Origin of the sequence: Saccharothrix luteola (genome assembly GCF_020859565.1) — a bacterium.
Taxonomy (GTDB): Bacteria; Actinomycetota; Actinomycetes; order Mycobacteriales; family Pseudonocardiaceae; genus Actinosynnema; species Actinosynnema luteola.
In genome coordinates this window covers 39,621-96,692 of the sequence record NZ_JAJHUO010000005.1, presented here as the reverse complement: position 1 = coordinate 96,692, position 57,072 = coordinate 39,621, and the positions used below count along the sequence as shown (strand labels likewise).

Annotated in this window: 53 protein-coding genes (1 of these 53 cut by a window edge); 37 read left to right on the top strand and 16 right to left on the bottom strand. The window is 72.2% G+C overall.

Going from position 1 to position 57,072, the window contains the following annotated elements; all coding sequences use genetic code 11:
• From LNK82_RS07800 to LNK82_RS07780, 5 genes are all read left to right on the top strand, one after another.
• Positions 1-586, top strand: partial view of an ABC transporter substrate-binding protein gene (locus tag LNK82_RS07800; protein WP_230566266.1) — the 3' portion only. 440 nt of this gene lie to the left of the window's left edge; the window shows 586 of its 1,026 coding nt (coding positions 441-1,026); the start codon falls outside the window, past its left edge; the stop codon is at positions 584-586.
• Between the two features lie 410 nt (positions 587-996).
• Positions 997-3,996 carry a sensor histidine kinase gene (locus tag LNK82_RS07795; RefSeq protein WP_230566265.1) on the top strand — a complete coding sequence of 1,000 codons (3,000 nt, stop codon included), beginning with the start codon at positions 997-999 and terminating at the stop codon, positions 3,994-3,996.
• Positions 3,993-4,415, top strand: coding sequence for a roadblock/LC7 domain-containing protein (locus LNK82_RS07790; RefSeq protein ID WP_053721145.1), 423 nt, complete (start codon positions 3,993-3,995; stop codon positions 4,413-4,415). The genes LNK82_RS07795 and LNK82_RS07790 overlap by 4 nt, the downstream gene beginning before the upstream one ends.
• 47 nt (positions 4,416-4,462) lie before the next feature.
• Positions 4,463-5,059, top strand: a complete 597-nt coding sequence (locus LNK82_RS07785) for a GTP-binding protein (protein WP_230566264.1) — start codon at positions 4,463-4,465, stop codon at positions 5,057-5,059.
• A gap of 70 nt (positions 5,060-5,129) precedes the next feature.
• The gene (locus tag LNK82_RS07780; RefSeq protein WP_230566263.1) at positions 5,130-5,882 is read left to right on the top strand and encodes a class I SAM-dependent methyltransferase; all 753 of its coding nucleotides are present in this window, start codon (positions 5,130-5,132) and stop codon (positions 5,880-5,882) included.
• Here the strand turns inward: LNK82_RS07780 and LNK82_RS07775 are convergent.
• From LNK82_RS07775 to LNK82_RS07760, 4 genes are all read right to left on the bottom strand, one after another.
• A complete protein-coding gene (locus tag LNK82_RS07775) occupies positions 5,836-7,383 on the bottom strand; it encodes a GGDEF and EAL domain-containing protein (protein ID WP_230566262.1) in 1,548 nt (515 codons plus the stop codon). The two genes, LNK82_RS07780 and LNK82_RS07775, sit on opposite strands and share 47 nt — an antisense overlap.
• 85 nt (positions 7,384-7,468) lie before the next feature.
• Positions 7,469-7,933: a hypothetical protein gene (locus LNK82_RS07770; protein ID WP_230566261.1), complete on the bottom strand. Its 465-nt coding sequence runs from the start codon at positions 7,931-7,933 to the stop codon at positions 7,469-7,471.
• Positions 7,899-8,531: an RNA polymerase sigma factor gene (locus LNK82_RS07765; RefSeq protein WP_230566260.1), complete on the bottom strand. Its 633-nt coding sequence runs from the start codon at positions 8,529-8,531 to the stop codon at positions 7,899-7,901. Before LNK82_RS07765 ends, LNK82_RS07770 begins: the two co-directional genes overlap by 35 nt.
• A 182-nt stretch (positions 8,532-8,713) precedes the next feature.
• Entirely contained in the window at positions 8,714-9,913 is a 1,200-nt protein-coding gene (locus LNK82_RS07760) for a S8 family peptidase (RefSeq protein ID WP_230566259.1), read from the bottom strand.
• A gap of 76 nt (positions 9,914-9,989) precedes the next feature.
• Here LNK82_RS07760 and LNK82_RS07755 point away from each other — a divergent pair, with 76 nt between their 5' ends.
• From LNK82_RS07755 to LNK82_RS07740, 4 genes are read left to right on the top strand one after another with little or no spacing between them, the layout of a single operon-like run.
• A complete protein-coding gene (locus LNK82_RS07755) occupies positions 9,990-12,605 on the top strand; it encodes a CHAT domain-containing protein (protein WP_230566258.1) in 2,616 nt (871 codons plus the stop codon).
• Between the two features lie 24 nt (positions 12,606-12,629).
• Positions 12,630-12,959 (top strand): TfoX/Sxy family protein, encoded by a 330-nt coding sequence (locus tag LNK82_RS07750; RefSeq protein WP_230566257.1) that lies wholly within the window; start codon positions 12,630-12,632, stop codon positions 12,957-12,959.
• Positions 12,960-12,995: 36 nt separating this feature from the next.
• Positions 12,996-13,424, top strand: coding sequence for a nucleoside deaminase (locus LNK82_RS07745; protein WP_230566532.1), 429 nt, complete (start codon positions 12,996-12,998; stop codon positions 13,422-13,424).
• Positions 13,425-13,482: 58 nt separating this feature from the next.
• Entirely contained in the window at positions 13,483-13,833 is a 351-nt protein-coding gene (locus tag LNK82_RS07740; RefSeq protein ID WP_230566256.1) for a hypothetical protein, read from the top strand.
• Between the two features lie 36 nt (positions 13,834-13,869).
• On the opposite strand, the gene LNK82_RS07735 is transcribed toward LNK82_RS07740, so the two are convergent.
• Together LNK82_RS07735 and LNK82_RS07730 are read right to left on the bottom strand one after the other, a co-directional pair.
• Positions 13,870-14,166, bottom strand: a complete 297-nt coding sequence (locus LNK82_RS07735; RefSeq protein WP_230566255.1) for an STAS domain-containing protein — start codon at positions 14,164-14,166, stop codon at positions 13,870-13,872.
• A gap of 121 nt (positions 14,167-14,287) precedes the next feature.
• The gene (locus LNK82_RS07730) at positions 14,288-15,376 is read right to left on the bottom strand and encodes a carboxylate-amine ligase (protein WP_230566254.1); all 1,089 of its coding nucleotides are present in this window, start codon (positions 15,374-15,376) and stop codon (positions 14,288-14,290) included.
• A 99-nt stretch (positions 15,377-15,475) separates the two neighbouring features.
• Here LNK82_RS07730 and LNK82_RS07725 point away from each other — a divergent pair, with 99 nt between their 5' ends.
• Complete coding sequence (locus tag LNK82_RS07725) at positions 15,476-16,438, top strand: DNA topoisomerase IB (RefSeq protein ID WP_230566253.1); 963 nt, start codon at positions 15,476-15,478, stop codon at positions 16,436-16,438.
• Positions 16,439-16,807: 369 nt separating this feature from the next.
• Here the strand turns inward: LNK82_RS07725 and LNK82_RS07720 are convergent, their stop codons facing one another.
• The 4 genes from LNK82_RS07720 to LNK82_RS07705 all read right to left on the bottom strand — a co-directional run bounded on the left by LNK82_RS07720 (position 16,808) and on the right by LNK82_RS07705 (position 19,562).
• Positions 16,808-17,731, bottom strand: a complete 924-nt coding sequence (locus LNK82_RS07720; protein ID WP_230566252.1) for a hypothetical protein — start codon at positions 17,729-17,731, stop codon at positions 16,808-16,810.
• 305 nt (positions 17,732-18,036) lie between these two features.
• Positions 18,037-18,414, bottom strand: a complete 378-nt coding sequence (locus tag LNK82_RS07715) for a hypothetical protein (protein WP_230566251.1) — start codon at positions 18,412-18,414, stop codon at positions 18,037-18,039.
• 42 nt (positions 18,415-18,456) lie between these two features.
• Positions 18,457-19,203: a SigB/SigF/SigG family RNA polymerase sigma factor gene (locus LNK82_RS07710; RefSeq protein WP_230566250.1), complete on the bottom strand. Its 747-nt coding sequence runs from the start codon at positions 19,201-19,203 to the stop codon at positions 18,457-18,459.
• Positions 19,200-19,562 (bottom strand): ATP-binding protein, encoded by a 363-nt coding sequence (locus tag LNK82_RS07705; protein ID WP_230566249.1) that lies wholly within the window; start codon positions 19,560-19,562, stop codon positions 19,200-19,202. The genes LNK82_RS07710 and LNK82_RS07705 overlap by 4 nt, the downstream gene beginning before the upstream one ends.
• 211 nt (positions 19,563-19,773) lie before the next feature.
• Between LNK82_RS07705 and LNK82_RS07700 the strand changes: the two genes are divergently transcribed.
• From LNK82_RS07700 to LNK82_RS07675, 6 genes are read left to right on the top strand one after another with little or no spacing between them, the layout of a single operon-like run.
• Positions 19,774-20,559 (top strand): ABC transporter ATP-binding protein, encoded by a 786-nt coding sequence (locus tag LNK82_RS07700; RefSeq protein ID WP_230566248.1) that lies wholly within the window; start codon positions 19,774-19,776, stop codon positions 20,557-20,559.
• Positions 20,556-21,374 (top strand): ABC transporter ATP-binding protein, encoded by an 819-nt coding sequence (locus LNK82_RS07695; RefSeq protein ID WP_230566247.1) that lies wholly within the window; start codon positions 20,556-20,558, stop codon positions 21,372-21,374. Before LNK82_RS07700 ends, LNK82_RS07695 begins: the two co-directional genes overlap by 4 nt.
• Positions 21,371-23,224, top strand: coding sequence for an AMP-dependent synthetase/ligase (locus LNK82_RS07690; RefSeq protein WP_230566246.1), 1,854 nt, complete (start codon positions 21,371-21,373; stop codon positions 23,222-23,224). The genes LNK82_RS07695 and LNK82_RS07690 overlap by 4 nt, the downstream gene beginning before the upstream one ends.
• On the top strand, positions 23,221-24,108 hold the full coding sequence (locus LNK82_RS07685; protein ID WP_230566245.1) for a branched-chain amino acid ABC transporter permease: 888 nt from the start codon (positions 23,221-23,223) through the stop codon (positions 24,106-24,108). Before LNK82_RS07690 ends, LNK82_RS07685 begins: the two co-directional genes overlap by 4 nt.
• A complete protein-coding gene (locus tag LNK82_RS07680; RefSeq protein ID WP_230566244.1) occupies positions 24,105-25,205 on the top strand; it encodes a branched-chain amino acid ABC transporter permease in 1,101 nt (366 codons plus the stop codon). Before LNK82_RS07685 ends, LNK82_RS07680 begins: the two co-directional genes overlap by 4 nt.
• A gap of 13 nt (positions 25,206-25,218) precedes the next feature.
• Positions 25,219-26,511: an ABC transporter substrate-binding protein gene (locus tag LNK82_RS07675; RefSeq protein ID WP_230566243.1), complete on the top strand. Its 1,293-nt coding sequence runs from the start codon at positions 25,219-25,221 to the stop codon at positions 26,509-26,511.
• A gap of 198 nt (positions 26,512-26,709) precedes the next feature.
• Here the strand turns inward: LNK82_RS07675 and LNK82_RS07670 are convergent, their stop codons facing one another.
• A complete protein-coding gene (locus LNK82_RS07670) occupies positions 26,710-27,363 on the bottom strand; it encodes an NPCBM/NEW2 domain-containing protein (protein WP_230566242.1) in 654 nt (217 codons plus the stop codon).
• Positions 27,364-27,711: 348 nt separating this feature from the next.
• Between LNK82_RS07670 and LNK82_RS07665 the strand changes: the two genes are divergently transcribed.
• Positions 27,712-28,716 (top strand): radical SAM protein, encoded by a 1,005-nt coding sequence (locus tag LNK82_RS07665; RefSeq protein WP_230566241.1) that lies wholly within the window; start codon positions 27,712-27,714, stop codon positions 28,714-28,716.
• Positions 28,717-28,758: 42 nt separating this feature from the next.
• Here the strand turns inward: LNK82_RS07665 and LNK82_RS07660 are convergent, their stop codons facing one another.
• On the bottom strand, positions 28,759-29,742 hold the full coding sequence (locus LNK82_RS07660; protein ID WP_230566240.1) for a PHP domain-containing protein: 984 nt from the start codon (positions 29,740-29,742) through the stop codon (positions 28,759-28,761).
• 112 nt (positions 29,743-29,854) lie between these two features.
• Between LNK82_RS07660 and LNK82_RS07655 the strand changes: the two genes are divergently transcribed.
• Positions 29,855-30,487 (top strand): TetR/AcrR family transcriptional regulator, encoded by a 633-nt coding sequence (locus LNK82_RS07655; RefSeq protein WP_230566239.1) that lies wholly within the window; start codon positions 29,855-29,857, stop codon positions 30,485-30,487.
• 10 nt (positions 30,488-30,497) lie between these two features.
• The gene (locus tag LNK82_RS07650; protein WP_230566238.1) at positions 30,498-31,082 is read left to right on the top strand and encodes a hypothetical protein; all 585 of its coding nucleotides are present in this window, start codon (positions 30,498-30,500) and stop codon (positions 31,080-31,082) included.
• Between the two features lie 4 nt (positions 31,083-31,086).
• Here LNK82_RS07650 and LNK82_RS07645 read toward each other — a convergent pair whose 3' ends face one another.
• Positions 31,087-32,280, bottom strand: a complete 1,194-nt coding sequence (locus tag LNK82_RS07645; RefSeq protein WP_230566237.1) for a serine hydrolase domain-containing protein — start codon at positions 32,278-32,280, stop codon at positions 31,087-31,089.
• A gap of 114 nt (positions 32,281-32,394) precedes the next feature.
• Here LNK82_RS07645 and LNK82_RS07640 point away from each other — a divergent pair, with 114 nt between their 5' ends.
• The 6 genes from LNK82_RS07640 (at position 32,395) to LNK82_RS07615 (ending at position 41,805) form a co-directional block, all read left to right on the top strand.
• Positions 32,395-35,217: an ATP-binding protein gene (locus LNK82_RS07640; RefSeq protein ID WP_230566236.1), complete on the top strand. Its 2,823-nt coding sequence runs from the start codon at positions 32,395-32,397 to the stop codon at positions 35,215-35,217.
• A gap of 244 nt (positions 35,218-35,461) precedes the next feature.
• A complete protein-coding gene (locus tag LNK82_RS07635) occupies positions 35,462-37,582 on the top strand; it encodes a molybdopterin-dependent oxidoreductase (RefSeq protein WP_230566235.1) in 2,121 nt (706 codons plus the stop codon).
• An 11-nt stretch (positions 37,583-37,593) separates the two neighbouring features.
• Positions 37,594-39,339 carry an AMP-dependent synthetase/ligase gene (locus LNK82_RS07630; protein ID WP_230566234.1) on the top strand — a complete coding sequence of 582 codons (1,746 nt, stop codon included), beginning with the start codon at positions 37,594-37,596 and terminating at the stop codon, positions 39,337-39,339.
• A gap of 137 nt (positions 39,340-39,476) precedes the next feature.
• Positions 39,477-39,725 carry a hypothetical protein gene (locus LNK82_RS07625; protein WP_230566233.1) on the top strand — a complete coding sequence of 83 codons (249 nt, stop codon included), beginning with the start codon at positions 39,477-39,479 and terminating at the stop codon, positions 39,723-39,725.
• A gap of 9 nt (positions 39,726-39,734) precedes the next feature.
• Positions 39,735-40,304, top strand: coding sequence for an ArsR/SmtB family transcription factor (locus LNK82_RS07620; protein WP_230566232.1), 570 nt, complete (start codon positions 39,735-39,737; stop codon positions 40,302-40,304).
• Positions 40,305-40,422: 118 nt separating this feature from the next.
• Positions 40,423-41,805 (top strand): alpha/beta hydrolase family protein, encoded by a 1,383-nt coding sequence (locus LNK82_RS07615; RefSeq protein ID WP_230566231.1) that lies wholly within the window; start codon positions 40,423-40,425, stop codon positions 41,803-41,805.
• A gap of 3 nt (positions 41,806-41,808) precedes the next feature.
• Here the strand turns inward: LNK82_RS07615 and LNK82_RS07610 are convergent, their stop codons facing one another.
• Complete coding sequence (locus LNK82_RS07610) at positions 41,809-42,705, bottom strand: RNA polymerase sigma-70 factor (RefSeq protein ID WP_230566230.1); 897 nt, start codon at positions 42,703-42,705, stop codon at positions 41,809-41,811.
• A 135-nt stretch (positions 42,706-42,840) separates the two neighbouring features.
• On the opposite strand from LNK82_RS07610, the gene LNK82_RS07605 reads away from it, so the two are divergent.
• The 6 genes from LNK82_RS07605 (at position 42,841) to LNK82_RS07580 (ending at position 48,498) form a co-directional block, all read left to right on the top strand.
• Positions 42,841-43,227: a DoxX family protein gene (locus LNK82_RS07605; protein WP_230566229.1), complete on the top strand. Its 387-nt coding sequence runs from the start codon at positions 42,841-42,843 to the stop codon at positions 43,225-43,227.
• Between the two features lie 282 nt (positions 43,228-43,509).
• Positions 43,510-45,579: a PQQ-dependent sugar dehydrogenase gene (locus LNK82_RS07600; RefSeq protein ID WP_230566228.1), complete on the top strand. Its 2,070-nt coding sequence runs from the start codon at positions 43,510-43,512 to the stop codon at positions 45,577-45,579.
• A gap of 141 nt (positions 45,580-45,720) precedes the next feature.
• The gene (locus LNK82_RS07595; RefSeq protein ID WP_230566227.1) at positions 45,721-46,179 is read left to right on the top strand and encodes a hypothetical protein; all 459 of its coding nucleotides are present in this window, start codon (positions 45,721-45,723) and stop codon (positions 46,177-46,179) included.
• A 79-nt stretch (positions 46,180-46,258) separates the two neighbouring features.
• Positions 46,259-47,167 carry a DUF1996 domain-containing protein gene (locus LNK82_RS07590; RefSeq protein WP_230566226.1) on the top strand — a complete coding sequence of 303 codons (909 nt, stop codon included), beginning with the start codon at positions 46,259-46,261 and terminating at the stop codon, positions 47,165-47,167.
• An 81-nt stretch (positions 47,168-47,248) separates the two neighbouring features.
• Positions 47,249-47,800 (top strand): sigma-70 family RNA polymerase sigma factor, encoded by a 552-nt coding sequence (locus LNK82_RS07585; RefSeq protein ID WP_230566225.1) that lies wholly within the window; start codon positions 47,249-47,251, stop codon positions 47,798-47,800.
• Positions 47,797-48,498 (top strand): anti-sigma factor family protein, encoded by a 702-nt coding sequence (locus tag LNK82_RS07580; protein WP_230566224.1) that lies wholly within the window; start codon positions 47,797-47,799, stop codon positions 48,496-48,498. The genes LNK82_RS07585 and LNK82_RS07580 overlap by 4 nt, the downstream gene beginning before the upstream one ends.
• Before the next feature lie 59 nt (positions 48,499-48,557).
• On the opposite strand, the gene LNK82_RS07575 is transcribed toward LNK82_RS07580, so the two are convergent.
• Positions 48,558-49,514, bottom strand: coding sequence for a zinc-binding dehydrogenase (locus tag LNK82_RS07575; protein ID WP_230566223.1), 957 nt, complete (start codon positions 49,512-49,514; stop codon positions 48,558-48,560).
• A gap of 620 nt (positions 49,515-50,134) precedes the next feature.
• On the opposite strand from LNK82_RS07575, the gene LNK82_RS07570 reads away from it, so the two are divergent.
• Positions 50,135-50,917 (top strand): DUF4383 domain-containing protein, encoded by a 783-nt coding sequence (locus tag LNK82_RS07570; RefSeq protein WP_230566222.1) that lies wholly within the window; start codon positions 50,135-50,137, stop codon positions 50,915-50,917.
• A gap of 87 nt (positions 50,918-51,004) precedes the next feature.
• Here the strand turns inward: LNK82_RS07570 and LNK82_RS07565 are convergent, their stop codons facing one another.
• Positions 51,005-51,949: an aldo/keto reductase gene (locus LNK82_RS07565; protein ID WP_230566221.1), complete on the bottom strand. Its 945-nt coding sequence runs from the start codon at positions 51,947-51,949 to the stop codon at positions 51,005-51,007.
• 71 nt (positions 51,950-52,020) lie between these two features.
• Between LNK82_RS07565 and LNK82_RS07560 the strand changes: the two genes are divergently transcribed.
• The 5 genes from LNK82_RS07560 to LNK82_RS07540 all read left to right on the top strand — a co-directional run bounded on the left by LNK82_RS07560 (position 52,021) and on the right by LNK82_RS07540 (position 56,934).
• Complete coding sequence (locus LNK82_RS07560) at positions 52,021-52,677, top strand: M50 family metallopeptidase (RefSeq protein WP_230566220.1); 657 nt, start codon at positions 52,021-52,023, stop codon at positions 52,675-52,677.
• A gap of 889 nt (positions 52,678-53,566) precedes the next feature.
• Positions 53,567-55,351, top strand: coding sequence for a thiamine pyrophosphate-requiring protein (locus tag LNK82_RS07555; protein ID WP_230566219.1), 1,785 nt, complete (start codon positions 53,567-53,569; stop codon positions 55,349-55,351).
• 9 nt (positions 55,352-55,360) lie between these two features.
• Positions 55,361-56,344: a TIGR03557 family F420-dependent LLM class oxidoreductase gene (locus tag LNK82_RS07550; RefSeq protein ID WP_230566218.1), complete on the top strand. Its 984-nt coding sequence runs from the start codon at positions 55,361-55,363 to the stop codon at positions 56,342-56,344.
• Positions 56,341-56,535, top strand: coding sequence for a hypothetical protein (locus LNK82_RS07545; RefSeq protein WP_372470431.1), 195 nt, complete (start codon positions 56,341-56,343; stop codon positions 56,533-56,535). Before LNK82_RS07550 ends, LNK82_RS07545 begins: the two co-directional genes overlap by 4 nt.
• Before the next feature lie 108 nt (positions 56,536-56,643).
• Positions 56,644-56,934, top strand: a complete 291-nt coding sequence (locus tag LNK82_RS07540) for a WhiB family transcriptional regulator (RefSeq protein ID WP_230566217.1) — start codon at positions 56,644-56,646, stop codon at positions 56,932-56,934.
• Positions 56,935-57,072: the final 138 nt, after the last annotated feature.

Genomic DNA, 57,072 nt, shown 5'->3' with positions numbered 1-57,072 from the left:
CGACTCGCCGATCAAGTCGCCCAAGGACCTCGAGGGCAAGACCATCGCGATCAACACGTTCCGGAACATCGCCGAGCTGACCGCGAAGGCGACCCTGGAAGCCAACGACGTCGACCCCTCCAAGGTGACGTTCAAGGAGTTCCCGTTCCCGGACATGGAAGCGGCGGTGCAGAACGGCACGGTCGACGCGGCCTTCATGGTGGAGCCGTTCATCAGCCGCGCCCAGCGCGCGAGCGGCCAGATCACCGTGCTCGACGCGGCGTCCGGCCCCACCGCGGACATCCCGATCGCGGGCTACGCCACGACCGGCAAGTTCGTGAAGGAGAACCCGAACACCGTCGCCGCGTTCCAGCGCGCGATGGCGAAGGGCCAGCGCGACGCGGCGGACCGCCCCACGGTCGAGCCGCTGCTGGTCGAGTACGCGAAGGTCGACAAGGAAACCGCCAGCCTCGTGCACTTCGGCGAGTTCCCGACCACGCTGGACGCCACCCGCTTGCAGCGCGTGGCGGGTCTGATGCGAACCTACGGCTTGCTGGAGAAGGACTTCGACGTCAAGCCGATGCTGGTCGCCCCGTCAGGTAGCTGACCCGACGGGGGAGCCCGTCGTCGGGGCCGGGCTCCCCCTCGGGTGTTTCCCGTTCGGGTCGAGGGCGTGAAAAAACCATGAACGCCGGTTAGCGATCGTTTAGCGCGTCCACGTGTGGTCCGCGCGACAATGGTTGATTTGCAAACTACCGGCTACCTCGTCCGAACGGCGGTATGACTCGGCGGTTTTTTCCACCAAGATCCACCGGGTTTGTAGGGAAGTGTCGTTTCACCGGGCTGGGGAGTGTGCTGACGGTGCGCGGTCACGACGACCACGCCTCCGGGAGAGATCCGGAGCGGATTCAACTCGACACGGGTGCCGCTGGAAGCGGTCCACCCGACTCGGGGCCCAGCACAGGCGCCGTGCCCGGCGACCGGGGAGTGTCCCGGTGGCGGCTGCGGAACTGGCGCTTGCGCAGCAAGCTGGCCGTGGTGCTCCTGGTGCCCGCGCTGAGCACGCTGACCCTCGCCGGGCTGAGGCTGAACACCCAGCTGGACGACGTGGAGCTGTTCGGCCAGGTCCAGCGGGAACTCCAGCTGTCCGCCCAGGTGGCGGCGGTGTCCGACGCCCTGCAGCTGGAGCGCGACGCCGCGGTCTGGTTCGTCGCGGGCGGTCGCCAGGAGAACGGCCCCGAGTTCCAGACGCGCTCGAGCAAGGTCGACACCGAGGTCCGCAGGCTGCGCGACGTCGCGGCCTCCACGACCGGTGTCGACGACGCGGTGCGCGAGGCGTTCCAGAAGTCGTTGCAGTCGCTGGACGGCCTCAACGCGCTGCGCAACACCGTGACCACCACCAAGTACCCCGACATCTCGGTGCACAGCGCCTACGGCCAGGTGCTGGCCGCGCTGGCGCAGGTGCACCGCGCGACCGCGAGCAGCCTGAGCAACGAGACGATCACGCCGCTGGCCGGCGCCAACCTCGCGCTCTACTCCGCGAAGGAGCAGCTGACGCAGCAGAACTCGATCCTGCTGTCGACGGCCAAGCGCGGCGAGTTCGCCCCCGGCCAGGCCAACGCGCTGCGCGCCGCGCAGTCCCGGTTGGACGCGGCGCTCACCGACTTCGCGGTCACCGCGAGCCAGGAGAACCGCCAGCTGCTGTCGGACACCGTGACCGGCACGCCGGTCGACGCGCGCAACAGCCTGGTGCAGCTGGCGCTGGTGCAGCAGGCCGACGCCGGCGAGGTGTCCATTTCGGACGGCGACGTCATGGCGGTCGGCGAGGAGACCGCGGCGCTGCTGCGGCAGGTGTCGCAGGACCTGGAGCGGCAGGCCGACCAGGCCTCGATCGACCTGACCGAGGCGGCCCGCGCGTCCGCGTGGCGTGACGCGGCGCTGGTCGCCGTCGCGCTGGTGATCGCGTTCGCCCTCATGGCCTTCGTCGCCCGCTCGATGCTGACGCCGCTGCGCGTGCTGCGCCGCACCGCGCTGGACGTGGCCCGCAACCGCCTGCCGGACGCGATCAAGCGGATCCGGACGCACCGCGACCCGGCACGTGCCGCGGAAGAGGCGCTGGTGCCCGTGCCGATCAACACGACCGAAGAGGTCGGCCAGGTGGCCCGGGCGTTCGACGCCGTGCAGCGCGAAGCCGTCCGCCTCGCGGTCGAGCAGGTGGCGCTGCGCGCGAACGTCAACGACATGTTCATCAACCTGTCCCGGCGCTCGCAGGCGCTGGTCGAGCGGCAGATCACCGTCATCGACCGGCTGGAGCAGGACGAGCAGGACCCCGACCAGCTGGCCAGCCTGTTCGAGCTGGACCACCTGGCCACCCAGATGCGCCGCAACAGCGAGAACCTGCTGGTGCTCTCCGGCACCACGGTCAACCGCCGCGTCACCCGGCCGGTGCCGATCTCCGAGGTGCTCGGCGCCGCGGTGTCCGAGGTCGAGAAGTACGCCCGGATCCAGATCGCGCCCGCGCCGGAGCTGAAGGTGCAGGGCCGCGTGGTCAACGACCTCGCGCACCTCATCGCCGAGCTGCTGGACAACGCGACCGCGTTCTCCAAGCCCACCACCAAGGTCACCGTGCGGGCGATCGAGACCCGGCGCGGCGAGGTGTCCATCCGCATCCACGACCGCGGCGTCGGCATGCAGGAGCAGGACGTCGTCGAGGCCAACACCAAGCTCGCCGACCCGCCCGAGGTCGACGTGTCGGTGGCCCGCGAGATGGGCCTGTACGTGGTCGGCCAGCTCGCCAAGCGGCACAACATCCGGGTCACGTTGAGCAACAACGACGACATAGAGGGTGGCGTCACGGCGCAGGTCGTGCTCCCGATGGACCTGCTGCACCGCGGTCCCGAGCCGCTCGCGCCCAGGCCGGCGCCCGCCGCGCTGCCGCAGCGCCAGGCCGCGCCGCAGCTGGAGGAGAGCGGCGTCGGCGTGCTGGCCGGCGTGCCCAAGTGGACGCCGGAGATCGCGCCCGGCGGTTACGCGCCGCTGGAACTGCCCGCCTCGACCGGACCGCAGGTCGTGCACACGCACGAGGCCGAGCCCAACGAGTACTTCCAGGTCGAGCAGACCCCGGTGGACGACCTGTTCACCGCCACCGTGACGGAGACCGTGCCGCCGCCCGGCGAGGAGGTGCCGGACTACTCGTACCCGCCGTCGGCCCCCCGGCGCCTGGCGCCCGAGCCGGTCGCGGAGGTCGAGCGGGAGGAGGACGACGCCTCCACCCAGCGGCTGCCGATCTACGAGGACGTGCTGTCGCGCTGGTTCCAGGGCGGCGAGGCCGAGGGCGGCGTGGTGCGCGGCGAGGTCGCCGACCACCCGGCGGCCGGCGTGCCGCCGGAGACCGCGTCCGAGCGGACGATGTTCGCCGACCGCGCCGAGCTGATGGGCACGGACGGCGGCCACGTCGGCACGGCGTCGGAGCAGACCGCGTACACCGACCGCTCCGACCTGATCACCCCGCCGCCCGCGCCGACGAGCAGGCCGAAGCCGCCCGAGCCGCGCGGCTCGACCCCGGCGGGCCTGCCCAAGCGCGAGCCCGCGCCGTCGGCGATCCCGTCCTCCGGCGCGTCGTCGGGACCCGGCTGGGGCGCGGCGGCGGACGACAGCTGGACGCTGGCGACCAGCGCGCTCAAGGCGCCGGTCGACGACACGACCACCGCGGGCCTGCCCAAGCGCGTGCCCAAGGCGCGCCTGATGCCGGGTTCGCTCTCCGCGCCCTCGCGCGGTTCGGCGCCGGCACCGTCGGCGGCGCAGCCGTCGGCGAACGGCGCCTCGTCGGCCGGTGTGGCGACCGCCGTGCCGCCGCGCAGGTCCGCCGACCGGTTGCGCCAGCGCTTCGCCACCTACCAGCGAGGCGTGCAACTCGGCCGTCAGGCGGGCGATGACGCCGGCATGCCGTGGGACGGCGTGTCGTTCGACGACAACACCCCCGCCAACGGCGGGAATCAGACCAAGGAGCAGAAGTGACCACCGCAACCGAGGAACTCGAAAACTTCAGTTGGCTGGTCGATGACTTCGTCGCCCGGGTCGCGGGCGTCGCGCACGCGATCGTGGTCTCCGCGGACGGACTGCTGCTCGCGTCCTCGGAGCGGTTGCCGATCGACCGCGCCGAGCAGCTCGCGGCCGTCGCGTCGGGCCTGGTCAGCCTGAACCTCGGCGCGGCGCGCTGCTTCGAGGCGGGCGACGTCAAGCAGACCGTGGTGGAGATGGAACGGGGCTACCTGTTCCTGATGTCCATCAGCGACGGCTCGTGCCTGGCCGTGCTCGCGGCGCCGAACTGCGACATCGGCCTGATCGGCTACGCGATGACGCGGCTGGTCGAGCGGGTCGGCGTCCAGCTCACCCCGGAGATCCGCTCGCAGCTGCACGTCGCCATGCGCGGCTGAGGTCCCACCACCCGGCGAGGTCCTACTACTAGGGAAAGCAGAGCAACATGAGCGGTGGCGCTCCCGACCGGCCGGGGTCACCCGCGGCGAGCCTGACCGTCACGTCGACGAAGATCGTGGTGGCCGGCGGGTTCGGTGTCGGCAAGACGACCTTCGTCGGGTCGGTGTCGGAAATCGTGCCGCTGACCACCGAGGCGGTGATGACCGAGGCCAGCGTCGGCGTGGACGACCTCTCGGCCACGCCCAACAAGATGACCACCACGGTGGCCATGGACTTCGGCCGGGTGTCGCTGGACAGCGACCTCATCCTCTACCTGTTCGGCACACCGGGTCAGCACCGGTTCTGGTTCATGTGGGACGACCTGGTGAAGGGCGCGATCGGCGCGGTCGTGCTGGTCGACACCCGCCGCTTGGCGGACGCGTTCGCCTCCATCGACTTCTTCGAGGACCGCGAGCTGCCGTACGTGATCGGCGTGAACTGCTTCGACGGCCTGCTGCACCACCGCATCGAGGACATCCGGGAGGCGCTGACGATCGACGAGTCGGTGCCGATCGTGCCCTGCGACGCGCGCAACCGGCAGTCGACCAAGCAGACGTTGATCACGCTGGTGCAGCACGCGATGCGGCAGCCGACGTTCGCCTGACCCACCCGCGCGACGGGCCGTGGCCGAAAATCGGTCGCGGCCCGTCGCCGTGCGGGCCACAATCGCCTGGGTGGCAGATTCCTTCGAGGACCCGGACCTGGCCGCCTACTACGACCTGATCAACCAGTTCGGCGAGGACGACCGCTTCTACCTCGAGCTGGTGCTGGCCGCGGACGCGGTGCTCGACGTCGGCTGCGGCACGGGCACGCTGCTCAAGGCCGCCCGCGCCAGTGGGCACGCCGGTCGGCTCGTCGGGCTCGACCCGGCCGAGGGCATGCTCCTGCAGGCCCGGCGCGACCCCGGCGTGGAGTGGGTGCGCGGCGACCTCGGCACGGTCGCGTTCGACGGGGAGTTCGACCTGGTCGTGATGACCGGTCACGCGTTCCAGGTCTTCCTCACCGACGACGAGGCGCGCGCCCAGTTCACCGCGATCCGCCGGGCGCTCAAGCCGGGCGGGCGGTTCGCGTTCGAGACCCGCAACCCCGGCGCGCGGGCCTGGGAGCGGTGGACGCCCGAGAACGGCACCGACATCGTCGGCCCCGACGGCGAGCGGGTGCGGGTCGAGCACTTCGTGGAGAGCGTGGAGAACGGGCTGGTCACGATGACCGAGACGTTCAGCAGCCCGGACTGGCCGCAGCCCCGCGTCGACCGCGGCGCGCTGCGGTTCACCGACGCCGACCACCTCGACGCGCTGCTGCGGGAGACCGGGTTCGACGTGGCCGAGCGCTACGGCTTCTGGGACCGCACGCCGCTCACCGACACCAGCCGCGAGATCATCACGATCGCACGACCAGGTCCGCGTCCGGCAGGCCACCGTCGCTGACGACCAGCGCGCCGGCCGCCCGCACCAGCGGCAGCACGGCGGCCAAGGCCTTGTGCGCCAACGCTTCCCCCGGCGGCACGGCCGGTTCCACGGCGTGCAGGCCGTGACGCTCCACAGCGGACAGTTCCGGCAGGCCGAGCGTGGCGTCGTGCAGCAGCAGGCGGACTCCCATGCCGCCCAACGCGACCAGGTTGTCCTCCACCGCGTCGAGGTCCTCGGCGGGCGCGGACAGGCACCGCGCGGACAGGCTCAGCCACAGCAGCTCCGGCGGCAGGCCCGAGGAGCGCAACGCCTCGGCGACCGGCGCGGTCAGGTCCGGGTCGCGCGACTGGTCCGGTGACAGCCGCACGAGCACCGGCAGCCGTTCGGCCGCGGCGTAGGCGCACGCCTCCTCCAGCACCCACTCGGCGAGTTGGCCGCTGAGCCCGAGCTCGTCGGCGAACCGCAGGCACTCCGCGTGCGACACCGGGCCGTACTCCGCCTCGTGCCACCGCAGCCGGGCCGCCGCCGCGACCGGTGCGCCGTGCCGGTCGACCGGCAGGTAGTCCAGCGCGATCTCGCCGTTCTGCAACGCGCCGGGCATGGTCGCGATCAACGACAACCTGGCGCGGTCGCGGGCGTCGCGCCCGGCGTCGTAGATGCCCCACTGGCCCTTGCCGCCGCTCTCCGCGCGGCGCAGCGTGCTGTGCGCCTGGCGCAGCAACGCCATCGCGTCCGACCCGCGCGCCGACGTGCGGACGAAGCCCATGCCCGCGGACACGCCGACGCCGTGCCCGGCCAGCCGCACCGGCTCGACGAGCGCGGCCTCGATCGCCTCGGCCAGCGCGGGGATGCCCGGCGTGGTGGGCGAGTCCTCGATCAGCACGACGAACTCGTCGCCGCCGATGCGCGCGACCGTGGCGTTCTCGTCCGCCACCACCGCGGTCAGCCGCCGTGCCACGACCCGGAGCAGCTCGTCGCCCGCCTCGTAGCCGAGGCCGTCGTTGACGATGGCGACGCCGTCCACGTCCAGGTAGCACAACGTGATGGAGCCCGGCCGGCTCAGCGCCCGCTCCAGCCCGGGCAGGAAGCTCTGCCGGTTCGGCAGGCCGGTCAGCACGTCGTGCAGGGCTTGGTGGCGCAGGTAGTCGCGCAGCACCCGCTGTTCCGTGGTGTCCTCGACCACGGCGACGTGCCAGCGCGGCCGGCCGTCGGCGTCGCGCACCACCGACAGCGCCACCTCGGTCCACAGCGGCTCGCCGGCCGCGTCGGTGAACTGCCGCTGCGCCCTGGTCACGCCCCCGGCGGACGGCGTGGCGGTGAACAGGGTCGCCAGCTCCGCGGGCGGCAGCATCGCCTCCAGCGCCGGGTTGGCGCCCACCAGCGCACCGTGGGCGTCGAAGATCGCGATGCCCGCCGTGGAACCGACGAAGACCTGCCGGAACAGCTCCGGCAGCGCCGACGCCTCGACCGCCGTGGGAACGCTTCCCCCGGCGGTGGTGACGCGGACTGGCTCGGTCATGAGTGGGTGTGCGGCGATGGGTGAAGATCAGGTCACCGCATCTTCGGACCACCGGCCACCGGCGTCAAGGTTTCACCGGATCGGGTTAAACACACACCCAGTCGGTCATGACCGTCGTGCCGCCGACCTCGCAGCGGAACCGGACGGGGCCCGACGGCGGCGGGCCGAGCAGGAACAGGCCCAGCTCGTCCAGCTCCGCCTCCTCCACCGGCCCGGTCGCGGTGACGAGCGCGACCCGGCCCGGCCCCGCCGGCAGCACCTGGCCCGCGACACCCGCCTCGGTCACCTCGACCTGCACGGACACGCCCTCGGCGTCGAACACGAGCTGCCGCGCGGTCTGCGTCGCCCGCGCCCGTGCCGCCAGCTCGTCGTCCAGCGCGGAGTCGTAGCTGGTCAGGGCGATCAGCTCGGCGTCGACCGTGCGCCACGCGAACGCCGCCCGCGCGGCTTCGAGCAGGTGCTCCGGCACGTCGCGCTCCTCGGCGAGCGCCTCGCCGAGCTCCCGCAGCAGCACCTCATCGCTGTCCCACCCCGGATCGTCCCTCAACACCGACCACACCTCCTCCGCCCACCGGCCGCGGCTCGACCAGCTCCATCACCGCGGGAGTCTTGCGCAACTTCTCCAGGCACCTGATCCGGGTGGGCCCGATGCTGCCCACCGGCATCGCGAGCTGCTCGGCGACCGCCGCGTAGCTCGGCGGCGGGTCGGCCATGAGCCTGGCCAGCAGCACCCGGCACGGCTCCGGCAGCGAGCGGAAGCCCTCCCGCAGCGCCTGCCGCCGCTGGGCGGCCTCCAGCTCCTCGTCCAGGTCCGCGACCGCGTCGTCCGGGCTCGCCGGCTCGTCCTCGGACCGCGGGTCGTACGGCAGGGTGCGCTGCTGGACCCGCAGGACGCGCAGGCACTCGTTGCGGGTGGTCGTGGCGATCCACCCGGGCAGCGCGTCCGCCTCCCGCAGGCTGCGCAGCTGCTCCACCAGCCGCAACCACACGGTCTGGTGCACGTCCGCGACGTCCGCGTGCCGCAACCGGTGCCGGTGCACCACCGCCAGCACCAAGGGCGTGAAGCGCGCGACGATCTCGTTCCACGCGCGCTGGTCGCCCTCCGCCGCCGCGCTCACGAGCGCGGCGATCGGGGAAGCAGGGGTCACGTCCCCTCCTCTGGTCCGGCGGGTGCCGCGCCTCCGCCCCGGCCTGCGCCGGCGCGGACCCCAGCCGGGTCACGGACTTCGGATTCTTCGCTGCCACACACTACGGAGCCGCGACCGCGCTGCGAGATACAAGCTTCGGACAGGCGCCTGTCAGGTCGCCGCCGTCGGCCGAGCAGCGCCGATCACACGAACACGCCGTAGCCGGGGAAGAACTCCGGTTGCCCCACCAGCAGGTGGTCGCGGGCCGCGACGGCGGTCAGGCCGTTCTCGGTCATCGTCGCGGCGATCCGCCCGGCCACGTGCGGCGCGGCGAACGAGGTGCCCAGCCAGTAGGCGAACCGGTCGTAGACGTCCACCGGCAGGTCCGGCAGCTCCCACCGGCCCTTGAGGAACGTGCTCGTCCGGTTGCCGACCGCGCACGCGTCGACCCAGTGCCCGTGGTTGGCGTAGCAGGCGGGCGCACGGCTGCCGTCACGCTCCTCGGCGACCGCCGACACGGCGAGGACACCGGGCAGCGCCGCCGGCCAACTCGGCCGGGTGGTGCCCTGGTTGCCCGCGGAGGCCACCACGACGACGTCGCGCGGCAGGCCCGCGAGCGCCCGGCGGATCGGTTCGGAGGCGGTGTCGTCCTGGGTGAAGCAGCCCATCGAGATGTTGAGGACCTGGACCTTCTCGTCGAACGACGACAGCGCCCGGGCGAACTGCTCCTCGGTGCCGAGGCCGTTGGGGTCCAACGCCTTCTCCGGGTCGAACCGCACGCCCGGCGCGGCCTGCCGGACCACGCCCGCGACGAAGGTGCCGTGGCCGCCTTCGAGGGCGAACACGTCGGAGTACCGGTAGGCGGCGTCGACCTCGTCCGCCTTGGGGACGAACGCGTCGCCGAGCCACCGCGGGTGGTCGATCGCGGCGGTCGCCGAGATGCCCGTGTCCACGATGCCGACGACGACGCCGCGGCCGAGGTGGGTGCGCGCCGGGTCCGGGTCCGCCAGCGGCGTGCCGACGCGCGGCGGCTCGCCCGGGTTGCCGTGCATGTTGCCGCCGTGCCCGACGAGCACGTGGTGCGGCTGCACGTACGGCGTGCGCTCGCCGGGCCACTGCGCCGGGTCCCGCAGCAGGCGGACGATCTCCGGGATGTCGTCGGGATTCCGGGACAGCACCAACCGCGCCATGCCGGCGAAATCCCGGCCGCGGCTGTTGCCGATGTTGTTCTGCGCGAGCTTGCGGGCGACCCGGTCGACGTCCTCGGGAATGGTCAGCAGCTCACCGGCGACGAAGAGGAATTCCCGGCCCCGCTCGGGGTGGAGGCGGTAGCTCTTGTGGTCGCGGATGGCCTGTCGGAAGGCCTCCTGGTAGAGCCCGGAGCGATTCGATGGTTCGGACACCGAGGCCTCACAGCGACGTCGACGGGTGCCGGGTGTGAGCAAGCTACCACAGCCCACTTGGTAATAAGGTGGGTTCGTGGCAGGGGTTTCCGCCGCCGCAGCGCTGGAAGCCCGGCAGCGGGATCCGCGGGCGGCCATCGAGATCGGCCGGTCCGCGCTGCGGGCGGCGCGGACTTCCGGCGACGACGAAGAGGCCTCCGCCGCGGAACGCGCGATCGGTCTGGCGTTGCGCGAGTTGCACGACTTCGACGCGGCGCTGCGCCACTTGCGCCGTTCCGTGCGCATCGCCGAACGGGCGGGTTCGGCGCGTTCGGCGGCCCTGGCCCGGATGAGCCTCGCGTTCGTGCTGTCGAACACCGGGCGGCACGCGCAGGCGTTGCGCGCGATCAACGCGGCGCTGCCGAACCTGCGCGGCGTGGACGCGGGCAGCGGCCGGATGCAACGGGGCCTGGTGCTGCACTACCTGTGCCGCTACGACGAGGCGTTGCGCGAGTACAACGGCGCGATCGAGGTGGTGCGCCGGTTCGGCGAGCGGCTGGTGGAGGCGCGGGCGCTGAACAACCGCGGGCTGCTGCGCGCCTACACCGGCGGCCTGCGTGCGGCGGACGAGGACTTCGACCGCGCCGCCTCGCTCTACCGGGAGCTCGACCAGGCGCTCGCCGTGGCCGACGTGCGGTGGAACGCGGGCATCTCCGCGTCACGCGCGGGCGACGTGCCGCGGGCGTTGACGATGTTCGCCGAGGCCGAGCGGGAGTACCGGCGGCTGGCGGTGCCGCGGCCCGCGCTGCTGATCAACCGGCTGGAGCTGCTGGTGTCCGTGCCGCTGCTGGAGGAGGCGCGGGCGGCGGCCGACCGGGCGTTGGGGGAACTGGGCGGCGACCTGGTGCTGGCCCGGTCGGAGGCGCTGTTCTACCGGGCCAGGATCGCGTTGCTGGAGGGCGACCTGGACCGGGCCGTGGAGATGGCGGTGGCCGCGCGCAAGGGTTTCCGCCGCGAGAAGCGCGAGGTGTGGGCGGAAGGCGCGCGGCACGTGGAGCTGCGCGCCGCGTACCTGAGCGGGCAGCGGACCAGGGCCCTGGTGACGGCGTTGACGAGGGTGGCGACCCGGTTGGACGCGCTGGGCTGGCGGATGGCGGGCCTGGAGGCGCGGGTCGACGGCGCGCTGGTCGCCCGCGACCTCGGCGACCGCTCGCGCGCCGTGGCGGAGCTGACCGCGGCGGGCGCGGCCAGGCGCGGCGGACCGGCCGCGCACCGGGTGCAGGGCTGGTACGCCGAGGCGTTGCGGCGCGACCTGCTCGGCAACGCGCGCGGCGCGCAGATCGCGTTGCGGCGCGGGTTGGCGCTGCTGGACGAGTACCGGGTGTCGCTGGGCGCGACGGAGTTGCGGGCGTTGAGCGGCGCGCAGGGCGCGGCGCTGGCGTCGGAAGGCCTGCGCGCGGCGGTCGCGGGCGGCCGGGCCGGCCGGGTGCTGAGCTGGGCGGAGGCGTGGCGCGCGGGCGCGCTGCGGATGACGCCCGCCCGGCCGCCGGAGGACTCGGGGCTGGCCGACGCGCTGGCGGAGCTGCGGGCCGTGACGGCGGACCTGGAAGCGGCGTCCACGGCGGGGCGGCCGACGGCGGCGCTGCGGCAGCGGCAGGTGCGCGGCGAGCAGCGGGTGCGCGAGCTGACCCGGCGGACCGGCGGTGGTGGCGCGGTGTTCAAGCCTCCCGCGGTCGGCGAGCTGGAGCGGGCGTTGGGCACGTCGGCGTTGGTGGAGTACGTCGACCACGACGGCGAGCTGCTGGCCGTGGTGGTGGCGGGTGGCCGGGCGTCGCTGCACCGGCTCGGCCCGGCGGCCGGCGCGGTGCGCGAGCTGCGGCTGCTGCGGTTCGCCCTGCACCGGCTGGTGACGCTGCCCGACCACGTCGACCGCACGCCGGTGCGAGCGGGTGCGGAGCACGCGGCCCGGCTGCTGCAGAACCGGCTGCTGGAACCGTTGCGGCGACGGCTCGACGACCGGCCCCTGGTGCTCGCGCCGACCGGTCGGCTCGGCGGCCTGCCGTGGTCGGCGCTGCCCGCGTGCCGCGGCCGTGCGGTGACCGTGGTGCCGTCGGCGACGGTGTGGCTGCGTGCCGCCACATCCGTGCTGGTGTCGCACGATCGGGTGGTCTTGGCGGCGGGTCCGCGGTTGCCGGCCGCGCCGACGGAGATCACGGCCATCGCGGCGCTCGGCCCGGTCGGGGCTTCGGTGCTGGTGGGCGGCGAGGCGACGGTGGACGCGGTGGCGTCGGCGATGGACGGCGCGCCGTTGGCGCACGTGGCCGCGCACGGCTCGTTCCGCGCCGACAACCCGCTGTTCTCGGCGCTGGAACTGGCCGACGGCCCGCTGACCGTCTACGACCTCGAACGGCTGCGCACACCGCCCGCGCGGGTCGTGCTGTCGGCGTGCGACTCGGGCCTGTCGGCGGTGCGGCCCGGCGACGAGCTCATGGGGTTCACCGCGGCGCTGCTCGGGCTCGGCACGCGCACGCTGGTCGCGCCGGTCATCCCCGTGCCGGCCGAGGTGACCACACCGCTGATGGTCGACCTGCACCGCAGGCTCGGCGCGGGCCACCCGCCCGCGGTCGCGCTGGCGGGCGCGCAGCAGGCGCACCGCGACGACGGCGACGCCGCGTTCGCCGCGAGCGCCGGGTTCCTGTGCTTCGGTGCGTGAACGTCGAGTGGGGAGGACCGGGAGATGGCATACGACGAGCACCTGGCCGAACGGATCCGCGACGAGGTCGGCGACCTGCCCGGCCTGAGCGCCAAGCGGATGTTCGGCGGCATCGCGTTCCTGCTGCACGGCAACATGCTCGTCGGCGTGACCGGTGACGACATGATCGCCCGCGTCGGCCCCGACGCGGCGGAGGCGTGCCTCGCCCTGCCCGGGACGCGGGTCTTCGACATGACCGGCAAGGTGATGCGCGGCTGGGTCGTGGTGGACGGCTCGGCGCTCGACGAGGACTCCGGCCTCACCGACTGGATCGGCCGGGCGCGGGAGTTCGTCGAGACCCTGCCGCCCAAGTAGGTTGGCGCCGTGGACAACAGCGCGGACGCACAGGACATGCTCGCGGTGGCGGTGGCCGAAGCGCGCGCCGGGCTCGTCGAGGGCGGCATCCCGATCGGCGCGGCCCTGTTCGCCGCCGACGGCACCCTCCTGGGCCGCGGCCACAACCGGCGGGTCCAGGACGGCGACGCGTCCACCCACGCCGAGACCGCCGCGTTCCGCGCCGCGGGCCGCCGGGCGAGCTACCGCGACACCGTCATGGTCACCACGCTGTCACCGTGCTGGTACTGCAGCGGGCTCGTTCGCCAGTTCGGGATACCCCACGTGGTGATCGGCGAGGCCCGGACGTTCCACGGCGGTCACGACTGGCTCGCCGAGCACGGTGTCCGGATCACGCTGCTGGACGACCAGGCGTGCGTCCGGATGATGACCGACTTCATCGCCGCCAAGCCCGAACTGTGGTTCGAGGACATCGGCCAGGTGTAACGCGCCGCGCTGCACGGCGACACAATCCCGACACGAGCCGACGCCACCATCGGCGGGCATGGAACCGTGGCACGTGGACGAATCACTGGCATCCCTGGTGCTGGCCGAGGGCGCGGTGGCGGTGGAGGTGCCGGCCAGTTGGGGCGCCGAGGTCAGCACCCACCTCCGCTCCGCCGGACCGCTCGGGCCGATCCTCGCCGTGCCCGGCCGCCGGCTGCGCTGGCTGTTCCTCGCCAGACCCGACCCGGAACCCGTGGCGGGGCACGTGCCGCCGCCCGACGTCCGCTACTGGCACGGTCCGCGGCGCATCCCGGCGGCGCGATCCCGGTGGGTGGTCCCCCCGGCGGGCGCACTGCCCCCGGTGGGGGCGGTGCGCTGCGCCATCAGGACGGTCCGCCGGTTCTGGTAGGGCTGGTAGGGCGTCGATCCCCTGGAAGTCGAACCCCTAGAACCGGGTCAACGCCTCTTCCACGGAACCGACCACGGTGAACACCGAGCTGAGCCCGGTCGCCTCGATCGGCCGCTGCGTCGCCCGGCTGGTCGCCACCAGCACCAGCGGGACGCCGAGAGCGCTCGCCCGCTGACTGCCGACGACCAGCGACTCCAAACCGGCCGAACCGAGGAAGCGCACCCCACCGAGGTCCACCACCACACCCCGCACGTTCTCGACCAGGTGCTCCGTGAGCGGCCTGGTCAACTCCTCCGCGCTGCTCGTGTCCAACTCGCCCGACACGTGCAGCACAACTACGCCGTCCGCGGGTCTGTCGACCCGAACGGAAGCAAGCGTCGCCGCGGGTTCTGGCACGCCGGTACTCCTCTCACTCAGCGACGCCGGCGCGGCGTCGAATCCTTCACGGTAGACCTCAACGGCCGTCGTCGACCGTTTCGGCCAAGATCAGATCGACCAGCCCGCGCGCGTCGGGCGAGCCGCCCAACGCCCGGCGCTGGCGCGCGGCGCCGCTGCCGTGCGCGCCGAGCCAGGCCACGTGATCCTCCACAGTGGACAGCGCGGAGGCGTCCTCGAGCGCGTCGGCGCACCACGACACCAGTTCGGCCAGGCGATCCCGGGCCGGCACCAGGTTGCCCGTGCGCGGGTCGACCGCCAAGCCGTCCACGCCGTCGCGCGCGGCCCGCCAGTACGCGGCGCGCAACATCATGTCATCCACCCGTTCGGGTTCCCCCGACTCGGCGGCGGTGCGGGCGAACGCCCGGATGACCTCGGCGATGACGACCGCCTCGCGCGCCGTCATCGGGATGTCCGCTACCCGCACCTCGACCGTGGGGTGCTGCGCGGACGGCCGCACGTCCCAGTAGACCATCCCGCTGTCGAGCAGCACCTCCGTCGACTCCAGCGCGCCGACCAGCCGGTCGTACTCGGCGGCGGAACCCAGGTGCGGCGGCGGGCCGCTGATCGGCCACCGCGACCACACGATCGTGCGCCAACTCGCGTAACCCGTGTCCTCGGCCTGCTCGATCGGGGAGTTCGCGCTCAACGCCAGCAACGTCGGCAGCCACGGGCGCAGGGCGTTCGCCACGCGGACCGCGACGTCCCGGTCCGGCACGCCCACGTGGACGTGCATCCCGCACACGCCCTGACCACCGATGATCGCGCGGTGCGTGCGCTCCATCATGCGGTAGCGGCGGTCGTCCGTGCCCGGAGGCGGGCCCAGCGTGCCGATCGGCGGGATCGCCGAGGCCAGCAGCCGGCAGCCCGCCGCGTGCGCGGCCTTCGCCAGGTGGATGCGACCACCGATGACCTGCTCCGCCAGCTCCTCGGCGGTCCGGCACACCGGCGTGGCGACCTCGATCTGGAAGGGGGTCAGCTCCCGTTGCACGTCGTGGCCCGCGCCGGCGTGCTGCTCGACCGAATCGGCCAGCGGCACGGGTCGGCGCGACTCGGGGTCGACTAGGAGGAACTCCTGCTCGACGCCCACGGTCCACGGCTCCGTCATGCCGGTCCCATACCCACTCGGCCGCGGTTTCAACCACGGTCTTGCGAATCGTTCGGGGGACGGGCGTTTCACTCGGTCGCGGTCGGGAACCTGGCCGCTGTGAGATTGCGCCGCAGTGATCCGGCCCAGGCGGGCTGGCGTCGCCGTGCCCGGGGCCGGGGGTTCAGCTACGTCGACGCCGACGGCGAGCCGCTCGACGCCGCGTCGGTGGCGCGGATCAAGTCCCTGGTCATCCCGCCCGCGTGGCGCGACGTGTGGGTGTGCCCGCACCCGAACGGCCACATCCAGGCGGTGGGCACGGACGCGGCCGGGCGGCGGCAGTACCTGTACCACGAGCGGTGGCGGCAGGACCGGGACGAGGAGAAGCACGACCGGGTGCTCTCGCTGGCGCCCGTGCTGCCCGGGTTCCGGGCGGAGGTGGCGCGGGAGCTGAGCGGGCGGGGGCGGTCGCGGCGGCGGGTGCTGGCGGTGGCGCTGGCGGTGTTGGAGCGCGGTGTGTTCCGGGTCGGGGGTGAGACGTACGCGGCGGACAACGGGACGCACGGCGTGGCGACGTTGCTGTGCTCGCACGTGGCCGTTCGGCGGTCCACTGTGGAGTTCTGCTACCCGGCGAAGGGCGGGATCGAGTTCACCACGGTGGTGGAGGACGAGGCGTTGGCGCGGGCGGTGCGGGGGTTGCTGCGGGGGCGGGGCGGGGACGAGCGGCTGCTGGTGGACGCGCGGGGGTACGCGGTCGGGTCGGATGACGTGAACGAGAGGTTCAAGGAGATGGTCGGGGCGGAGTTCTCGGTGAAGGACTTGCGGACGTGGCACGCGACCGTGCTGGCGGCGGCGGCGTTCGCGAGGGAAGGCCGGCCGGAGTCCGCGCGGGGGCGGAAGCGGGTGGAGGCGGGGGTGATGCGGGAGGTGGCGGAGCACTTGGGGAACACGCCGGCGGTGGCGAGGAGGTCCTACGTCGACCCGCGGGTGGTGCGGCGGTACCACGACGGGGTGATGATCAGACCGAGGTCGGCTGATCGTGAGACAGTGGAACGGGCCGTGCTGCGGATGCTGCGGAGGTGAATCACGTCATGTCCACCGTTTCCGCAGGTCGGTCGGTCGTCCGGTCACACTTTCGAGTGATCAACGGCCAAAAGTGTACGGAAACACCGTTACCGCACCTCGGTTAAAACCATGAGGAGCCCTCGCCAACCACCCCCCCGTGCCACCCCATCCGCCTCACCCAGCCGACCATCCGCCGACCGTCCCGACCTCAGCCGCCGTCACCGCAATCACGTACCACCGCAATCACCAGCCGCCACCGCGATCGCCCACCACCGCAATTCCGTCACGACCGCAATCGTCGGCCGGGACCGGGCCCCGGCTGGGGTAGCAGTGGACGTCACCGGGCATCACCCGGCCTCAGTGGCCATCACCGGAGATCACCGGAGATCACTGGCGGAGCAGGGCGCCGACGTCCTCGTGCAGCCGAACCGCCCCGCCGACGAGCACGATCTCGGCCCCGCACTCGACCGCCCGCAACGGCAGCACCTCGTCGGCCCGGCCGTCGTCGACCTGCTGCGAGCCGACGAGCGTGTCGGTCAGCAGCAGCGTGTCGACCCGGCCCTCGGCCAACGCCTGCCGGACCGCGACCAGTCCGTGCACGGCGCGTCCGGTGAGCCGCGTGGACTCGTCCCGGAATCGCTCGACCACCGCGCGCCGGGCGTCCTGGTTCGCCCGTCCGGCCAGGTGGAGCACGGCCCGATCGGGTGGTCCCTCGACCTCGACCACCAAGTGGTGGTAGCGGGTCGGCAAGGCCACCCGCAGTGAGCGCCGCCCGGCCAACGGCCCGGCCAGCACCAGCAGCGGCGCGCCCAGCAGGTCGACCAGGGTGGCGGCTTCCTCGGCGACGTCGGCCAGTTCCTGGGCGTCGAGTCGCCGTCCGGGACGCCGCGCGCCCACGGTCGCCACCGCCACCGGGCGGCCGGTCGGGTCGACGCCGCGCAGGTCCGCGCCGTGCTCGCCGACCTGGACGACCACGTGCGGCAGGAGGGGTTCGGACAGGTCGACCAGCGGCAGGATGTAGGGGAGCGGGCCGGTTCGGGCGGTGTAGCCGGTCGGTGGGACCGGGACGTACTGGTCGACCAGCACCCGTCCGCCGCCCACGACCAGACCACGCCCGGCGAGGCCGCGCGGGGTCGTGCCGGACATGATCGCGTTGTGCGCCAATGCCACGAGGTACGGGTCGGCGGCCATGGCTTGGAGTTGATCGCGCATCGCCCGCCATCGCAGGTCCACGTGATCGCCGACGTCGAGGTACACGGAGACGAACGGTCCCTCGACGTCGACCAGGTTTTGCAGACTCGCCGTGTGCATCGGTTCGGTCCTCCCCGTTCGGGTTACACGGGTGGTACCCGAAAGGGGGTTGGTGCAACCGCGCTCACCGGCACGGGAAAACGCGCCGATGGCTGTGGGAACGGGCCTGAGATCGGTGTGGGAGCGGCCCTCGAAACGGCGCAGCAACGGCTGAGGGAAGAGAGCGGCGGGAACGGCGATGGGAATGGCGGCGGGAACGGCGGCGGGAAGGGCTGAGGGAACGGCGGCCGGACGGCTCGGCGAGTGGTGTGGCGAAGGCGGGTGGGGGCGAGGTGGGAGGAACAGGTGGAACAAGGAAGGGGAGGTCAGTGGGAGTCGGCGGCGCGGCGGGCTCGTTGTTCGCACCACGCGCAGCCCTCCGCGACGCCCACGGAGGCGAAGCCGATCAGCAGGTGCACCGCGTTGCCGATGAGGCCGGCGTCCATCGACCCACCCGACTCGCTCACCCCGAACGCGAACACGACCAGGTACACGACACCCGTCATCGAGCCGACCAGCCGCGCCACCCGGGTCCGCACCGCCGCCGCCCCGATCACCACACCGCTCACCAGGTGCAGCACCGCCCATCCCGGCTCGGACCGCACGAGGTCCGCCACGCCCCACGCGACCAGCAGCACGCCCAGGACCACGGCCGCCCGCTGCGGCCACGCCAGGCTCACCGGGCCCGCCACCACGGCGACCACCCCTTCCGTCCCGCGCGACCCAGGCTCGACGGCGCACGAGCGCTACTCATCATCGAGCAACGAGCGCAACCGGGCCAAGGACCGGCTCAACAGCCGCGAGACGTGCATCTGCGACACGCCGACCGAGTCCGCGATCTGGCTCTGCGTCATGCCGCGGAAGAAGCGCAGCACCACGATCCGCCTCTCCCTCTTGGGCAGCCCGCGCAGCATCGGGTCCAACGCGTGGTGCAGCTCGACGACCTCCAGAGCCGGGTCGTCGCTGATCAGCCGTTCGGCGTAGTTCAACTCCTCGCTGATCGACTGCTCGTCCAACGACAGCAGGTGGTACGCCGACGTCGCGTGCAGCCCCTCGTAGACCTGGTCCACCCCGATGCCGAGGTGCCTGGCGACCTCGCTGGGCGTCGGCGTGCGCCCGGACACGCGGGACAGCTCCACCCGCGCCGTGTCGATGGCGACGCACAGCTCCTTCAACCGCCGCGGCACGCGCAGCGCCCACCCCTGGTCACGCAGGTACCGCCGCACCTCACCGGTGATCGTCGGCACGGCGAACGCCAGGAAGTCGATACCGCGCGTGACGTCGAACCGGTCCACGGCGTTGATCAGCCCGACCGCCGCCACCTGCCGCAGGTCCTCCACGGACTCGCCGCGCTCGGCGAACCGGTCGGCGATGTGCCTGGCCATCGGCAGGTGCTCGGTGACCAACCGGTCACGCAGCCGCTGGTAGCGCTCGCCGTCCCGCTCGGCTTCCGCCAGCTCGTGGAACAGCGGCTGGTAGTCCACCGCGTTCATGCCCGACACCTCAGCTCGACCCGCAACCGACCCTCCCCGTCAACCCAGGTGGCCACCGCGTCGGTCACGGAGCTGACGACCCGCCAGTACAACGAGTCATGATCGGGCACGGTGACGGCCGATGACCGGACCTCCGCCCGGAAGCGGACGGAATCACCTTCCCGGGCGAACCGGCACCGCAGGACGGCCGACGGGTCCAGGGTCCGGGAGATCAGTGCGCTGCACGCCTCGTCGACGGCGATGATCAGGTCGACGGCCAGGTCGGGGGTGCGCCGCGCGACCGCGCCGGCGACCGCGCGGATGACCGAGAGGTGGGCCGGTCTGGCCGCCACCCTGAGCTCCACCTCCGAGCCGTCCATGTGTGGCGAACGCTCCTCACAACCCTCGTCGCAGTAGCCGGGGGCATACCCACGGACCCCTCCCGCTACACCAGTCCACACAGGACTGAGCAACAGAATCGTGAAAGCCGAACATGCCGTGGGCTGGTTCATCACGGTTTGCGAACAGCGGTAGGTAACCCTGTGATCGGAGTCATACTGATCGCCTCCCCGACATCCCCGGAGGCGCCTGGTGCTCGAGGCGAACAACCTTGAGGTGGTCTACGACGACGTGATGTTGGTGCTGCGCGGCGTGAGCCTGAGGGTCCCGGAGGGGCGGATCGTCGCCCTGCTCGGCGCGAACGGAGCGGGCAAGACGACGCTGCTGCGCGCGCTGTCCGGCCTGCTCGACGTGCACGACGGCAAGGTCACGCGCGGCGGGATCACCCTGGACGGCGATCCGATCCACCGCGCCTCGCCGACGCGCATCGCGTCGCTCGGCGTGAAGCAGGCGCTGGAGGGCAGGCGCATCCTGGCCGAGCTGTCGGTCGAGGAGAACCTGCGCATCGGCGGGCACAGCAGGCCGCGCGGCATCAAGCAGAACCTGGACCGGATGTACGAGTTGTTCCCCAGGCTGCGCGAACGGCGGCGGCAGAGCGCGGGCTACCTGTCCGGCGGCGAGCAGCAGATGCTGTCCATCGGCCGGGCGCTGATGTCCGAGCCTCGCTACCTGCTGCTGGACGAGCCGAGCCTGGGCCTGGCCCCGCTCATGGTCCAGCAGATCCGCGACCTCATCGTGAAGATCAACGCGGCCGGCACGACCGTGCTGCTGGTCGAGCAGAACGCGACCATGGCGCTGTCCATCGCCGACCACGGCTACGTGCTGGAGACGGGCAAGGTCGTGATGGACAAGCCGGCCGCCGCGCTGCTGGCCGACGAGGACGTGCGCGAGTTCTACCTGGGCCTGCGCGGTGAGGGCGCCGCGCAGTCGTTCCGCGACGTGAAGCACTACAAGCGGCGGAAGCGGTGGTTGTCGTGAGCCGAGCAGCGCAGAGCCGGGAAGCCGGGGCGAACGTGCTCGAAGTGCGGGACGTGCGGCTGGCGTTCGACGGCGTCACCGCCGTGGACGGCGTGTCGTTCCACGTCGCCGCGGGCGAGCTGTTCGCCATCATCGGGCCCAACGGCGCGGGCAAGACGTCGATCTTCAACGTGCTGTCCGGCGTCTACCGGCCACAGCAGGGGTCGGTGCGGTTCCAGGGCGAGGAGGTGCTGGGCAGGCGCCCGCACAAGGTCGCCGCCATGGGCATCGCCAGGACGTTCCAGAACATCGAGCTGTTCGCCCACCTCACCGTGGTGGAGAACCTGATGCTGGGCCGGCACAACCACATGCGGTACGGGGCGCTGGCCGCGTTCGCGTGGGTCGGCCGGGCCCGGCGCGAGGAGCTGGCCAACCGGGAGGCGGTCGAGGAGGTCATCGACTTCCTCGAGCTGGAGCAGTGGCGGCGCCTGCCGGTGGGCCTGCTGCCGTACGGCGTGCAGAAGCGCGTGGAACTCGGGCGCGCGCTGGCGATGGAGCCGAAGGTGCTGCTGCTGGACGAGCCGGTCGCGGGCATGAACGTCGAGGAGACCGAGGACATGGCGCGGTTCGTGCTCGACGTCCGCGACGAGCTCGGCATCGCGATGGTCATGGTCGAGCACGACATGGGCCTGGTGATGGACCTCGCCGACCGGGTGATGGTGCTGGACTTCGGCAAGCCGATCCGCACCGGCACGCCCGCCGAGGTGCAGCAGGACCCCGACGTCGTGCGCGCCTACCTCGGCGAGGCGCACCAGAGCGCGGGAGGCGCGGCATGACGACGGCCACCACCACCGGGCTCACCACCATCGTGACCCGCGTCCGCGACCGGGCCGCCCGCACGCCGGACGCGGTGGCGTTGCGGGCCAAGGACTTCGGCATCTGGCGCGAGGTGAGCTGGGCGCGGTACTGGGCGCAGGCCGAGCTGGTCGGCCACGCCCTGCTGGCGCTCGGCGTCGACGCGGGCGACCGGGTCGCGATCCACTCGGAGAACCGCCGCGAGTGGCTCTACACCGACATCGGCGCGGCGGCCGTGCGGGCGGTCACCGTGGGCCTGTACCCGACGAACCCGGCCGCCGAGGTCGCGTACCTGCTGTCGCACTCCGCGACCCGCGTGCTCATCGCCGAGGACCAGGAGCAGGTGGACAAGGCGCTGGCCGTGCTGGACGCCCTGCCCGACCTGGAGCGCATCGTGTACATCGAGCCGCGCGGCATCCGGCACCGCTACGACAACCCGAAGCTGCTGTCGTGGGACGACTTCCTGGCGATGGGCGCGGAGCACCGGGAGCGGAACCCGGACGCGGTCGCGCGCCGGATGCGCGAGGTCGAGGCGGACGACGTGATGACGTTGATCTACACCTCGGGCACGACCGGGCCGCCCAAGGGCGCGATGCTGACCGTGGCGAACGTCGAGTTCGCCGTCCAGTCGCTGGTCGAGGGCGGCGGGTTCACCGAACCGCCGCCGTCACCGAAGGACATCACGCTGTCCTACCTGCCGCTGTGCCACGTCGCCGAACGCATCTTCACCACGTGGTTCAGCGCGTCGGCCGGGGTGCAGGTGCACTTCGCCGAGTCCATCGAGACGGTGCAGGCGAACCTGCGCGAGGTGCAGCCGACGATCCTGTTCGGCGTGCCCCGCATCTGGGAGAAGGTGTTGGCGGCCATCACGATCAGCGCGTCCAGCGCCACCTGGCTCAAGCGGGCGACCACCCGGTTCTGGCTGCGCGTGGCCGACGGCCTCGGCGATCACCTGGTGCGCAACGGCGGCAGGCACACCGTCGGCACGCGGCTGAAGTACGGCATCGGCTGGCTGTTCTGCTTCCGCGCGTTGAAGGCGCGGATCGGGCTGCGGCACGTCCGGTACGCCGCGTCGGGCGCCGCGCCCATCTCGCCGCAGGTGCTGCGGTTCTTCATGGGCATCGGCGTGCCGATGCACGAGGTGTACGGGATGACCGAGAACAGCGCCGTCGCCACCGGCAACCGGCCCGGCCGGGTGAAGCTCGGCACGGTCGGCGAACCGCACCCCGGCGTGGAGCTGCGGATCGCCGACGACGGCGAGATCCAGACCAGGCACGCGGGCGTGTTCGCCGGCTACTGGCGCGACGAGGAGGCCACCCGGCGGGCGATGACCCCGGACGGCTGGCTGCGCACCGGCGACGTCGGCGAGTGGGTCGACGGCAAGCACGTGCGGATCACCGACCGGATGAAGGACATCATCATCACCGCGGGCGGCAAGAACGTGGCGCCGTCGGAGGTCGAGAACGCGCTGAAGTCCTCGCCGTACATCAAGGAGGCGATCGTGCTCGGCGACCGGCGCCCGTACCTGGTGGCGCTGATCGGCATCGAGTACGACACCGTCGGCCACTGGGCCAGGCAACGCCGGATCACCTACACCACCTACCGCGACCTCGCGGAGAAGGACGAGGTGCGCGAGTTGGTGCAGGGCATCGTGACCGAGGTCAACGGGCGGTTCGCCACCGTGGAGCAGGTCAAGAAGTTCCGCATGCTGCCGAAGGAGCTCGACCACGAGGACGGTGAGCTGACCGCGACGCAGAAGGTCAAGCGGTCGGCACTGGCCAAGGTGTTCGGCGAGCTCGTCGACGACATGTACGCCGGGGGGCGCGGATGACCGAGTTCCTGCAATCGCTGATCCGGGGCCTGGGCTCGGGGTCGATCTACGCGCTGCTGGCGCTGGGCTTCGTCATCATCTACAAGTCCACCAGGGTGATCAGCTTCGCCCAGCCGGCGTTCATGCTGGCGGGCGCGGTGCTGGTCAGCTACCTGGCCGCGGAGGTCGGGTTCTTCGCGGCCGTGCCGATCGCGGCGGTGCTGATCGCCGTGCTGGCGCTGGGCGTGGAGCGGACCGTGCTGCGGCCGATGATCGGCAAGCCGGTGTTCGTGGTCGCGATCATCACCATCGGCGTGGACGTGGTGGTGCGCGTGGTGACGAACGCGTTCATCGGGCTGGACGTGCGGCAGGTCGGCGACCCGTGGGGCCTGTCGACGGTGACGCTGCTCGGCGTCGAGGTGCAGCAGCGGTACCTGGTCATGTTCGGCACGACGGTGGTCGTGGTCGCGGTGCTGTTCGCGTTCTTCCGGTTCTCCCGGGTGGGGCTGGCGATGCGCGCGGTGGCCTACGACCAGGAGGTCGCGCTGGCGCAGGGCATCTCGGTCGGTTCGGTGTTCGCGCTGTCGTGGGCGATCGCGGGTGGTCTGGCGGCGTTGGCCGGGGTGTTCGTGGCCACCGGCGCGGGCGTGGACCAGCAGCTGTGGGTGATCGCGCTGAAGGCGTTGCCGGCGATCATCCTCGGCGGGCTGGACTCGCTGGGCGGCGCGGTCGTCGGCGGGCTGGCCGTCGGGGTCGTGGAGTCGCTGGTCGGCACCTACCAGGGTGACGTGGCGCCGTGGCTCGGGCCGAACTTCGCGCTGGTCGCGCCGTACGTGCTGATGTTGGTCGTGCTGCTCGTGCGGCCCTACGGGCTGTTCGGCAGCAAGGAGGTGGAGCGGCTGTGAAGGGTCGTCCGGAGCTTTACACCTCCTACGCGCAGGACATGGCGTTCCTCAACACGCGCCCCAAGCGGACGTGGACGGGGGCGTTGGTGGTGGTGGCGCTGCTGGTGCCGTTCGCCATCACCGACGACCTGCTGATGTTGCTGGCCACCGGGTTCGTGGCGGCGATCGGCGCGATCGGGTTGAACATCGTGACCGGGTACGCCGGGCAGGTGTCGTTGGGGCACGCGTTCTTCCTGGCCATCGGCGCGTACACCGGCGCGGCGCTCTCCGGGGACCCGGACGGGCGGGTGCTCGGGTTCGGGGTGACGTCGCTGCCCGTGTGGCTGCTGGCGTCCGGGCTGGTGGCGGGGCTCGCGGGGCTGGTCGTGGCGCCGATCGCGGTCCGGTTGCGCGGGCTGTACCTGGCGATCGTGACGCTGGGGCTGGTGTTCCTCGGCGAGCACGTGTTCCGCGAGTGGACGTCGTTGACCGGCGGTCCGGGCGTGGGCCGGCCGGCGGCGGTGCCGGAGCTGTTCGGCGTGCGGCTGGACCGGCCGTCGGAGTTCTTCAGCGGGCCGCAGCAGCTCTACCTGCTGATGTTCGTCCTGCTGGTGATCTTCGCGGTGCTGGCGCGCAACCTGGTGCGGTCGCGGATCGGGCGGGCGTTCGCGGCGGTGCGCGACCGCGACCTGGCGGCGGCCGTGATCGGCGTCGACCTGACCCGGTACAAGGCGCTGGCGTTCGCCGTGTCGTCGTTCTACGCCGGTGTCGCGGGCTCGTTGTTGTTCGTGGTCAACGGGTTCTTCGACCCCGGCTCGTTCGGCCTGCTGCTGTCGGTGCAGTACATCGCCATGGTGCTCATCGGCGGCGCGGGCACCATCTCCGGCGCGATCATGGGCGCGCTGTTCATCACGCTGCTGCCGCGCATCACCCGGGAACTCCCGACGGTGCTGCCGTTCATCAGCGCAGACGCGACCGGTGCGGTCACGGTGTTCCAGGTCGAGGCGGTCCTCTACGGGCTGCTGATCGTGGTGTTCCTGATCGTGGAGCCACGTGGCCTGTTCGGTATCTGGGTGCGCGTCCGCAACTACTGGCGCACTTGGCCTTTCTCGTACTGAAAGGGTGGATGGGATGGCAAGTCACAGAGCGGTGCTCGCGGTGCTCTCCGTGGTGGCGCTGGCCGCCGTCGCGTGTCGCGGTGGCGACGGCGCGGCGCCGCAGGAGGGCAAGGGCGGTATCAAGGTCGACTTCGGCGTGACCAGCGAGCCGTGCCCGGACACCGGCCACAGTGACCGGGGCTGCATCTACCTCGGGTCGATCTCCGACCTGACCGAAGGGCCGTTCAAGACGCTCGCGGTGCCGATCACGGAGTCGCAGAAGGCGTTCTGGAAGCGCGTCAACGACAAGGGCGGCATCGGCGGCTACGACGTCGACGTGACCACGTACGTCAAGGACAACAAGTACAACCCGCAGATCCACAACCAGGTCTACCAGGAGATGAAGGGCAAGGTCCTGGCCCTGGCGCAGACCCTGGGCTCGCCGACGACCGCGGCGATCCTGCCCGACCTGGAGAGCACGCAGATGGTCAGCGTGCCCGCGTCGTGGACGTCGCTGTGGGGCGTGGAGGAGGTCGTCCTGGAATCGGGCGCGAACTACTGCGTCGAGTCGATGAACTCGGTCGACTACGCGGTGGACGAGCTCGGCGCGAAGAGCGTGATGGCCGTGCACCTGCCCGGTGACTACGGCGACGACGCGGCGGCGGGCGCGAAGATCGCGGCGGAGAAGCGCGGCGTGGCGTACTCCAACGCGGTCACCCAGACCGGCCAGGACAACCAGGGCGGCGCGATCGACGCGGTGCTGGCGAACAAGCCGGACGTGGTCATCCTGACCACCGGTCCGACCGACGCGGCGGTGATCATCGGCCAGACGGCGGCGCGCGGGTTCAAGGGCAAGTTCATCGGCACGTCGCCGACGTGGAACCAGGGCCTGATGCAGAGCCCCGCGGCGCCCGCGATCAAGGCGCTGTACCTGCAGTCCGCGCCGTGGAAGTCGTGGGCGACGGACTCGCCGGGGCACAAGGCGCTGCGCGAGGCCCTGCCGAGCGTGACGCCGAACGACGGCTACACGGCCGGGTGGGTGTGGTCGTACCCGTTGAAGGCGGCGCTGGAGAAGGCGGCCTCGAACAAGGACCTGACCAGGGCCGGTGTGCTCGCGGCCGTGCGGCAGCTGAACTCGGTGGACTACGAGGGCATGCTGCCCCAGGGCGCGGGCAACTTCGCCGGCAACTCGAACGACGCCACGTTCCGGCAGACGTTGATCTACAAGCCGGACGAGCAGGCGGCGACCGGTGTCGGGCTGGTGGAGGACTTCTTCACGGGGCCGACGGCGAAGGACTTCAAGTTCGAGAAGCCCTGCTACGCCTGATGTCGCCCGGCTGCACCTGATGGATCGACGTGCCCCGGCCGCGGCTCCGCCCCGCCGGGGCCCCGCGTCCCGCAGCCCGGCGGGGGGCGGTTTCCGTCGTTTGGCCCCCGGGCTCCCGGTTGTGGAGCGCCGGCCCCGGCCCGCGGCGCCGCGGGGCGGGGCCACGTCGTCCCTCAGCCGGTCGTGGGGCGTTGTCCGTCAGCCGGCCGGGGTCAGGGTCGGGTCCGCCCAGACGCCCACGCGTTCCGGCCCCGGGCAGTCGCTCGGGTCCTCCGCCAACGGCTCGACGCCGATGGTCAGCAGGCGCGCGCCCGTGACGGGGAGGTCCACCGGTTGCGGGGTGGGGCCGGTGTTCGCGATCTCGGCCGCCCGGTGGTCGTCGACGAGGACGTAGAAGTCGAGTTCTTTCGTCGCCAATGAATCGTCCGCGATCGCGACCTGGGCGGTGAACCGGTCGTATTTGCCGTCCAGTGCGAATGTCAGCTGGGCGGACGAGCACCAGGCTCCGGTGGCGGAAACGGATTTGGGGTAGGTCACCTTCCGCACCTTCGCGGGGGCGGCCGTCCACGGGCTCTCGACGTACATGTCGTCGATCGAGCTGCTGTCGACCGGTGGCAGGTCGGAGAGCCAGATCGTGCCCGGTCTCGCGGCGGCGACGCTCTCCGTGGTCGAGGTCGTGGCCTGCGGTGATGTGGTCGGAAGGGCGGGGGCCGCGGTGGTGGCGGGCTCGGCGTCGAACGTGCTGCCGATGGCGATCCCCAGCGCCAGCACGGCCACGCCGGCCGCCGACAGCCAGAGCGCCGGTCCCGGTTTGCGGCGCACGTGAGCGGTGTTCAAGTCCTGGTCATCCATGTCGGCGACCCCTTCAGGTCCAAAGACGTGAGCCGAACTCGGGATAATGCCGGGTAATGCCTCGACCGGCGCAGCACGTTAACACCGGATCGGTCGGCACGCGCCGAAAACGTCAATTCGAGTGGTTTCGTGAGTTGTCCGCACAATTGCGGCGGTGGATCGGAATGCGCACCCTCGCGCGTCGCGGGACGGCGTCGGCGGGACGCTCGGCCGGGGGGCGGGCGGTGGTGATGAGCGGGCGTCGGGCGGGCCCCGGTCGCGTGCGGCCGCGAAGCGGGTTGACGGTTCGACGTATCACCGGGCCTCGTGCGTGCTCCATAGGGATGTCGAGCATCGCGGGAGGGTGGAATGGGCCAGACGAGTGGCCGGGCGGTTCTGCAGGTCCACCCGACCAGGCTGTGCAACCTGCGCTGCCTGCACTGCTACTCCAGCTCGGGCCCGGACGTCGCCGAGGCCATCCCGATCTCCGTGCTGTCGGCCGTGGTGCGTGACGCGGCCGCGCTCGGCTACGACGTGCTGAACGTTTCCGGTGGTGAGCCGTTCCTGTACCCGGAACTGCCCGCGCTGCTGCGCGCCGCCCGCGAGGCCGGGCTGCGGACGACCGTCACGACGAACGCGGTGGCGTTGACGCAGCGCCGCATCGGCCTCGTGCGCGGGCTGGTCGACCTGGTGGCCGTGTCGCTGGACGGTGATCGCGCCACGCACGACCGGATCCGTGATCGGGAAGGGTGCTTCGAGAAGGCGTTGGCGGGCATCCGCCGGCTCACCGAGGTCGGGCTCCCGGTCGGCGTGATCACCACGTTGACCCAGGGGAATGCCACCCAACTGGGTGAAGTCGCACTGGCCGCGGTCCAATCGGGCGCTCTGCTTCTCCAGGTTCACCCGTTGGAGCCGGAAGGCGCCGCGAACAGGTTGATGGCCGGTGAGCGCCCGGACGCCGTCGAGCTGGCGTACGCGGCGGTGGAGCTGGGCCGCATCGCCGAGGAACACGGCCTGGCCGTCCAGCTGGACGCCGTGCCGCGCACCATGCTGGCCCGCAAGCCGGAGGCGTTCATGGCCGCGCCGGTCGACGACGGGCAACCCCTCGGCCGCTGGCTCACCCCGCTGGTGATCGAGGCGAACGGCGCGGCGGTGCCGGTGTCGTACGGCTTCGACCGCCGGTACGGGTTGGGCAACGTCCAGACCCGCTCGCTGGCGGAGCTGGCGCGCTACTGGGACGCGGCGCCGTTCCTCGCCCTGTGCCGCGCCACGTGGCTGCGCCTGGTCGAAGGCCGGACCGGGCCCTTGATCCCGTGGTACGGCCACCTGGTCCGCGCGTCGAGGGCGCAGCGCCCGGCGACGGCTGGTCGTTGAGGGCCGGACGGTCGGCGCGGTTGGCGGTTGCGCGGTCGGTGGTCAGCGGGACAGGAGGTCCGCGGCCTCCAGGGTGTTGATCACCCGGTCGGGGGTGACGCCGCACTCCTCGGCACGCTCGCAGCCGAACGACAGCCAGTCCAGCTGCCCCGGTGCGTGCGCGTCGCTGTCGATCGCGAACGTGCACCCCAGCTCGACCGCCAGCCGCAGCAGCCTGCCCGGCGGGTCGCGGCGCTCCGGCCGCGAGTTGATCTCCACCGCCGTGCCGTGCTCGACGCACGCCGAGAACACCGCCTCCGCGTCGAACGTCGACTCCGGCCGCCCCTTGCCGACCACCAGCCGTCCCGTGCAGTGCCCGAGCACGTCGACGTGCGGGTTGGACACCGCGGCCACCATCCGCCGCGTCATCTCCGGCGCCGCCATCCGCAGCTTCGAGTGCGCGCTGGCGACCACGAGGTCGAGCCGCTGGAGCAGCTCGGGCCGCTGGTCGAGCGCGCCGTCGTCGAGGATGTCCACCTCGATGCCGGTCAGGATCCGGAACGGCGCCAGCTCGGCGTTCAGCTCCGCCACCACGTCCAGCTGCTCGAGCAGCCGGTCCGCGGACAGCCCGTTGGCCACCGTGAGCCGGGGCGAGTGGTCGGTCAGCACGATCCACGAGTGCCCGAGGTCGCGCGCGGTCTCGGCCATCTCCCGGATCGGGCTGCCGCCGTCCGACCAGTCGGAGTGCGTGTGGCAGTCGCCCTTCAGCAACGCCCGCAGCGCCTGCCCGCCCACCACCGGCTCGCGGAACCGGCTCAGGTAGGCCGGCTCGCGCCCGGCGACGGCGTCCGCGATCACGCCGGCGGTGGCCTTGCCGATGCCGGGCAGGTCGGTCAGGGTGCCCGCCGCGACCCGCCGCGCCACCTCCCCGTCCGGCAACGCCGCCAGCACCTCGGCGGCCTTGCGGAACGCCCGGACGCGGTAGGTGGGTTCACCGGCGCGCTCCAGCTGGAACGCCACCTGTCGCAGTGCCCAGAGCGGATCCACACCCCATTGTCTACCCGGACCGGCGCGGTGGTGCGCGTCGACGTTCTCGACTTGGCAGCGGTGCGCGCGAAAACCTTGCGGCCGAACGCGTGCGGAACCGAGGATGTCCGCCATGTCCCCACGTGCCGGCACGGTCGGGTCGCGACGCAGGCCCAGCAAGGGCGACCTCACCTCGCAGGCGATCCTCGACACGGCCGAGCGGCTGCTGCAGACCCGTTCCCTGGACGACATCGCGGTCGACGAACTGGCCTCGGGAGCGGGCATCTCGCGGTCGACGTTCTACTTCCACTTCGCGTCGCGGGAAGCGGTGCTGCACGCGTTGTCCGGTGGAGTCCTCGACGCCCTCTACGAGTCGGCGTCGTCGTGGCTGCGGCGCGGGAGCGAACCGCCCGAGGCCTCGATCCGGCGCGCGTTGGGCGCGAGCCTCGCGGTGTGGCGCGAGCACGGGCCGGTGCTGCGCGCCGCCGTACGGGCCCGTGACACCGACCCGTTGATGCGGGAGTTCTGGGCCGGCGTCGCCCACCGGTTCGTGGAGGCGACCGCGTCGCGGATCGAGCTCGAGCGGGAGGCGGGCGTCGCTCCGGCGGGCCCGGACGCCAAGTCGTTGGCGGCGGTGTTGGTGGCGATGAACGAGCAGGCCTTCCTGAGCCGTTCGCGGTCCCGCCGGTCGGCGGCGCGGGACCGCGAGCTGGTCGACACCCTGACGTGCGTCTGGTTGCGTTCGGTCTACGGCACCGGCTCGTAGGATCGCCGGTGTGCACGACGACCCCGAGCTGATCGCCATGGTCCACGACGCCCACGTCCGGGGGCTCGGGCACGAAGAGGTGTTCACCGCGCTCGGTGGACGTGGGGTGCCGAAGTCGGCGGCGATCGTCTACTACGCCAAGGGCGCCGGCGTGCCCGACGACGAAGCCCGCCGGTTGGTCGAGGGCAGCCCGTTGTGGGACCCGCGCGTGCAGGAGGATCGAGAGGCGTTCCAGGAGGACGTGGAACGCCTCTGGTTCCTGATGCTGCTGATCGCGTCGGTTGAGCCCTCGGCGTTGGACGATCCCGGTGACGACGAGGTGCTGCTCCGTCAGGCCCGTGCTCGCGCGCACCTCGTGGAGGTGGCCGCGTTGCTGCCCCGGGAGGCGTTGGCCCCGTACGACGGACACCTGGCCGACGGCCTGCACGCCGACGCGTTCGCGGACCTGGTGGCGGTGGCGCGCGAGCACGGCCTGCCCGACGACGGCTGGCGCGGGCTGGCGGAGGTCGCGGACCAGCTGTGCCTGCACGAGTGGGAGGACGGACCGGAGGAAGAGGAGTTCGTGGCCGCCGCCCGCTTCCTCCGCGCGCGCTGAACCGTCAGCGGAACCAGGTGCCGGTGAGGGCCTGGCGGTAGCCCAACGCGCGGTAGACGGCGTCCACAAGGGACTGGCCGCGGGCATTGACGCCCAGGCCCGGCCCCATCTTCGTCATCGCGTAGCCGAACGACATCCGCGCGCCGGGGTCTGCGAAGCCCAGCGAACCGCCCATCCCGGAGTGCCCGAACGCGTCCTCCGACATCGCCACCCCGCGTTCCACGGCGGGCAGGCGCCGGTTGGCCGCCGCCTTCATGAACCCGGCCGAGAACCGGGTCGGCGCGAGCAGCATCTCGTCGAACCCGGCCGACTCCACCCCCGACATGACCGGGAGCTGCGCCTCGTCCACCAGCCGCACGCCGTTGTACTCGCCGCCCGACGCGAGTGGCCGGTACATCTGCGCCAGGCCGCGCGCGTTGCTCATCCCGCCGACCGAGCCGTACTGCGCCGCGTGGGCCTCCCGGGTGTTCGACGCCGCGACGTAACCGCCGGTGTTGCCCAGCAGCAGCCCCTGCATCGACCCGGGCTCGGACAGCCCGGTCACGTACATGCCCGGCAGCGCCTCGCCGCGCTCGACGGGGACGGTGGGCGCGACCAGCGGTTCCAGGTCGTCGGGCAGCGTCAGCCAGAAGTCCAGCCCCAGCGGACCGGAGACCTCCTTCTCGAAGAACTCGGCCAGCGCCAGCCCGGACACCCGCCGGATCACCTCGCCGATCAGGTGCCCGAACGTCAACGCGTGGTAGCCGTGCCGCGTGCCGGGCGCCCAGAACGGCTCCTGCCGCGCCAGCAGGCCCGTCATCAGCTCCCAGTCGAGCATCCCGCCCGGCGGCACCGGCTCCCGCACCGCGGTCAACCCGGCCTGGTGCGACAGCAGGTGCCGCACCAGCGTGTCCGCCTTGCCGTTCTGCCCGAACTCCGGCCAGTACGCGGTGACCGGCGCGTCGAGGTCCAGCTCGCCCCGGGACGCCAGCACGTGCGCGCACAACGCGGTCGCGCCCTTGGTGCACGACCACACGTGCGTGATCGTGTCCTCGGTCCACGGCCGCCCGCCCGCGTCGCCGCCCCACAGGTCGACCACGGTCTCGCCGTCGAGCGTCACGTGCACGCCACCGCCGAGCTCGCCGCGTTCGGCGAAGTTGCGTTCGAACTCGGCGCGGACCTCGGCGAACTCGTCGGCGCAGGTGCCCTCGACCGTCATGGACCCTCCAGGTGCGGTTGTCTGCCGCCATGCCACCACCGTGAGCCACGCCACGTGAGTAGGGATTCCTCAGTGGGTAGGGTGGTGGCCGCTCCGACGGCGGGAGGTCGCCTGTTGTCGTCTTTCGTCGGCCGGTCCTTCTTCGGCCGGGAGGCCGAGTTGGCGGCCGTGTTCGACGCGGTCGAGCGCGTGCCCGCGGCCGGGTTGGTGGCTGTCGTCGTGTCGGGCGAGCCCGGGATCGGCAAGTCCAGCCTGGTGGCCGAGGCGTGCCGCCGGCTGCGCGACCGGGGGTGCGCGGTGGCCGCCGCCGAGTCGGACGACGTGAGCAGGCGCATCCCGTACGCGGCGGTGGCCACGGCGTTGCGGTCGGTGGCGGTCGCGCCGGGTGGGGCGGGGTCGCGTGAGGTGCGCGCCGCGGTGGAGGCGTTGGAGCTGACGGCGGCGCCCGACGCGACCTGGTTCGGCCGGTCGTGCGAGGTGGTGGCACGGGCGCTGGCCGCGCTCACCGCCGAACGGCCCGCCGCGCTCGTGCTGGACGACGTCGACCAGGTGGACGACGACTCGCTGGCCATGCTCGCCGTGGTGCTGCGCAGGGTCACGGCCGCGCCGTTGGTGCTGATCACGGCGGTGCGCGAGCACCACCGGAACCCCGGCGTGGAGGAGCTGCTCGACCGGCTCGAACGGCACGCCGACGTGGTGCGCGTGCGGCTGGCCCCGTTGAGCGGCGGTGACGTGGCGCGGATCGTGGAGACCGTGCTGGGCACGCCGGTGGACGACGGCCTGGCGCACGAGGTCCACCAGCGGGCGGACGGCAACCCGTTCTTCGCGGTCGAGATCGCCCGGTCGCTGCGCGAACTGGACCTGGTCGCGGTGGACGGCAACCGGGCCCGGCTCACCGTGTCGCCGTCGGCGATCCGGCTGACCAGGCGGGAAGCGGTGCTGCGGCGGGTCGCGCCGCTGGACCGGGACACCAGGGCGGTCGCCCGCGCGGTGTCGATCTTCCGGCGGGTGCGGCTCGACCAGATCGGGCTGCTCGCGCGGGTGTCGTCGCTGCCCGAGGAGACGGTGGTGGACGCGTTCGACGGGCTGCTGCGGGCGCACATCGTGGTGCGGGACGAAGATCGGGGCTACCGCTTCTCGCACGCGCTGGTCGGTGAGGCGTTGTACCAGGAGATCGGGCCCGCCCAGCGTCGGCACCTGCACAGCCTGATCAGCGCGCGGCTGCTGGACGACCGGGCGCGCGGGCTGGCGGTCGACGAGATGGAGCTGGCCTGGCACCTGGCCGAGTCCGCGCCGCCGGGCGACCTGCGCGCGGTGCGGGTGATGGCGCAGGCCGCCGCGGCGAACCGCGCGACGGCGCCCGAGACGGCGGCGGCGTTGTGCGCGCGGGCGTTGGAGCTGCTGCCGGTGGCCGCGCCGGAACGGGCCGGGCTGCTGGCCTCGCAGTGCCGGGCGCTGGCGCACGCGTCCCGGCCCGGTGCGGCGATCGAGCCCGGTCTGGCGGCGTTGGCGGCGCTGCCTGCCGGTGCGGAGCGGTCGCGGTGCGCGATGGTGGTGCTGACCAGCATGTTCCTGGTCGGGAGGTTCGCGGAGGCGTTGCGGCTGGTGGACGCGGAGCTGGCGGCTGCGGGGGTGGCGGGGGCGCCGGCGGCGTTGCACGCGCAGCGGGCGTTGTTGTTGGTGTTCACCGGGCGTCACGCCGAGGCGTTGGTCGCCGCGGAGCGGACCGAGGCGATGCCGCTGACGTCGGCCGCCGAGGGCGTGGTGGTGTTCGACCGGCTGGCGGTCGTCACGTCGATGCTGTTCCGGCACGACAAGACGGTCGACTACGCGAACCGGTCGCTGGCCGCGGCGGACGGACAGCCCGCGTTGGAGCTGCAGGCGTTGGCGGTGAGCGCGTCGACGGGCGCGTTGGCCGGTCTGGTGCACGACGCGTCGTGGCGGTTGCGGCGGGCGGAGGAGCTGCGGGAACGGGCGGGCGGGCACGCGTTCCGCGGTGAGCTGGAGATGGCGCGGGTGGCGCTGGACTGGTTCGGCGGTGAGTGGGACGCGTGCCTGGAGCGGGTGGGGCGGGCGGCGGCGGAGTTGGAGTCGCGGCAGGAGCTGATGATGCTGGACGGGCTGCGCGCGATCGAGCTGGAGGTGCGCACCTGGCGGGGTGAGCTGGACGTCGCCGCGCGGTTGGCCGCGTTCGGGGTGCCGAACAGCCCCAACATGTCCCGCCTGCACGCGTTGGCGATGTCCGGGTACCTGGCGGCGCGGGGTGACGTGGAGGGCGCGCGGCGGGTGCTGGTGGAGGCGGTCGACGACGACGGGACGTCGGCGTACGGCTGCGAGTTGCTGGGCCGGTTGGTCGAGCTGGACCTGGCCGGTGGTCGGGTGGACGACGCGCGGCGGGTGCTGGGGAGGCTGCGGGCCGTGGCGGCCGATCGGGTGTCGCCGTGGACCCGGACGACGGTCCGGCGGGTGGTCGGGCTGGTCGAGCGGGACGGTGCGGTGCTGCGTGAGGCGGTGCGCGAGGCGGAGGTCGGTGGGCTGGTGTTCGAGCGGGCACGGGGGCAGTTGGCGTTGGGGCTGGTGGACGGGGCGGCCGTGGACGAGCTGCTCGAGGCGTATGCGGTGTTCCAGCGGGTTGGTGCGCACGGGTTGCGTCGGCAGGCTGGGGCGAGGTTGAAGGAGTTGGGTGCGAAGGTGCCGCGGGCGCGCGGGCGGGGGCGGGCGTCCGGGGTGTTGACGGCGGCGGAGGAGAACGTCGCGCGGTTGGTGCAGCAGGGGATGCGCAACCGGGACATCGCGGCGGCGTTGCACTACAGCCCGCGGACGATCGAGGTGTACCTGTCGCGGATCTACGCGAAGTTGCGGGTGTCGTCGCGGTTGGAGTTGGCGCGGGTGTTGGACGGGGTGGGTGGGTTGGAGGGGGCGGACGGGCGGGGGTAGGGCTTAGTTGTTGTGGAAGCCGCACTGACTCGGTGGTAGGCCGGGCGTGTTGGGTCGGTGGTGTGGCGGGTGGGTCGGTGGTGCAGCCCTCAATGGTTCAACCCTCGGTGGTTCAGTCCCGGTGGTTCGGCCCCGGTGGGCAAGGCCGGCTCGATTTGACATGGGCCTCGGTGGGGTGTGGCGGGTCCGTTGTGGGCTCGTTGATAACACCAGCCTGCTGGTGGTTGTTGGGGTGAGGAGGGGTATGCGTACCGCGTTTACGACGTGTCCGTTGTGTGAGGCGACCTGTGGGTTGGAGTTGACGATCGAGGGGGATCGGATCACTGGTGTTCGTGGTGATCGGCAGGACACGTTCAGCGGTGGTTTCCTCTGTCCCAAGGGTGCGTCGTTGGGGGCGTTGGACGCTGATCCGGATCGGTTGCGCGGGCCGTTGGCGCGGCGTGGTGGGTCGTTCGAGGCGGTGTCGTGGGGTGAGGCGTTCGCGCTGGTCGATCGAGGTTTGAGTGAGATTATCGGTGAGCATGGTCGGGATTCGGTTGCCCTGTACTTGGGGAATCCGACGGTGCACTCGTTGGCCGGTGGGCTGTACGCGGGTGGGTTGAGGAAGGCGTTGGGGTCGCGCAATTTCTTCACCGCGGCGACGGTCGACCAGATGCCCAAGCACGTGTCGTCCGGGCTGCTCTACGGGGGGATGTATTCGATTCCGGTGCCGGATGTCGACCGGACGGACTTTTTGTTGTTGTTGGGGGCGGATCCGTTTTCGTCGAACGGCAGTCTGTGGACGGTTCCGGATGTGCCGGGGCGGTTGAAGGCGTTGCGTCGGCGTGGTGGGGCGTTCGTGGTGGTCGATCCGCGGCGCAGTCGGACGGCGGCGGCTGCCGATCAGCACTTGGCGATCGTGCCGGGCACGGACGTGTTCCTGCTGCTGGCGATGGTGAACGAGTTGTTCGCGGCGTCGTTGGTCGACCTGAAGGACCTCGCGCCGCACGTGAACGGGGTGGAAGGGGTGCGGGAGCTGTCCCGGCCGTTCACGCCGGAGGCGGTGGCGGCGCGGTGTGGCATCGGGGCGGAGGAGATCCGGGCGTTGACGCATCGGCTCGCGGCGGCGTCGCGGGCGGCGGTGTACGGGCGGATCGGCACGACGACGGTCGAGTTCGGCACAGTGGCCAGTTGGTTGGTGGACGTGCTGAACGTCCTGACCGGGAACCTGGATCGGGTTGGTGGGGCGATGTTCCCGATGCCCGCGCACATGCGGCGGGGGACGGGGTCGGGCAAGGGGTTCGCCACCGGGCGGTGGCGCAGTCGCGTGCGGGGGCTGCCCGAGGTGGCGGGGGAGTTCCCGGTCGTCACGTTGGCCGATGAGATCGAGACGCCCGGTGAGGGGCAGGTCCGGGCGTTGGTGACGGTGGCGGGGAACCCGGCGTTGTCGGTGCCCAACTCGGGTCGGTTGGACGCCGCTTTGTCCACTTTGGACTTCATGGTGTCGGTCGACCCGTACCTCAACGAGACGACGCGGCACGCGGACGTGATCCTGCCGCCTCCGCCGCCGAGCAGGCGTGCCCATTACGACTTGGCGTTCCTGTCGTTCACGGTGCGGAACGTGGCGAAGTACTCGCGGCCCCCCGTGCCGCTCGGAGCGGACGAGGTGGACGAGGGTGAGATCCTGTTGCGGTTGACCGGGATCCTGGCCGGGCTCGGGGCGGACGCGGATCTCGACGCGTTGGTCGGGCTGTCGGGGGAGTCCGGGTACAGCCGTGAGGAACGGCTGTTGGACGCCCGGTTGCGGGCCGGGGCGTACGGGTTGTCGGTGGACGACTTGCTGGAACGGCCGCACGGGGTCGACTTGGGGGCGTTGACGAGTCGGGTGCCGGAAGTCCTGCGCACGCCGTCCGGGCGGATCGAGCTGTGCCCGGAGCCGATCGCGGCCGACGTGCCGCGGGTGCTGGCGGCGTTGCGAAGGCCCGTTGACGGGTTGGTGCTGGTGGGGCGGCGACACCTGCGGTCGAACAACTCGTGGCTGCACAACGTGCCCGCGTTGGTGAAGGGCAAGCAGTTGTGCACGTTGCTGGTCAACCCGGCCGATGCCGCGCGGCTGGGTCTCGAGGACGGCGGGCCGGCGCGGGTGGCGTCGCGGGTCGGCGAGGTCGAGGTGACCGTGGAGGTCAGCGCCGACATGGCCGCCGGGGTGGTCAGCCTGCCGCACGGGTGGGGCCACGACCGGCCGGGCACGCGACTCGCCACCGCGCGCGCCCACCCCGGCGTCAACGTCAACCTGCTCACCGACGACCTGGCCGTGGACCCGCTGTCGGGCACCGCCGTGCTCAACGGCGTCCACGTGCGCGTCACCCCTTCCGCAGTCCAGTGAGGAGCACCGCCATGCCCGCGACCACGGCACGCGTCATCGCCGACCTGCCTTTCACCGCCGCCCAGGCGCACGACGACCGGGTGGCGTGGCGCCACTCGCGTGACGGGCAGTGGCACGACCTGACGTTCACCGAGGTCGCCGAGTGGGTCATGGAACTGGCGTCCGGGCTGGTGCACCTGGGTGTCGAGCCGGGGGACCGGGTGTGCGTGCTGGCGGACACCAGGGTCGAGTGGTCGGCGGCGGAGCTGGCGGTGCTCGCGGCGGGTGGTGTCGTGGTGCCGATCTACCCGTCGAGCGCGGCGGAGGAGTGCGCGTGGATCATCGGCGACTCGGGTGCGGTGCTCGTGATCGCGGAGGACGACGCGCAGCGGGACAAGGTCGAGTCGATCCGCGAGCAGGTGCCCTCGTTGCGGGACGTGATCGTGATCGAGGGTGGCGGGTTGGACGAGCTGCGGTCGCAGGGGCGCACGTCGCCGTTGCCGGACGAGCTGGACGACCGCCGTGCGGCGATCGACCCGGACGACCCGACCGTGATCATCTACACCTCGGGCACCACGGGTCCGCCCAAGGGCTGCGTGCTCACCAACCGGAACTGGCTGACGATGTGCCGGCTCAGCGAGGAGCTGTCGTACGTCCTGCCCGACGACGTGGCGTACCTGTTCCTGCCGCTGGCGCACGTGTTCGCGCAGATCGTGCACCTGGGCGCGCTCTACACGGGCCACGCGGTCGCGTTCTACGGCGGCGACACGTCGAAGGTCGTGGCGGAGCTGGCGCAGGTGCGGCCGACGTTCCTGCCGTCCGTGCCCCGGATCTTCGAGAAGATCTACACCGCCGCCACGGCCGGCGTGCCGGCGGAGCGGTTGCGGCAGGCGGTGGAGGTCGGGCTGGCGGTGCGCCGGGCGCAGGCCGCCGGCCGGCCGTTGCCGCCCGACCTGGCGGCCGCGTTCGAGCAGGTGGACCCGGTGTTCGCCAAGGTCCGGGCGATCTTCGGGGGCAGGCTGCGGCAGGCGTTGTCGGGCGCGGCGCCGATCTCGGTGGAGGTGCTGGAGTTCTTCACGGCCGCCGGCGTGCCCGTGCTGGAGGGGTACGGCATGAGCGAGTCCACGGGTGTCGGCACGGTGAACACGCTGGCGCGGCACAAGCTCGGCTCGGTCGGCACGTTCGGGATGGCGGGCCTGCAGCTCAAGGTGGCCGAGGACGGCGAGCTGCTGATGCAGGGACCGCACGTGTTCGCGGGCTACTGGAACAACCCCGCCGCCACCGCTGAAGTGCTGACCGACGGCTGGCTGCACACCGGCGACCTCGGCGAGGTCGACGACGACGGCTTCGTCACCATCACGGGCCGCAAGAAGGACATCATCATCACCGCCGGCGGCAAGAACATCGCGCCCGCGAACGTCGAGAACCAGCTCCGCCAGTCGCGCTGGATCTCGCACGCGGTGGTCTACGGGGACCTCAAGCCGTACCTGGTCGCGCTGATCACCTTGGACGTGGACGAGATCGTGCCGTGGGCGAAGGCCCGGGGTCTGCCGACCGACCTGCCCGCGCTGGCCCGCACGTCCGAGGTGCGGGACCTGATCCAGGGCGTGGTGGACGAGGCGAACTCCCACTTCGCGCACGTCTCGCAGATCAAGCGCTTCACCGTGCTGGACCGCGACCTGAGCCAGGACGAGGGCGAGCTGACCCCGACGTTGAAGGTGAAGCGGAAGGTCGTGCACTCCACGCACGCCGCGCTGTACGACGGGCTCTACAGCTGATCCACTGTCGGGCGTGGATCGGCGGCGGCCCGACGACGACGTCTGGTAAGTCGCGCGGCCGGGGTCCTGTGGCGGGTTCCAGGTCGACGCCCGGTCGTGCGGCGAGCCGCCGTTCCCGCTGCGGTGAGGGAGGTCGGGTGGTGGATCGGACGGCGTTGGACGTGCTCGTGACGAGCATGGCGGGTCGGGATGGCGAGCAGGTGTTCCGCGAGCTGCGGGAACGGGGGAAGTCGCCGGTCGAGACCACCTACGTCGCGTCACGCGTCCTGGGGCTCTCGACGGCGGAAGCGAAGGCCGCGCTCTTCGCGAGCGACGCGTGGCGTGACCGGCGGGAGGACTGGGTGCGGTTGCACGACGAGGTTGCAAAGCAGGCTTTGCAACGCTAGCTTTGCACCATGGTCGCACCGCGCGAGATCTCCGACGTCGACGAACTCCGCACGCTCGCGCACCCGTTGCGCCAACGGATCCTGCGCCACCTCGGGCAGCACGGTCCGGCGACGGCCAGCACGCTCGGCAAGGCGCTCGGCGAGAGCAGCGGCGCGACCAGCTACCACCTCCGGATGCTCGCGAAGCACGCGTTCGTGGAGGAAGTGCCCGAGCGCGCGCACGGCCGTGAACGGTGGTGGCGCGCGCCCGTGCAGGACTTGCGCGGGCCCCGGGCGCCGGCGGACCCGGAAGTGCGGACCCTCGTGGACCAGCTCAGGCAGCTCAAGCTGGCCGCCGACCAGGAGCTGTTCGACGAGTTCCTGGCCCGGCGGTCGGAGCTGGGCGAGTGGGCGGACGCGCTGCCCCACTCCCGCGGCTCGGTGCGGTTGACGCTGCCCGAGCTGCACGAGTTCTTCGACGAGTACATGGCGCTGCTCAAGCGCTACCAACGACCGGTGGACGAGACGCCCGCGGACGCGCGGCACGTCGCCGTGCGCTTCTTCGCGTTCCCCGTCCCCGGCCCCGCGGACCGCCCCTGACACGAAGCCCGGGCCGTCGAGCTGGCACTCGACGACCCGGGCGGGCGGAAGCCGCGGCACCACGCCGGAACCGGCGTGTTCCTCGTACGTGCGAACCTCCTCGGGAAGGAGAGCACCCGTGCTCCCCGAACGCAACTCGCGACTTCGTCGTGCCCTCGTCCGGTTGCTGGCGGCGCTGGTCGTCGGCACGGCGTCGGCCGCGCTGTCACCACCCGCCCAAGCCGCGCCATCCGGCCTGGTCGAGCAGGACATCACCTTTTCGAGTGGAGACCTGACGCTCCACGGCACCGTGATCGCGCCCGACACGGACTCCCCGCACCCGGCCATGGTCATGGTGCACGGCTCGGGTCGGGTCTCGCGGGACGGCTACCGCCAGGAGGCGGAGGCGTTCGCGCGGTCCGGCATCGTCACGCTGATCTACGACAAGCGGCCGAAGCGGTCCAAGTCCGACGTCGACTTCGAACTCCTGGCCGACGACGCGCTGGCCGCCCTGCGCGCGCTGAGGACCCAGCCGGGCGTCGACCCGGCCCGGACCGGCCTGTGGGGCGTCAGCGAAGGTGGTTGGGTGGCCCCGATCGCCGCGGCCGAGTCGGCTGACGTGGCCTTCGTGGTCACGGTCGGAGCACCCGGCACGGCGCCCGAACGGCAGCAGTCGTGGAACCTCGTCAACCGGCTCGCCGCCGCCGGTGTGTCCGGCTCCCTGGTGGACACCGTCTCGCGCACGACGCTCGGCCTGCTCGTCGGCGCCGGCCTGTTCCCCGAGTCGGGCTACGACCCGGCGCCGGTGCTGGCCCGGGTCACCCAACCGGTGTTGGCCCTGTGGGGTGATCTCGACCGGGTGATTCCCGGAGCCGAGAGCCTGCGCGTGTTCCAGGAGTCGCTCGACCGGGGCGGCAACGGCGACTACACGCTGCTCTCGGTGCCCGGTGCCGATCACACGATGCGGTTGTCCCCGGACGGCTTCCAGCGCGGTGACGAGATCGCGCCGGCCTATCTGGCGCGGGTCGCCTCCTGGGTGACCGGACCGCGCACCGCGGAGGTCGGGACACCGCCGGAGCAGGAGCGGCTGAGCACCCCGGTCGAGCCGGGATCACCGGCGGCGCAGGTCGTCGCGGTCCTAGTGCTGCTGGTCGCGTTCGCGGGGTACGGGCTGAGCGCGGCGGTCCGCCGGTTGCGCAGCACGCCACCCCTGCGTCGACCGGCGGGTCTGCTCGCCACGACCGGACTGCTGAGCGTCCTCGGCCTGGTCGGCTACCTCGGCCACCTGGCGTCGAGCGGCGCGAGGAGCCTCGGCCCGGTGGTGCTCGGCCGGCCGCTGCCGTGGCTCGGGCTGCAGGTCCTGGCGGTGGCGGTGGTGGTGGCCACCGCGGTCACCGGGGTGAGGGTGTGGCAGGCCAGGGCCGACCTCACGGCGGGGCACCGGGTGCGGCTGGGCCTGCTGGTGGCCGGTGGCGCGGTGTTCGTGCCCTGGGCCGTCCACTGGGGCCTGCTGGTGCCGTAGCCGTCACCGGCTCAGGGTCGTCTCCCGCGCCACGTGCGTCAGCTTCTCCGGGTTGCGCATGAAGTAGAGGCCGGTGACGAGACCGCCCTCGACCCGCGCCGCCACGACGCCGTCCAGTTCGCCGTCGAGCCGCAGGATCACCGCCGGGCCGCCGTTGACCTGCGCCGGTTCGGTCGTCGTCCGCGTGCCGACGACGTCCCAGCGGGCGGCCAGGAAGCGGGCCACCTTGTCGGCGCCGACGACGGGCTTGCGCGCGGCCTGCTTGAACCCGCCGGCGTCGCTGAGGATGACGACGTCCGGCGCGAGCACGTCGAGCAGGCCCTGCAGGTCGCCGGTCTCGACCGCCCGCTGGAACGCCGAGAGCGCGGCCCTGGTCTCGGCCGGGTCGGTGGCGCCGCGCGGCCGGCGCTCGGCGACGTGGGCCCTGGCCCGGTGCGCGATCTGGCGCACCGCGGCCGGGGTCTTGTCGACGGCTTCGGCGATCTCGTCGTAGCCGACGTCGAACACCTCGCGCAGCACGAACACCGCCCGCTCGGTCGGCGTGAGCGTCTCCAGCACCAGCAGCACCGCCATCGAGACGCTGTCGGCCAACTCGACGTCCTCGGCCACGTCGGGCGTGGTCAGCAGCGGCTCGGGCAGCCAGGGGCCGACGTAGGACTCCTTGCGCCTGCCGAGCGCGCGCAGCCGGGTGAGCGCCTGGCGGGTGACGATCCGGACCAGGTACGCCCGCTGGTCGCGCACGGTGTCGAGGTCGACACCCGCCCACCGCAGCCAGGTCTCCTGGACGGCGTCCTCGGCGTCGGCGGCCGACCCGAGCATCTGGTAGGCGACGGTGAAGAGCAGGTTGCGGTGGGCGACGAACGCCTCGGTCGCGGGACGCGTCTGCGCCGTGCCGCCCATCGGTCGCTCCTGCCTGTTCGCCGCCGGTCCGACGCCGTGTAACGCGCGTCACGCGCCCGGCCTGTCACAGGGCCCGGAACACCGGCGTCTCGTGGTCGACAAGCCGTTCGACAGCCGTTCGACCAGGAGGAACCCGTGAACCTCGCCCTGTGGATCATCACCGGCGTGCTGGCCGCCGCCTACTTCTTCGGCGGCGGCGGCAAGCTCGTCCTGTCCAAGCAGAAGATAGCCGCCACCGGCCACAGCGCCGCGTGGACCGAGGACTGGAGCGCGGGCGCCATCAAGGCCATCGGCGCGTTCGAGGTGCTGGGGGCGCTGGGCCTGGTCCTGCCCGCCGTGCTCGACGTCGCGCCGGTCCTGGTGCCTTCGGCCGCCGTCGGCCTGATGATCGTCATGGTCGGCGCCGCGGTCGTCCGCTTCCGGCGTCGGGAGTTCAAGCTGGTGGTGGTGGACTTCGTGTACCTGGCGCTGCTGGCCTTCGTGCTGTGGGGCCGGCTCGTCGCCGTGCCCTTCACCGGCTAGCGGCACGTCCACAGTGGACAGCAGCTCGGCCGTCGGCACCAGCGGCGGTTCGGGCACATCGCCCGGAACGCCACTGGACGCTGTGGGAGAAAGCCCTTACCGTTTCAGTCCACAGGACGAATGACTGCACGCGACCGGGTCGGGGGTCAACTGTTGCGCAAGTTCCGCAGACTCAGACCCTGAACCCGCGCTCGCCCGTCTCCGTCCTCCTCCGCCGCCGCTTCGCCGCCGCGCCAATCCCCCAGCGCCAAGGGGGAGTCGTCAAAGACTGTGGAGGCATCTGTGGCACCCCGTACTAGGAGCGCCTGGTCGACCTCGCTCGGCTCGCTCGCCACCGCGCTCGCCGTGGTGGCGTCCGCCCTGGTGTCCGCCGCGCCCGCGAGCGCGGCTCCCGTCCTGCTCTCCCAAGGAAAACCGGCCACCGCGTCGTCGTCGGGCAGCTCGGGTTTCGCGCCCTCGGCGGCGGTGGACGGCAACTCGTCCACCCGCTGGGCCAGCCAGGGCGGCATCGACCCGTCGTGGATCCGGGTCGACCTCGGCGCGGTGGCCGCGATCACGAGGGTCCGGCTCCAGTGGGACCTGTCGTGCGCCCGCGGCTACCGGATCGAGACGTCGTCCGACGCGAGCACGTGGACCAGCGTCCACACCACCGCGAACGGCGCGGGCGGCGTGGAAGACCTCGTGGTGAGCGGAAGTGGTCGCTACGTCCGGATGTACGGCACCACGCGCTGCCGCACGGCCACCTACCACGGCTACTCGTTGCAGGAGTTCCAGGTGTTCGGCGAGATCGGGCAGGCGGACACCACGCCGCCGTCACCGCCGGCGAACCTGCGCTCGGCCAACGTCACGCCCACCTCGGTCGACCTGGCCTGGGACCCGGCCACCGACAACGTCGGCGTCACGTCCTACGAGGTCTACCAGCGCGGCCAGTTCGTCAAGTCCGTCACCGGCACGTCCACCACGATCACCGGCCTGAACCCCAACGGCTCGTACGTCTACTACGTCAACGCCAAGGACGCCGCCGGCAACATCTCCCAGGCGGGCAACAACCTCGAGGTGACCACACCGCCCGCGCAGGCCGACACCGAGCGGCCGACCACGCCGACGGGACTGCGCGTCACGGGCGTCACGGCGAACTCCGTGTCGCTGGCGTGGAACCCGTCCACCGACAACGTCGGCGTGACCCGCTACGAGGTCCTCGCGGGCGGCTCACCGGTGGGCGAGACCACGGGCACCTCGGCCACCATCGGCGGACGCCGCCCGAACACCTCGTACCTGATGAACGTGCGGGCGTACGACGCGGTGGGCAACGTCTCCGACTGGAGCATGGCGATCACCGCCACCACGTCGTCGGGCGGCGACCAGGTCGGTGCGGTGACGCAGCTGGCCACGGACAACGACGTGCCGTGGGGCCTGGACTTCCTGCCCGACGGGTCGGGCGTCTACTCGCGGCGCGACGCGTTCGACATCGTCAAGCTGTCGCCGTCCGGGGTGAAGACCACCCTGGGCACGGTGCCGAACGTCGTCACGACGAGCGGTGAAGGCGGCCTGCTGGGCATCGAGGTGTCGCCGAACTTCGCCTCCGACAACTACCTGTACATCTACCACACGGCCGCGAACGACAACCGGATCGTGCGGATGAAGGTGCAGAACAACGCCCTGGTGCAGTCGTCGTTGCAGGTGCTGCTCACCGGCATCCCGCGCAACCGCTACCACAACGGCGGCCGGCTGCGGTTCGGCCCGGACGGCAAGCTGTACGCGGGCACCGGTGACGGCCAGAACCCGAACTGGGCGCAGGACCTGTCCAACCTGGGCGGCAAGGTGTTGCGGCTCAACGCCGACGGCTCCGCGCCGACCGACAACCCGTTCTACGGCAACGGCGGCAACGCCCGGTACGTGTGGACCTACGGGCACCGCAACGTGCAGGGCCTGGCGTTCGACGGCCAGGGCAGGCTGTGGCAGGCCGAGCTGGGCAACACGATCATGGACGAGCTGAACCTGTCCGAGCGCGGCGGCAACTACGGCTGGCCGTCGTGCGAGGGCACGTCGGGCAACTGCTCCGGCTACGTCGCGCCGAAGCGGACGTGGAGCACCGCCAACGCCTCGCCCAGCGGCATCGCCGTCGTCAACAACGCCCTGTACATGGCCACGCTGCGCGGCAGCAGGCTCTACCGGATGGTCATCAGCGGCACGACGGTCGGCTCGGAGACGACCCACTTCCAGGGCACGTACGGCCGGCTGCGCACCGTCGAGCCCGCGCCGGACGGCAGCCTGTGGCTGACCACCAGCGACGACCGGGACAGCACGCCGAACAACTCCAACAGCCGCATCCTCAGGGTGCAGCTGAACTGAGCGGGTCTTGAAGTGCTCGCGAGGCGGTCCCGGTGCTCGGTCCGGGGCCGCCTCGACGCGTGCGGTTGAACCGGACGTCCCACGGGTGCGTGTGGTGAGTGCCGCTCGGGACACGTCCGAGCACGAGCCGAACGAGAAGAGATGCACGACCCGATCCTCGAACGCACGCTGCGCCAGGTCCGCGCGGAGCGGGCGTGTGACCGCAGGCGTCGCGGCGGCGTCGTCACGGTGGTGGGCGTCGCGCTCGCCGCCGCGGTGCTGGCCGGCGGCGTCCACCTCGGCCGGCACCGCGCGCCCGGGGCACGGCTGCTGGTCGCCACCGCGGCCGACGGCGTGCGGCTGACCACGACGGTGGCGCCCGCCGACGGGTGGGTGCGGCTCAGCGCGGTGGTGGCCGGCGTCGACGCGGGGGAGCGGTGCCTGCTCGTGGTCACCGACGTTCACGGCCGGCGTCACGTGGCGGGCGGCTGGGTCGCCCCGCGGCTCGGCGACACCGCGCTGGCGGGCGCCGCCGTGGTCGGCCCGGACGAGCTCGCCGCCGTCAGCGTCGTCACGGAGGACGGCCGGGTCCTGGTCACCTCGACGACCCGGGCGCCGTGATCTGCCCACTCGGGCAGGGTCGTGCGGGCACCGTCCCGGCCGCGCGGCCGGCGGCCGGGGTCCGAATAAGCTGTCGGCCGTGAGGTGGTCGCCCCTGCTGCTGGTGCTCGTGCTGGCGACGGGCTGCGCGGACAGCCGCACCGTGGCCATCGACGAGGTGCCGGTGGCCGTCGAGTCGGTCACCACCACCCAGGACGCGTCGACCGGCACGTTCCGCGTCGACTGCGGGCGCAACGAACCACGTCACCTCAACGCCGACAACATGGTCATCGCGCCGGGGCAGCCGTCCGGCGCGCACCACACCCACGAGTACGTCGGCAACCTGAGCACGCACGCGGGCTCCACCGACGACTCGCTGGCCGCCGCCGGGACCACCTGCCCGGCGGAGGACCGGTCCACCTACTACTGGCCGGTGCTGCGGCTGACCGACCGGACCGGGCACGACGAGCACGCGCCCGGCGGCGGCGCGCACGGCAACACCGGCGAGGTGCTGCCGCCGTCGAGGGTGGAGATCACGTTCACCGGCAGCCCGGTCAGCCAGGTCGTGCCCATGCCGAGGTTCCTGCGCATGATCACCGGCGACCCGGCGGCGCTGACCAGCGGGCGCGGCCGGGCGCGGTGGAGCTGCACGGGGTTCGAGGACCGGCACACCGACCGCTACCCGGAGTGCGCGCCGGGCGGCGCGGTGCTGCGCACGTTCGACTTCCCGAGCTGCTGGGACGGCCGCAACACCGACAGCCCGAGCCACCGGGCGCACGCCGAGTTCCCCGGGTCGAACGGGGTGTGCCGGCCGGGCACGTTCCCGGTGCCGAAGCTGCGCGTGCGGGTCGCGTACGCCGTGCCCGCCGGGCGGCCCTACGCCCTGGACAGCTTCCCCGAGCAGCTGCGCGACCCGCGCACGGACCACGCGATGTTCGTCAACGTCATGCCGGTCGCGCTGATGGACCGCGTCACGACCTGCCTGAACGCCGGCGAGACCTGCTCCTGACCGGACTCCCCGCCGCCCGCGGTGAACCGAACGCCTGCGGCGTCCGTGTCCAGGGCGGGAGTTGACGAGAGGAGTGGGTGGATGGCGGCTCTGTGGTCCCGGAAACGGGAGGCCGCGGCCGACGAGGCACTGATCCGATCCCTCTACGAGGAGCACGGGCGGGCGCTGCTCGCGTACGCGACGCGGTTGACCGGTGATCGGGCGTCGGCCGAGGACGTCGTCCAGGAAACCCTCGTGCGCGCGTGGCGGCACCCGGACGCCCTGGTGAACGGCAAGGGCTCGGTCCGCGGGTGGCTGCTCACGGTGGCGCGCAACATCGTCACGGACCGGTTCAGGGCGAAGGCGGCCCGACCCCGGGAGGTGGCCGAGGCGCCGACGGCCACGCCGGTGCAGCGCGACCACGCGGACTCGGTGGTGGACTCGGTGGTGGTGCTCGAAGCGCTGGACCGGCTGTCGTCCGACCACCGCGACGTGCTGATGGAGATCTACTTCCGCGGCCGGAGCGTGACCGAGGCGGCCGAGGCGTTAGGGGTGCCGCCGGGCACGGTGAAGTCGAGATCCCACTACGCGCTGCGGGCGTTGAGAGAGACGTTCGTCGGGCAACAGGTCGCGCTGAAGGGGGTGGCCGGATGACCACGAACCACGATCCACAGCTGCTCGGCGCATACGTGCTGGGCGTGCTCGACGAGCGGGAGGCACGTGCGGTGGAGGACCACTTGGCGTCCTGCCCGCGGTGCGGCGGCGAGCTGGCCGAGCTGCGAGCGATGGAGGAGGCCATGGGCGACGTGCCGCCCGAGGCGTTGCTCGACGGCCCGCCCGAGGGCGGCGACCTGCTGCTGCGGCGCACGCTGCGGCAGGTGCGGGCCGAGCGCGGCGCCCGGCTGCGCCGTCGCCAGGTCGGCCTGGGGCTGGTCGCGGCGGCCGTGGCCGCGGTCGTGCTCGGCGGTGGTTTCGCGGTCGGCCGGGGCACCGCGCCCGACGTGGGCGCCGTCCAGGGGACGACGGCCGCGCCCGTGCCGCCCGCCGGGACGAAGCTCGGGTCGGCCACCGACCCGGTCACCGGCGCGCGGATGACCGTGCAGGTCAGGCCCGCCGCCGGGTGGGTGCGGGTGAACGCGTCCGTCGCGGGTGTCGAGCAGGGCGAGAAGTGCAGGCTGATCGTCGTGGCCAAGGACGGCCGGCGCGCGGAGGCGGGCAGCTGGCTCGTCTCGCCGGCCGGTGAGGAGGACGGCACCAACCTCGACGGCTCGGCGCTCATCGCGCCCGAGGACGTCGCGGCGATCGAGGTGCGCACCTTCGACGACGAGCGGATCGTCACGGTGCCGGTGTAGCGGGCGTAGACCGGTGAGGCCCCCGTGCGTGGTCGTCGCGCACGGGGGCCTCACCGGTGTCAGGGCTTGAGCACGACCTTGCCCACGGTGGCGCGGCCCTCCAGCGCGGCGTGCGCCTTGGCGGCCTCGCTGAGCGGGAACGTCGTGGTCAGCGGGGTCAGCCTGCCCTCGGCCAACGCGCGCATCGACAGCTCCTCCAGCCCGCGCAGGTTCGTGCCCTTCATCATCCGCGGCCCGACGACGACCGAGGCGGTGATGCCGAGCCGGTAGAGGTCGGCGGTGTCGATGGCGGTGGGCTCGCCCGCGGACCAGCCGAACAGCAGGATCCGGCCGCCGACGCCGAGCAGCTCCAGGGACTTGCGGCCGGCCTCGCCGCCCACGCCGTCGAGCACGACGGTGACCTGCCCGATGCCCTCGTCCCAGCCCGGCCGGGTGTAGTCGGCCACCACGTCCGCGCCCAACTGGCGGACCAGGTCCAGCTTGGCGGTGCTCGCCACGCCGACCACCTTGGCCCCGACCGCCTTCGCCTCCTGCACGAACAGCGCGCCGAGCCCGCCGGCCGCCGCGGTCACGAGGACCACGTCGTCGGAGGTGAGCTCGGCGATGCGCAGCACGCCGACGGCGGTGCGGCCGGTGCCGATCATGGCCACGGCCGCGTCGTCGGACACGTGGTCGGGCAGCTCGTGCAGCGAGGCGGCGTTCGCCACGGCCTGCTCCGCGTACCCGCCGCTGGCCTGGCCGAGGTGCGCGACGACGCGCTTGCCCAGCCAGTGCGGCTCGACCCCGTCGCCCAGCGCGGTGACGACCCCCGCGACCTCCCGACCCGGCGTCATGGGCAGTTCGGGCAGCGGGAACGGCCCACCGTGCTCACCGCGGCGGATCGACGTGTCGAGCAGGTGCACCCCGGCCGCGGACACCGCGATCCGCACCTGGCCTGCCCCCGGCTCCGGGTCCGGCGCCTGCTCGTAGCGCAGGTTCTCGGCCGGGCCGAACTCGTGCTGAACGATGGCGTGCATGTCCTGATCCCCTCTGAAGTCCTGCCGGCCACGCTAGGAGTTCGAGTTAAGTCGAGGTCAAGCGATCCTGCCCGATGGGACCGGAGGTTGGTCCGATGAATTCGCGAACGCCGTAATTACTTTGACGCGAGCGGCCGGTTCGGAGATAGTCGTGGTGACACCGCAGTGGTGTTCGACGAACCACAAAGGGGACCTTCGTGAACAGCAAGGAGACCGAGTGGAACGGCTCCGCGACGCGCACGTCCGGTGACCGGGTCCAGCGCTCCTGACCTGCCCATACTTCGCATGCGTCGAATCCGACGACACGGTGCGTGATTATTGGGAAATCTTATCGGCCTATTGGCTGTAATGATCGGCACGCATTCGGCGTGGCGCTGGCCGCCCGGCCTTCATGGGGTGGGTCGGGGCGGATAAACCCCGGCACGGCGGGGTGTGTGACTCCTGTCGGGAAAGGGGGGACGGGTTCGTGCGCCCGTCCCCCGCCGCCATTCGGCCCCGGTACCGGGTCGGGGCGGCGACGCGCCGTTCGCGGCTCCTGTTTGCGGCTCGGACCGGACGGGTAGTCGGTGGTCGTCCGGAGCCCGGTCAGACGGGCTCGTGGTCCTCAGTTGGAGGGCGAGATGACCCACCACTCGACGGTCGGTCGCGTCAAGGTCGCGGGCCTGCAACCCGCCCAGGTGCTCGCAGGCCTGGTCGGTTCGGTCTTCCTCGCGTTGGGTGTGCTGGGCTTCGTGCGCACCGGGTTCGGCGACTTCGCGGGCGACCAGCACGCGATGCTGCTCGGGTTCACGCTGAACCCGCTGCACAACGTGGTCCACCTGGCGTTCGGTGTGCTCGGCCTGCTGATGGCGAGCACGTCCGGCCTGGCGCGCCTGTACGGCTGGATCCTGTTCATCGGCTACGGCGCCGTGCTGCTGTGGGGCCTGGCCCTGGCCGGGGTGTTCTCCACCAACCCGGTGGCCGGCCTCGGCAACCCGCTGGCGCTCAACGTCAACGACAACTGGCTGCACCTCGGCCTCGCCGCCGTCGGCCTGCTGATCGCGGTGCTGCCGGCGCGGCGGAAGATCGTGACGGAACCGCCGGTCGACACGCGGACCGGGGAGCCGATCGCGCCCGTCGCGGGCCCCGGCGAGACGGTCGCGGGTCCTGGCGAGACGATCGCGGACCGGCGGGAGGCGGAGCGGCGTCGGGAGCAGGCCCGGTACGAGCGGGACGCGAGCATCCGCGACCCGAAGGCCGATCCGGTGACGCAGGAGATGCCCGCGCAGCGCACCGACGACGCGCCGCACGGTGCGTACCGCGACGAGCGGGTCGAGTCGATGGACCCGACCGTGAACCCGCGGCCGGTCCAGCCGATCGACCCGGCCATCGCGGAGCAGCACAAGTCGCGGTTCAGCCGGTGATGGGCCGGCTGGTCTGACGCGCTGACGGCAAGACGCGCGAACGGCGCACGGTCCCGAACGGACCGTGCGCTGTTCGCTGTTCGCTGTTCAGGTCGCCGAGTCCATGCGGTCCACCTGGTCGTCGTCCAGTTCGATCTCGAGCGCGCCCAGCGTTTCCTCCACCTGTGCGACGGAGGTGGCGCCCACGAGCGGGATGATGTCCTGGCGTATCAGCCACGCGAGCACGACCTGGTTGACCGTGGCGCCGAGTTCCGCCGCGACCTCGTGCAGCACCCTCAGCCGCCGCGTGGTGCCGGGGTGGTCGTACTCCTCGCCCAGCGGCTTGTCCCGGTACCTGCCCGCGAGCAGCGCCGAGTACGCCACGAGCGTGACGTCCCGCTCGGTCTGCGCGTAGTCGAGCAGCTCGTCGGTCATGTGCACGTGACCGCCCTCGGGCAGCTTCACCCCCGGCCGCGGTCGGAGGTAGCTGTACCGCTGCTGCACGGCGGTGTAGAGCGGCCAGCCGTTCGCCCGTGACACCGCCCGTGCCCGGTCGAAGCGCCACGTGGCGTGGTTGCTGGCGCCGATCTCCCGCACCGTGCCGGCTTCGACGAGGGACGCGAACCCGCCGAGGGTGTCCTCCAGCGTGACCCGGCGGTCCTCGATGTGGCTGTAGTAGAGGTCGATGTGGTCGATGCCCAGCCGCTCCAGGCTCGCGGCGGCGGCACTGCGGACCGTGTCGCCGGCCAGGCCCTCGGCGTTCTCCAGCCCGGTGCCCGGCGTCAACGGCCGCGCGCCCGTCTTGGTGGCCACGACCACGTCGTCGCGGTTGCCCCGGGCGGCCAGCCAGCGACCGACGGTCTGCTCGCTCTCGTCGCCCGTGCCACCGTCCCAGAACACGTAGTTGTTGGCCGTGTCCAGGAACGTGCCGCCCGCCTCGGCGAAGCGGTCCATGATCGCGAACGAGGTCCGTTGGTCGACTGACGTGCCGAACGGCAGCGTGCCCAGCGCCAGGGCGCTGACCTCCAGTGAACCGATGCGCTGTCGTCTCATGGCGGTCAGCCTGGGTGCTGGAGCGCGGTCCAGGTCAAGCCCCTGGTGCGGCCCTGGCATGCTGGGTGGCGATGTCGACTCTGACGAAATGGGCTCCCGCCGTGCTGGCGCTGGTCCTGGTGGCCAGTCCGGGCGTGTGGCGGTACAGCAGGCACGTCATCACCATCGCGCACGAGGCCGGGCACGCCCTCGTCGCGCTGCTCACCGGCCGGAGGCTGGAGGGCATCAAGCTGAACTCGGACACGTCCGGGGTCACGGTGTCGCGCGGCAGGCCGACCGGTTTCGCGGTCGTGCTGATGTACTTCGCGGGGTACGTGACGCCGTCGTTGCTCGGGCTGGGCGCGGCGGTCCTGGTGACGTCCGACCAGGTCCGGCCGTTGCTGTGGGCGACGGTCGGGTTGCTGGCCGGGATGCTGGTGATGATCCGCAACGCGTTCGGCGTGCTGTCGGTCGTGGTGACCGGGGCGGTGATGTTCGCCGTGTCGTGGTACGCGACGGTGGAGTGGCAGGCGGCGTTCGCGTTGTTCGTGACGTGGTTCTTGTTGTTGGGCGGGGTCAGGCCGGTGGGGGAGTTGCAGCGGCGGCGGATGCGGGGGTTGGCGCGGCAGTCCGATGCCGATCAGCTGGCGCGGATCACGCGGGTGCCGGGGTTGGTGTGGGTGCTGCTGTTCGCCGGGGTGGCGGTGGGGACTCTGGTGGTGGGCGGGCGGTTGTTGCTGCCGTTGTGAGGGTCCGGCTCGACCTGCCTGGGGTGCCCGAACCCATGTCAAATCGGGCCTCGGTGGGTTGGTTCCGGGTCCGTTGCGGGGGCCGTTGTGGGTGCCTGTGAGGTTGCTCGGGTTGGTTGATCACTCGACCGGGCGAAGAGTGCAACCTAGGACAACCCAAACCGCATGTCTCACGTTAGCCGGATAAAACGGCCGGCCCGGCGGCGGACAGGCATGGCGACTACGGCCCAGGGGGCGTGGATGGGCAAGTGCGGTTCCAACGCCCGCCCCGCCCAGCCCAGCCATGCCCCGCCGACGCACCCCCCGATCCCCGCCCCGCCGCGATCTCCACCCCGCCGCGATCCCGCCCCGCCAACGCAGCTTGCGATCCCGCCCCGCCCCCCGCCCCGCCAACGGAGCCCGCGATCCCCGCCCTGTCAACAGAGCAGCTTGCGATCTCCGCCCAGCCGCGGCCCTGCCCTTCGACCCTGCCCCGATTCCCGCGCCGGATCCCTGCCGCCGCGATCGGTGCCGCCGCGATCTCCACCCAGCCTCGATCCCCGCGCCATCCCCGCCCTGCCCCCATCCCCGCTCAGCCCCCATCCCCGCTCAGCCGCAAGCCCTGCCTGGCGGCGATCCCTTGGCCCGCCCGAACCTTGGCCCGCTCGATCCCCGCTCAGCCGCGATCGTTGCCCAGCCGCGGTCACCGCCCGGCCGCCATCCCCGGTCAGCCGCCGGTCTGCCAGCGCCGTGCCCACCTTGCTGGCCCCAACCGGCCCTGCTGCGTCTGGCCCTGCTGCGTCCCGGCCCTGCCTGCGTCACCGGCCGGCCCGGGGTAGGGCGCCGGCGGTGGGTGGGCTGAGTAAGGGCTGGTGGGGCGGGTAACCCTTTCTTTTCCAGGGAGGCCGCCATGACCGACACCGTTGCCGACTTCGTGCTGCGCCGCCTGCGCGACTGGGGGGTCGAGCACGTGTTCGCCTATCCGGGTGACGGCATCAACGGGCTGGTTTCGGCTTTTGGGCGTAGTGGGGACAGGCCCCGGTTTGTGCAGTCGCGGCACGAGGAAATGTCCGCGATGCAGGCCGTCGGGTACGCGAAGTTCAGCGGCCGGGTCGGGGTGTGCATGGCCACCTCCGGGCCTGGGGCGATCCACCTGCTGAACGGGTTGTACGACGCCAAGTTGGATCACGTGCCGGTGGTGGCGATCGTCGGGCAGACGGCGCGCACGGCGATGGGTGGCAGTTACCAGCAGGAGGTGGACCTGCACTCGTTGTTCAAGGACGTCGCGTCCGAGTACCTGGTCGACGTGACCGTGCCGGAGCAGTTGCCCAACGCCCTGGACCGGGCCATTCGCACCGCGGAGGCGCAGCGGGCGCCCACGGCGCTGATCATCCCGGCCGACGTGCAGGAACTGGACTACACGCCGCCCGAGCACGCGTTCAAGCACGTGCCGTCCAGCGCACCCAGCCGGGGTCGGGCGACCGCCGTCCCGGCGACGGATGACGTCGAGCGCGCAGTGGAGGTGTTGAACGCCGGGGAGCGCGTGGCGATGCTCGTGGGCCAGGGGGCGCGCGGGGCCGGTGGTGAGGTTCGCCAGGTGGCGGAGGTGTTGGGCGCCGGTGTGGCGAAGGCGTTGTTGGGCAAGGACGTGCTGCCGGACGACGAACCGTGGGTGACCGGGTCGATCGGGTTGCTGGGCACGAGGCCGAGCTACGAGCTGATGCGGGACTGCGACACGTTGTTGATCGTCGGGTCGAGCTTTCCCTATTCGCAGTTCCTGCCCGAGTTCGGCGCCGCGCGGGCGGTGCAGGTGGACGTCGACGGGCGGTTCATCGGGATGCGCTACCCGACCGAGGTGAACCTGGTCGGTGACGCGGGGGCGACGTTGCGGGCGATGCTCCCGCTGTTGCGGCGCAAGGAGAACCGGCGTTGGCGGGAGACCGTCGAGCGCAACGTGGCCGAGTGGTGGGACACCCTGCGTCGGCAGTCCTTTGTGGACGCGGACCCGGTGAACCCCATGCGGATCATGTGGGAGTTGTCGTCGCGGTTGCCCGACGACGCGATCGTGACCGCCGACTCGGGGTCCGCGGCGAACTGGTACGCCCGGCTGGTGAAGTTGCGCGGGCGGATGCGCGGGTCGTTGTCGGGCACGTTGGCGACGATGGGCGCCGGGGTGCCGTACGCGATCGGGGCGAAGTTCGCGCACCCGGAACGCCCGGTGGTGGCGCTGGTCGGCGACGGCGCGATGCAGATGAACGGGCTGGCCGAGTTGATCACCATCGCCCGCTACCACGAGGAGTGGGCGGATCCGAGGTGCGTGGTGTGCGTGCTGCACAACAACGACCTCAACCAGGTGACGTGGGAGCTGAGGGCGATGGGCGGCGCGCCGAAGTTCGAGGAGTCGCAGGTGCTGCCCGACATCGGCTACGCGGCGTTCGCGCGGTCCGTCGGGCTGGGCGGGATCGACGTGGCCGATCCGGCCGACCTGGGCGGCGCGTGGGACGAGGCGTTGTCCGCCTCACGGCCGGTGGTCCTGGACGTGCGGTGCGATCCGAACGTGCCGCCGATCCCGCCCCACACGACGTTCGACCAGGCCAAGGCCACCGCCGAGGCGATGCTCAGGGGCGACCCGGACGCGTGGGACGTGGTCAAGCGCGGGGTGGCGACCAAGGTTCAGGAATTCCTGCGCGGGTAACCGGTGGCCATGGTCGGCATCGGTTACTTCCTCTCCAGCGAGGAGCACGGACCGCGCGAGCTGGTGCAGCAGGCGCGGTGGGCGGAGCAGGCGGGGTTCGAGCGCCTGTGGATCTCCGATCACTACCACCCGTGGAACGGCGAGCAGGGGAACAGCCCGTTCGTGTGGTCCGTCATCGGCGCGCTGTCCGAGGTCACGTCACTGCCCGTCACGACCGCCGTCACCTGTCCGACGCTGCGGATTCACCCGGCCGTCGTGGCGCAGGCCGCGGCGACGGCGGCCGTCCAGTGCCGGGGCGGGTTCACTCTCGGCGTCGGCACCGGCGAGGCGCTGAACGAGCACATCTTCGGCGACCCGTGGCCGTCCGCCCCGGAACGGCTGGAGATGCTCGAAGAGGCCGTCGAGGTGATGCGGGCGCTGTGGACCGGCGAGCAGGTCAGCCACCGCGGCGAGCACTACACGGTCGAGAACGCGCGCCTCTACACGGTGCCGCCGTCACCCGTTCCGGTGTACGTGTCGGCGTTCGGGCCGAAGGCGGCGAAGGTGGCCGGGCGGATCGGCGACGGCCTGTGCTCGACCATGCCGGACCCGTCGCTGGTGGCGAAGTTCCGCGCCGCCGGGGGCGAGGGCAAGCCGACCCAGGCCGGGTTCAAGGTGTGCCACGCGCCCTCCGCCGAGGAGGGCGTGAGAACGGCGCACCGGCTCTGGGCGAACGAGCAGCTGCCCGGCGAACTGGCCCAGGTGCTGCCGACGCCGCGGCACTTCGAGCAGGCGTCGACGCTGGTCACCGAGGACATGGTGGCCGAGGCGCTGCCCGTCGGCCCCGACCCGCAGCCGTACGTGGACCGCGTCCGCGAGTTCGCCGACGCGGGCTACGACGAGGTGTACGTGAACCAGATCGGCCCGGACCAGGAGCGGTTCTTCGCGTTCTGGGCCGAGTCCGTCGCGCCCGAGCTGGAGGGCGCCTTCGCCACGCCGGGAGGAGTGCGATGACCGATCCGAACGAACGCCCGCTGGACGAGACCGAGCAGTTGGACGAGGACGAGCTCGACGTCGACCCGCTGGAGCGCGGCGTCGAGCCGCCCGAGCACTGGAGCGCCGCCGACCGCCACGGCACCACGCCGCGCGAGCTGCGCGAGGGCGAGACCCTCGACCAGCGGCTGGCGCAGGAGGAACCGGAGTAATCCACCTCCCCCGGTAATCCATCCGATGAGGCGCACCACGTTTGCCCACGGGGGACCAGCGGGTAAGCCGTGATCAAGCACCTGTGACACCGCAAGGGGGTTCGTCCGATGACCAGCACCGCGCGCCTGCCCAAGCCCGTGACCGACGTCTGGGACTGGCAGAAGGAAGGGTTGTGCCGAGGCCGTGACAGCGCGGTCTTCTTCCACCCGGACAACGAGCGCGGCTCCGCCCGGGCCGCCCGCGAGGACAAGGCCAAGCAGCTCTGCGCCCGCTGCCCCGTCGTGGACCCGTGCCGCGAGCACGCGCTCGCGGTCCAGGAGCCGTACGGCGTGTGGGGCGGCATGGGCGAGGACGAACGCCGCCGGATCATCGCCGGCCGCCGCCGCTCCGCCGCCTGAGGACCGACCTGGCCGCCGCCGGTCGGGCCCCTCACCGGAAATCCCCCTCCCCCCGGACCCCGGAAAATCCCCTGGACCCGGAAACGCGCGGAGGGGGGCCCGAAGAGCTGGGGGGGGGGGGGGGCGCCGGGGGCGGCA

Coding starts and splice junctions, on each gene's coding strand:
- LNK82_RS07785 (WP_230566264.1), top strand. CDS start 4,463: ATGAGCGGTGGCGCTCCCGACCGGCCGGGGTCACCCGCGGCGAGCCTG.
- LNK82_RS07775 (WP_230566262.1), bottom strand. CDS start 7,383: ATGACCGAGCCAGTCCGCGTCACCACCGCCGGGGGAAGCGTTCCCACG.
- LNK82_RS07750 (WP_230566257.1), top strand. CDS start 12,630: ATGGCATACGACGAGCACCTGGCCGAACGGATCCGCGACGAGGTCGGC.
- LNK82_RS07745 (WP_230566532.1), top strand. CDS start 12,996: ATGCTCGCGGTGGCGGTGGCCGAAGCGCGCGCCGGGCTCGTCGAGGGC.
- LNK82_RS07740 (WP_230566256.1), top strand. CDS start 13,483: ATGGAACCGTGGCACGTGGACGAATCACTGGCATCCCTGGTGCTGGCC.
- LNK82_RS07730 (WP_230566254.1), bottom strand. CDS start 15,376: ATGACGGAGCCGTGGACCGTGGGCGTCGAGCAGGAGTTCCTCCTAGTC.
- LNK82_RS07720 (WP_230566252.1), bottom strand. CDS start 17,731: ATGCACACGGCGAGTCTGCAAAACCTGGTCGACGTCGAGGGACCGTTC.
- LNK82_RS07710 (WP_230566250.1), bottom strand. CDS start 19,203: ATGAACGCGGTGGACTACCAGCCGCTGTTCCACGAGCTGGCGGAAGCC.
- LNK82_RS07705 (WP_230566249.1), bottom strand. CDS start 19,562: ATGGACGGCTCGGAGGTGGAGCTCAGGGTGGCGGCCAGACCGGCCCAC.
- LNK82_RS07690 (WP_230566246.1), top strand. CDS start 21,371: ATGACGACGGCCACCACCACCGGGCTCACCACCATCGTGACCCGCGTC.
- LNK82_RS07685 (WP_230566245.1), top strand. CDS start 23,221: ATGACCGAGTTCCTGCAATCGCTGATCCGGGGCCTGGGCTCGGGGTCG.
- LNK82_RS07675 (WP_230566243.1), top strand. CDS start 25,219: ATGGCAAGTCACAGAGCGGTGCTCGCGGTGCTCTCCGTGGTGGCGCTG.
- LNK82_RS07670 (WP_230566242.1), bottom strand. CDS start 27,363: ATGGATGACCAGGACTTGAACACCGCTCACGTGCGCCGCAAACCGGGA.
- LNK82_RS07665 (WP_230566241.1), top strand. CDS start 27,712: ATGGGCCAGACGAGTGGCCGGGCGGTTCTGCAGGTCCACCCGACCAGG.
- LNK82_RS07655 (WP_230566239.1), top strand. CDS start 29,855: ATGTCCCCACGTGCCGGCACGGTCGGGTCGCGACGCAGGCCCAGCAAG.
- LNK82_RS07645 (WP_230566237.1), bottom strand. CDS start 32,280: ATGACGGTCGAGGGCACCTGCGCCGACGAGTTCGCCGAGGTCCGCGCC.
- LNK82_RS07635 (WP_230566235.1), top strand. CDS start 35,462: ATGCGTACCGCGTTTACGACGTGTCCGTTGTGTGAGGCGACCTGTGGG.
- LNK82_RS07630 (WP_230566234.1), top strand. CDS start 37,594: ATGCCCGCGACCACGGCACGCGTCATCGCCGACCTGCCTTTCACCGCC.
- LNK82_RS07620 (WP_230566232.1), top strand. CDS start 39,735: ATGGTCGCACCGCGCGAGATCTCCGACGTCGACGAACTCCGCACGCTC.
- LNK82_RS07610 (WP_230566230.1), bottom strand. CDS start 42,705: ATGGGCGGCACGGCGCAGACGCGTCCCGCGACCGAGGCGTTCGTCGCC.
- LNK82_RS07595 (WP_230566227.1), top strand. CDS start 45,721: ATGCACGACCCGATCCTCGAACGCACGCTGCGCCAGGTCCGCGCGGAG.
- LNK82_RS07585 (WP_230566225.1), top strand. CDS start 47,249: ATGGCGGCTCTGTGGTCCCGGAAACGGGAGGCCGCGGCCGACGAGGCA.
- LNK82_RS07580 (WP_230566224.1), top strand. CDS start 47,797: ATGACCACGAACCACGATCCACAGCTGCTCGGCGCATACGTGCTGGGC.
- LNK82_RS07575 (WP_230566223.1), bottom strand. CDS start 49,514: ATGCACGCCATCGTTCAGCACGAGTTCGGCCCGGCCGAGAACCTGCGC.
- LNK82_RS07570 (WP_230566222.1), top strand. CDS start 50,135: ATGACCCACCACTCGACGGTCGGTCGCGTCAAGGTCGCGGGCCTGCAA.
- LNK82_RS07565 (WP_230566221.1), bottom strand. CDS start 51,949: ATGAGACGACAGCGCATCGGTTCACTGGAGGTCAGCGCCCTGGCGCTG.
- LNK82_RS07560 (WP_230566220.1), top strand. CDS start 52,021: ATGTCGACTCTGACGAAATGGGCTCCCGCCGTGCTGGCGCTGGTCCTG.
- LNK82_RS07555 (WP_230566219.1), top strand. CDS start 53,567: ATGACCGACACCGTTGCCGACTTCGTGCTGCGCCGCCTGCGCGACTGG.
- LNK82_RS07550 (WP_230566218.1), top strand. CDS start 55,361: ATGGTCGGCATCGGTTACTTCCTCTCCAGCGAGGAGCACGGACCGCGC.
- LNK82_RS07545 (WP_372470431.1), top strand. CDS start 56,341: ATGACCGATCCGAACGAACGCCCGCTGGACGAGACCGAGCAGTTGGAC.
- LNK82_RS07540 (WP_230566217.1), top strand. CDS start 56,644: ATGACCAGCACCGCGCGCCTGCCCAAGCCCGTGACCGACGTCTGGGAC.